The 57671-nt window shown below is 41.1% G+C and carries 49 protein-coding genes and 1 tRNA gene (2 of these 50 running past the window's edge); 40 read left to right on the top strand and 10 right to left on the bottom strand.

All coding sequences use genetic code 11. The features are described 5' to 3' along the window. From ACJJVX_RS16930 to ACJJVX_RS16840, 19 genes are all read left to right on the top strand, one after another. Positions 1 to 148, top strand: the 3' end of a protein-coding gene (locus ACJJVX_RS16930; protein ID WP_405632544.1) for a hypothetical protein. The gene continues 545 nt to the left of window position 1, outside the view; the window shows 148 of its 693 coding nt (coding positions 546–693); the start codon falls outside the window, past its left edge; its stop codon occupies positions 146 to 148. A gap of 276 nt (positions 149 to 424) precedes the next feature. After that, positions 425 to 501: transfer RNA gene (locus ACJJVX_RS16925), tRNA-Met, on the top strand. Positions 502 to 769: 268 nt separating this feature from the next. After that, positions 770 to 1225: a ribosome maturation factor RimP gene (gene rimP, locus ACJJVX_RS16920; protein ID WP_054206025.1), complete on the top strand. Its 456-nt coding sequence runs from the start codon at positions 770 to 772 to the stop codon at positions 1223 to 1225. Between the two features lie 38 nt (positions 1226 to 1263). Next, a complete protein-coding gene (nusA, locus tag ACJJVX_RS16915) occupies positions 1264 to 2763 on the top strand; it encodes a transcription termination factor NusA (protein WP_054206024.1) in 1500 nt (499 codons plus the stop codon). Between the two features lie 25 nt (positions 2764 to 2788). After that, positions 2789 to 5446, top strand: coding sequence for a translation initiation factor IF-2 (gene infB, locus ACJJVX_RS16910; RefSeq protein WP_054206023.1), 2658 nt, complete (start codon positions 2789 to 2791; stop codon positions 5444 to 5446). A gap of 110 nt (positions 5447 to 5556) precedes the next feature. Continuing rightward, entirely contained in the window at positions 5557 to 6018 is a 462-nt protein-coding gene (gene rbfA, locus ACJJVX_RS16905) for a 30S ribosome-binding factor RbfA (protein WP_054206022.1), read from the top strand. Beyond that, positions 6002 to 6961 carry a tRNA pseudouridine(55) synthase TruB gene (gene truB, locus ACJJVX_RS16900; protein ID WP_054206021.1) on the top strand — a complete coding sequence of 320 codons (960 nt, stop codon included), beginning with the start codon at positions 6002 to 6004 and terminating at the stop codon, positions 6959 to 6961. The genes rbfA and truB overlap by 17 nt, the downstream gene beginning before the upstream one ends. Positions 6962 to 7113: 152 nt before the next feature. Further along, positions 7114 to 7383, top strand: coding sequence for a 30S ribosomal protein S15 (gene rpsO / locus ACJJVX_RS16895; protein WP_016707659.1), 270 nt, complete (start codon positions 7114 to 7116; stop codon positions 7381 to 7383). 354 nt (positions 7384 to 7737) lie between these two features. Continuing rightward, the gene (pnp, locus tag ACJJVX_RS16890; protein WP_054206020.1) at positions 7738 to 9864 is read left to right on the top strand and encodes a polyribonucleotide nucleotidyltransferase; all 2127 of its coding nucleotides are present in this window, start codon (positions 7738 to 7740) and stop codon (positions 9862 to 9864) included. 139 nt (positions 9865 to 10003) lie between these two features. Next, positions 10004 to 10882 carry a lipoprotein NlpI gene (gene nlpI / locus ACJJVX_RS16885; protein ID WP_054206019.1) on the top strand — a complete coding sequence of 293 codons (879 nt, stop codon included), beginning with the start codon at positions 10004 to 10006 and terminating at the stop codon, positions 10880 to 10882. 52 nt (positions 10883 to 10934) lie between these two features. Continuing rightward, positions 10935 to 12044: a hypothetical protein gene (locus ACJJVX_RS16880; RefSeq protein ID WP_405632536.1), complete on the top strand. Its 1110-nt coding sequence runs from the start codon at positions 10935 to 10937 to the stop codon at positions 12042 to 12044. A gap of 246 nt (positions 12045 to 12290) precedes the next feature. Continuing rightward, positions 12291 to 15083 (top strand): monovalent cation/H+ antiporter subunit A, encoded by a 2793-nt coding sequence (locus ACJJVX_RS16875; RefSeq protein WP_054206017.1) that lies wholly within the window; start codon positions 12291 to 12293, stop codon positions 15081 to 15083. Beyond that, positions 15083 to 15430: a Na+/H+ antiporter subunit C gene (locus ACJJVX_RS16870; RefSeq protein ID WP_054206016.1), complete on the top strand. Its 348-nt coding sequence runs from the start codon at positions 15083 to 15085 to the stop codon at positions 15428 to 15430. The genes ACJJVX_RS16875 and ACJJVX_RS16870 overlap by 1 nt, the downstream gene beginning before the upstream one ends. Further along, positions 15427 to 16944 (top strand): monovalent cation/H+ antiporter subunit D, encoded by a 1518-nt coding sequence (locus ACJJVX_RS16865; protein WP_054206015.1) that lies wholly within the window; start codon positions 15427 to 15429, stop codon positions 16942 to 16944. Before ACJJVX_RS16870 ends, ACJJVX_RS16865 begins: the two co-directional genes overlap by 4 nt. Next, entirely contained in the window at positions 16944 to 17480 is a 537-nt protein-coding gene (locus ACJJVX_RS16860) for a Na+/H+ antiporter subunit E (protein ID WP_054206014.1), read from the top strand. Before ACJJVX_RS16865 ends, ACJJVX_RS16860 begins: the two co-directional genes overlap by 1 nt. Beyond that, positions 17474 to 17743: a K+/H+ antiporter subunit F gene (locus tag ACJJVX_RS16855; RefSeq protein WP_016707651.1), complete on the top strand. Its 270-nt coding sequence runs from the start codon at positions 17474 to 17476 to the stop codon at positions 17741 to 17743. The genes ACJJVX_RS16860 and ACJJVX_RS16855 overlap by 7 nt, the downstream gene beginning before the upstream one ends. Before the next feature lie 9 nt (positions 17744 to 17752). Beyond that, positions 17753 to 18085, top strand: a complete 333-nt coding sequence (locus tag ACJJVX_RS16850) for a Na+/H+ antiporter subunit G (RefSeq protein WP_405632531.1) — start codon at positions 17753 to 17755, stop codon at positions 18083 to 18085. Between the two features lie 113 nt (positions 18086 to 18198). Further along, entirely contained in the window at positions 18199 to 18822 is a 624-nt protein-coding gene (locus ACJJVX_RS16845) for a hypothetical protein (protein WP_405632529.1), read from the top strand. Between the two features lie 278 nt (positions 18823 to 19100). After that, positions 19101 to 20129 (top strand): DUF2804 domain-containing protein, encoded by a 1029-nt coding sequence (locus ACJJVX_RS16840; protein WP_054455196.1) that lies wholly within the window; start codon positions 19101 to 19103, stop codon positions 20127 to 20129. 234 nt (positions 20130 to 20363) lie between these two features. Here ACJJVX_RS16840 and dapD read toward each other — a convergent pair whose 3' ends face one another. The 3 genes from dapD to map form a co-directional block, all read right to left on the bottom strand. Further along, positions 20364 to 21191 (bottom strand): 2,3,4,5-tetrahydropyridine-2,6-dicarboxylate N-succinyltransferase, encoded by an 828-nt coding sequence (dapD, locus tag ACJJVX_RS16835; RefSeq protein WP_054206010.1) that lies wholly within the window; start codon positions 21189 to 21191, stop codon positions 20364 to 20366. Positions 21192 to 21200: 9 nt separating this feature from the next. Further along, complete coding sequence (gene glnD, locus ACJJVX_RS16830; protein WP_054206009.1) at positions 21201 to 23816, bottom strand: [protein-PII] uridylyltransferase; 2616 nt, start codon at positions 23814 to 23816, stop codon at positions 21201 to 21203. A 70-nt stretch (positions 23817 to 23886) separates the two neighbouring features. Further along, positions 23887 to 24672 (bottom strand): type I methionyl aminopeptidase, encoded by a 786-nt coding sequence (gene map, locus ACJJVX_RS16825; RefSeq protein ID WP_054206008.1) that lies wholly within the window; start codon positions 24670 to 24672, stop codon positions 23887 to 23889. A gap of 273 nt (positions 24673 to 24945) precedes the next feature. On the opposite strand from map, the gene rpsB reads away from it, so the two are divergent. The 13 genes from rpsB to lpxA all read left to right on the top strand — a co-directional run bounded on the left by rpsB (position 24946) and on the right by lpxA (position 37799). Continuing rightward, positions 24946 to 25674: a 30S ribosomal protein S2 gene (gene rpsB / locus ACJJVX_RS16820; RefSeq protein ID WP_054206007.1), complete on the top strand. Its 729-nt coding sequence runs from the start codon at positions 24946 to 24948 to the stop codon at positions 25672 to 25674. 103 nt (positions 25675 to 25777) lie between these two features. Further along, a complete protein-coding gene (gene tsf / locus ACJJVX_RS16815) occupies positions 25778 to 26629 on the top strand; it encodes a translation elongation factor Ts (protein WP_054206006.1) in 852 nt (283 codons plus the stop codon). A 156-nt stretch (positions 26630 to 26785) separates the two neighbouring features. After that, positions 26786 to 27535 (top strand): UMP kinase, encoded by a 750-nt coding sequence (pyrH, locus tag ACJJVX_RS16810; RefSeq protein ID WP_016707641.1) that lies wholly within the window; start codon positions 26786 to 26788, stop codon positions 27533 to 27535. A 50-nt stretch (positions 27536 to 27585) separates the two neighbouring features. Then, complete coding sequence (gene frr / locus ACJJVX_RS16805; RefSeq protein WP_211842138.1) at positions 27586 to 28107, top strand: ribosome recycling factor; 522 nt, start codon at positions 27586 to 27588, stop codon at positions 28105 to 28107. Positions 28108 to 28188: 81 nt separating this feature from the next. Beyond that, positions 28189 to 28968: an isoprenyl transferase gene (locus ACJJVX_RS16800; RefSeq protein WP_054206004.1), complete on the top strand. Its 780-nt coding sequence runs from the start codon at positions 28189 to 28191 to the stop codon at positions 28966 to 28968. 16 nt (positions 28969 to 28984) lie between these two features. Then, positions 28985 to 29851, top strand: coding sequence for a phosphatidate cytidylyltransferase (locus ACJJVX_RS16795; protein WP_054206003.1), 867 nt, complete (start codon positions 28985 to 28987; stop codon positions 29849 to 29851). Further along, entirely contained in the window at positions 29848 to 31053 is a 1206-nt protein-coding gene (gene ispC / locus ACJJVX_RS16790; protein WP_405632523.1) for a 1-deoxy-D-xylulose-5-phosphate reductoisomerase, read from the top strand. The genes ACJJVX_RS16795 and ispC overlap by 4 nt, the downstream gene beginning before the upstream one ends. A 1-nt stretch (position 31054) precedes the next feature. Beyond that, on the top strand, positions 31055 to 32407 hold the full coding sequence (gene rseP / locus ACJJVX_RS16785; protein ID WP_054206001.1) for a sigma E protease regulator RseP: 1353 nt from the start codon (positions 31055 to 31057) through the stop codon (positions 32405 to 32407). Between the two features lie 104 nt (positions 32408 to 32511). Beyond that, the gene (gene bamA / locus ACJJVX_RS16780) at positions 32512 to 34983 is read left to right on the top strand and encodes an outer membrane protein assembly factor BamA (RefSeq protein WP_405632521.1); all 2472 of its coding nucleotides are present in this window, start codon (positions 32512 to 32514) and stop codon (positions 34981 to 34983) included. Between the two features lie 11 nt (positions 34984 to 34994). Next, positions 34995 to 35513 carry an OmpH family outer membrane protein gene (locus ACJJVX_RS16775; RefSeq protein WP_054206000.1) on the top strand — a complete coding sequence of 173 codons (519 nt, stop codon included), beginning with the start codon at positions 34995 to 34997 and terminating at the stop codon, positions 35511 to 35513. 9 nt (positions 35514 to 35522) lie between these two features. Continuing rightward, a complete protein-coding gene (gene lpxD / locus ACJJVX_RS16770) occupies positions 35523 to 36563 on the top strand; it encodes a UDP-3-O-(3-hydroxymyristoyl)glucosamine N-acyltransferase (protein WP_405632518.1) in 1041 nt (346 codons plus the stop codon). Between the two features lie 10 nt (positions 36564 to 36573). Continuing rightward, complete coding sequence (gene fabZ / locus ACJJVX_RS16765; RefSeq protein WP_054205998.1) at positions 36574 to 37026, top strand: 3-hydroxyacyl-ACP dehydratase FabZ; 453 nt, start codon at positions 36574 to 36576, stop codon at positions 37024 to 37026. Between the two features lie 2 nt (positions 37027 to 37028). After that, positions 37029 to 37799: an acyl-ACP--UDP-N-acetylglucosamine O-acyltransferase gene (gene lpxA / locus ACJJVX_RS16760; RefSeq protein WP_054205997.1), complete on the top strand. Its 771-nt coding sequence runs from the start codon at positions 37029 to 37031 to the stop codon at positions 37797 to 37799. Between the two features lie 101 nt (positions 37800 to 37900). On the opposite strand, the gene cydC is transcribed toward lpxA, so the two are convergent. The 5 genes from cydC to ACJJVX_RS16735 are packed head-to-tail and all read right to left on the bottom strand — an operon-like array spanning position 37901 to position 44304. Next, a complete protein-coding gene (gene cydC, locus ACJJVX_RS16755; RefSeq protein WP_405632514.1) occupies positions 37901 to 39634 on the bottom strand; it encodes a thiol reductant ABC exporter subunit CydC in 1734 nt (577 codons plus the stop codon). Then, positions 39627 to 41411: a thiol reductant ABC exporter subunit CydD gene (gene cydD, locus ACJJVX_RS16750; protein ID WP_405632512.1), complete on the bottom strand. Its 1785-nt coding sequence runs from the start codon at positions 41409 to 41411 to the stop codon at positions 39627 to 39629. The genes cydC and cydD overlap by 8 nt, the downstream gene beginning before the upstream one ends. Further along, positions 41401 to 41553: a cytochrome bd-I oxidase subunit CydX gene (gene cydX, locus ACJJVX_RS16745; protein WP_054205994.1), complete on the bottom strand. Its 153-nt coding sequence runs from the start codon at positions 41551 to 41553 to the stop codon at positions 41401 to 41403. Before cydX ends, cydD begins: the two co-directional genes overlap by 11 nt. A gap of 13 nt (positions 41554 to 41566) precedes the next feature. Then, entirely contained in the window at positions 41567 to 42706 is a 1140-nt protein-coding gene (gene cydB / locus ACJJVX_RS16740) for a cytochrome d ubiquinol oxidase subunit II (RefSeq protein ID WP_054205993.1), read from the bottom strand. Beyond that, entirely contained in the window at positions 42706 to 44304 is a 1599-nt protein-coding gene (locus ACJJVX_RS16735) for a cytochrome ubiquinol oxidase subunit I (protein WP_054205992.1), read from the bottom strand. The genes cydB and ACJJVX_RS16735 overlap by 1 nt, the downstream gene beginning before the upstream one ends. Positions 44305 to 44605: 301 nt before the next feature. On the opposite strand from ACJJVX_RS16735, the gene lpxB reads away from it, so the two are divergent. The 6 genes from lpxB (at position 44606) to ACJJVX_RS16705 (ending at position 52601) form a co-directional block, all read left to right on the top strand. Further along, on the top strand, positions 44606 to 45763 hold the full coding sequence (gene lpxB, locus ACJJVX_RS16730) for a lipid-A-disaccharide synthase (RefSeq protein WP_405632508.1): 1158 nt from the start codon (positions 44606 to 44608) through the stop codon (positions 45761 to 45763). Beyond that, a complete protein-coding gene (rnhB, locus tag ACJJVX_RS16725; protein WP_054205990.1) occupies positions 45753 to 46349 on the top strand; it encodes a ribonuclease HII in 597 nt (198 codons plus the stop codon). Before lpxB ends, rnhB begins: the two co-directional genes overlap by 11 nt. Further along, positions 46349 to 49840 (top strand): DNA polymerase III subunit alpha, encoded by a 3492-nt coding sequence (gene dnaE, locus ACJJVX_RS16720; RefSeq protein ID WP_405632506.1) that lies wholly within the window; start codon positions 46349 to 46351, stop codon positions 49838 to 49840. The genes rnhB and dnaE overlap by 1 nt, the downstream gene beginning before the upstream one ends. Before the next feature lie 16 nt (positions 49841 to 49856). Further along, positions 49857 to 50813 carry an acetyl-CoA carboxylase carboxyl transferase subunit alpha gene (accA, locus tag ACJJVX_RS16715; protein ID WP_054205988.1) on the top strand — a complete coding sequence of 319 codons (957 nt, stop codon included), beginning with the start codon at positions 49857 to 49859 and terminating at the stop codon, positions 50811 to 50813. A gap of 142 nt (positions 50814 to 50955) precedes the next feature. Continuing rightward, the gene (tilS, locus tag ACJJVX_RS16710; protein ID WP_054455174.1) at positions 50956 to 52266 is read left to right on the top strand and encodes a tRNA lysidine(34) synthetase TilS; all 1311 of its coding nucleotides are present in this window, start codon (positions 50956 to 50958) and stop codon (positions 52264 to 52266) included. Further along, positions 52263 to 52601 (top strand): hypothetical protein, encoded by a 339-nt coding sequence (locus ACJJVX_RS16705; RefSeq protein ID WP_054206053.1) that lies wholly within the window; start codon positions 52263 to 52265, stop codon positions 52599 to 52601. Before tilS ends, ACJJVX_RS16705 begins: the two co-directional genes overlap by 4 nt. 40 nt (positions 52602 to 52641) lie before the next feature. On the opposite strand, the gene ACJJVX_RS16700 is transcribed toward ACJJVX_RS16705, so the two are convergent. Next, positions 52642 to 53538, bottom strand: coding sequence for a GGDEF domain-containing protein (locus tag ACJJVX_RS16700; protein WP_054205986.1), 897 nt, complete (start codon positions 53536 to 53538; stop codon positions 52642 to 52644). 143 nt (positions 53539 to 53681) lie between these two features. Between ACJJVX_RS16700 and ACJJVX_RS16695 the strand changes: the two genes are divergently transcribed. After that, positions 53682 to 55658: a cation:proton antiporter gene (locus ACJJVX_RS16695; protein WP_054455172.1), complete on the top strand. Its 1977-nt coding sequence runs from the start codon at positions 53682 to 53684 to the stop codon at positions 55656 to 55658. Positions 55659 to 55768: 110 nt separating this feature from the next. On the opposite strand, the gene ACJJVX_RS16690 is transcribed toward ACJJVX_RS16695, so the two are convergent. Then, on the bottom strand, positions 55769 to 56914 hold the full coding sequence (locus ACJJVX_RS16690; protein WP_054205984.1) for a patatin-like phospholipase family protein: 1146 nt from the start codon (positions 56912 to 56914) through the stop codon (positions 55769 to 55771). 176 nt (positions 56915 to 57090) lie between these two features. Here ACJJVX_RS16690 and ACJJVX_RS16685 point away from each other — a divergent pair, with 176 nt between their 5' ends. Continuing rightward, positions 57091 to 57671, top strand: partial view of a DUF3014 domain-containing protein gene (locus ACJJVX_RS16685; protein WP_054205983.1) — the 5' portion only. The gene runs 292 nt beyond the window's last position; 581 of the gene's 873 nt are visible here — the first part of the coding sequence; its start codon is at positions 57091 to 57093; its stop codon lies off the right edge, out of view.

The raw sequence follows: 57671 nt of genomic DNA, 5'->3' as shown, positions 1-57671 counted from the left end.
TGAACAGCCAACGAATATCACGGATGCGACTTATGATGATTCATTATCCAGAAGGATGGAGGCGGTAACATCTAAGTATCATACATTAATAGACGTAGAGCAGCGTCAGATCGATAGACTTCATTCTGAAATGATTAGCTTACAGTAATCACACGGCATCAATTGGTTCGTCATATATATTGCTCAACGCTGTGATGATATTTGCTTTTTAATTGTTTATTGAGAGATACGATACTGGGTTTGATTATTGCAATGCTATGCAATAATTGTTGTTTATCGTGAGTGTTTATCCCATGGATTTCGATTGTGTTTTCTTTACTAGTTTTTGGTTGCTAATTACAGCAACCCTCTTTATAATAGGCGCTATTGTTTAGCTTAGCTTACTTTTGCTAAATATGTATCAAGGACACTTGATGCTAGTTGTCGCGGGATGGAGCAGTCTGGTAGCTCGTCGGGCTCATAACCCGAAGGTCGTCGGTTCAAATCCGGCTCCCGCAACCACAACTTTGAGTAGCGATTTTTTGTTACTGATTTGAAATCGCGCATTCTATGTAATGCGCGTTTTGCGTTTAAGCAGTTGTGCTTATTCAGGTGGCCTTTAGCTACCCGCAACCAAGCTTGGCCCATGGCCACACAGTTTTATGCTTTAGGTGTGACGCCCCGCTTGGTTCGGGGCGTTGTTGTATCTGCACCACTTGGTTTTATACCAAGGAATAAGTTAAGTATTTTAGGGCTATAAGCCCTTTTTTTGTTTGTATGGAGGATTTTCGTGACAAAACTTGAGCAAGATTTATTAACCATGCTTTCACCGTCAGTAGAGATGTTAGGCTTTGAATTACATGGTCTTGAGTTTGTGCAAGCCGGTCGCCATTCTACGCTTAGAGTCTACATTGATCATGAAGCGGGGATTTCAGTCGATAATTGTGCTGACGCAAGTCGTCAAATTAGCGCAATTTTAGACGTCGAAGACCCAATTACAAACGAATATGATTTGGAAGTGTCGTCTCCGGGTGTTGATCGTCTATTATTCAAACAAGACCATTACGAGAAGGCGCAAGGAGAGGAAGTACGCGTACGTACTAAACTTCCACAGGATGGTCGTCGTAATTTTAAAGGCGACTTAGTATCAGTTAGCAGTGATATGATCACACTATCAAGTGATGGTGCTGAGCATCTAATCATGCTGAGCAACGTTGAACGTGCGAACATCATCGCAAAGTTTTAATACGAGTGCGAAGGAATAGGGCAAGCGAGGCATTACCCATGGCAAAAGAGATATTATTGGTTGCTGAAGCCGTTTCCAATGAGAAAGCGGTTCCAAAAGAAAAGATTTTCGAAGCGTTAGAGTTCGCATTAGCGACAGCGACTAAGAAAAAACATATTGGCGAAATTGAAGTTCGTGTAGCAATTGACCGTAAAACGGGTGACTACGACACATTTCGTCGTTGGCAGATTGCTCCAGTACTTGAAGATGGTTCACTTGAAAACCCATACAGCGAAATTACATTAGAAGCTGCACAAGTTGAAGATGAAAATCTACAAATGGGTGACTTTGTTGAAGAGCAAATTGAATCAATCAAGTTTGATCGAATCACAACACAAATGGCCAAACAGGTAATCGTACAAAAAGTACGTGAAGCTGAACGCGCATTAGTAGTTGAAGCATATAAAGATCAAGAAGGCGAGTTAGTAACGGGTGTTGTAAAAAAAGCAACGCGTGATGCAATCGTGCTTGATTTAGGTAATAATGCAGAAGCGGTAATTTACCGTGATGACATGTTACCTCGTGAAAACTTCCGTCCAGGCGATCGTATTCGTGGTCTACTTTACGAAGTAAAACCAGAAGCACGCGGCGCACAGTTATTTGTAACGCGCTCTAAGCCTGAAATGCTGATGGAGTTGTTCCGCATTGAGGTGCCAGAAATTGGCGAAGAGATGATTGAATTACGTGCCGCTGCACGTGATCCAGGTTCACGTGCTAAAATCGCTGTAAAATCTAACGACAAACGTATTGATCCAATTGGTGCGTGTGTTGGTATGCGTGGCGCACGTGTACAAGCTGTGTCTACAGAGCTTGGTGGTGAACGTGTTGATATCGTACTATATGACGATAATCCAGCACAGTTTGTTATCAATGCAATGTCACCGGCTGAAGTTGCATCTATCGTAATGGATGAAGATACGCATTCTATGGATATCGCTGTTGAAGCTGATAACCTAGCACAAGCAATTGGTCGTAACGGTCAAAACGTTCGTCTTGCTAGCCAGTTAACTGGTTGGGAATTAAACGTAATGACAGTTGAAGACATGCGTACTAAGAACGAAGCTGAGTCAGACAAGCTAATTAACTTATTTACACAAAACCTTGATATCGATGATGATTTTGCGTCATTGCTTATTAATGAAGGTTTCTCAACACTTGAAGAAGTAGCCTATGTACCAGCTGCTGAGTTTTTAGAAATTGATGGTTTAGATGAAGAAATGGTTGATTTACTTCGTTCGCGTGCAAAAGATGCATTAACAACGAAAGCATTGAAAACAGAAGAAAGCCTTGAAGGTGCAGAGCCTGCTGAAGATTTATTAGCACTTGAAGGGTTAGAACGTCACCTAGCGTTTGTTATGGCAAGCAAAGGGGTTGTTACGTTAGAAGATTTAGCAGAGCAAGGTATTGACGAATTAGTAGATATTACAGAGCTTTCTTCTGAGAAAGCGGGTGAGCTAATTATGGCTGCACGTAATATTTGTTGGTTCGCAGACGAGTAATTTATTAACGGAGGTATTAGAGACTATGGCAGAAGTAAATGTTGAAAAACTAGCCGGGGATATTGGTACAACTGTTGATAAATTACTTCAACAACTATCGCAAGCCGGTATCACTAAGCAAGCAGGTGATAATGTAACCGAAGCTGAAAAAGCAACGTTACTTGATCACTTAAGCAAGCAACATGGCGGCACAGGCTCAGATGGCCCTGCACGTATGACTTTACAACGTAAGAGCAAAAGCACACTGAGTGTAACTGGCTCTACAGGTCAAGCAAAGTCTGTACAGGTTGAGGTTCGCAAAACCCGTACTTACGTGAAGAAAAGCGCTATTGAGCAAGAGCAAGAACAAGCACGTATAGCAGCTGAAGAAGCCGCTCGTCGTGAAGTTGAGCAAAAGGCAGCGCAAGAAGCTGCTGAGCTTAAAGCAAAACAAGATGCAGAGCGTAAAGCCAAAGAAGAGGCTGACCGTAAAGCAAAAGAGGAAGCTAAACGTAAAGCAGATGCTGAACGTGCAGCAAAACAGAAGCAGATGACCCCAGAGCAAAGCGCTAAGTCAGAGAAAGATCGCGTTGAAGCTGAGCGTCTGCAAAAAGAAGCAGAAGAGGCCGCATTGAAGAAAGCTGAAGAAGAAGCGAAACGTCAAGCAGAAGAAGCAAGAAAGCTAGCTGAAGAAAACTCAGCACGCTGGAAGAAAGAAGAAGAAGAACGTAAGAAACGCGAAGAGACAGCGGATCACCATCTTACGACTTCAACTTACGCACGTGAAGCAGAAGATGTTGCCGATGCTCGTGATGAGCAAGGTACACGCCGTGCGAAGAAAAAGAAAAAAGCCCCAGCGAAAGAGAAGTTTTCTCCTTCGAGAGGCAAAAAAGGTAAGCTAAAAGCACCAGCATCATTACAGCACGGTTTCCAAAAACCAACTGTTGATGTTAAAAACGAAGTGCGTATTAGTGAAACAATTACAGTCGCTGAGCTTGCATCACGCATGGCAGTTAAAGGCGCTGAAGTTGTTAAAACAATGATGAAAATGGGTGACATGGTTACTATTAACCAAGTGATTGACCAAGAAGCTGCACAGTTAGTTGCAGAAGAAATGGGTCACAAGGTTATCATTGTTAAAGAAAATGAATTAGAGCAAACAGTACTAAATGACCGCCATGAAGATGGTAAGTCTGAGCCTCGTGCTCCAGTAGTAACTGTAATGGGTCACGTTGACCATGGTAAAACATCAACACTTGATTACATTCGCTCAGCGAAAGTGGCATCAGGTGAAGCGGGTGGTATCACACAGCATATTGGTGCTTATCATGTTGATGTTAATGGCAACATGATCACGTTCTTAGATACTCCAGGTCACGCGGCGTTTACATCAATGCGTGCTCGTGGTGCTAAAGCGACTGATATTGTAATCCTAGTGGTAGCAGCAGATGATGGTGTAATGCCACAGACTAAAGAAGCAGTACAGCATGCGCGTGCAGCTGGCGTTCCTTTAATCATTGCTGTTAACAAAATGGATAAAGAAGGCGTAGACCCAGATCGCGTTAAGAATGAGCTTGCTCAACTAGACGTTATTCCTGAAGAGTGGGGCGGTGATACACAGTACGTGCATATTTCTGCTAAAACTGGTTTAGGTATTGATGAGCTTCTAGAAGCGGTATTAAACCAATCTGAACTACTTGAGCTTACAGCCCCAAGTGTTGGTATGGCGGCTGGTGTTGTTATTGAATCTCGTCTTGATAAAGGCCGTGGTCCAGTTGCATCTGTACTTGTTCAATCAGGTACGCTTAATCAAGGTGACATTGTATTATGTGGTCTTGAGTATGGTCGTGTTCGTGCAATGCGCGATGAGAACGGTAAAGACATTCGCTCTGCAGGTCCTTCTATCCCAGTTGAAATCCTAGGTTTATCAGGCATTCCAGCTGCTGGTGATGAAGCAACTGTTGTTAAAGATGAGCGTAAAGCGCGTGAAGTTGCACTTTACCGTCAAGGTAAATTCCGTGATGTTAAGTTAGCGCGTCAGCAAAAAGCGAAGCTTGAAAACATGTTTACTAACATGACTGAAGGCGATGTGTCTGAAGTTAATGTAGTACTTAAAGCAGACGTTCAGGGTTCTATCGAAGCGATTTCTGATTCATTGACTAGATTGTCAACAGATGAAGTTAAAGTGAAGATTGTTGGTTCTGGTGTTGGTGGTATCACTGAGACAGATGCAACACTTGCTGCAGCATCTAACGCAATCGTGGTTGGCTTTAACGTTCGTGCTGATGCATCTGCTCGTAAAGTGATTGAGACTGAAAACTTAGATTTACGTTATTACAGTGTAATCTACAGCTTGATTGACGAAGTTAAACAAGCCATGTCTGGCATGTTAGCACCTGAGTTCAAGCAAGAGATCATTGGTCTTGCTCAAGTACGTGACGTATTTAAGTCACCAAAAATTGGCGCTATCGCTGGTTGTATGGTTACTGAAGGTACGATTAAGCGTAGCGCGCCAATTCGTGTATTACGTGAAAACGTGGTTATCTACGAAGGTGAGCTTGAGTCACTGCGTCGCTTTAAAGACGATGTTGCTGATGTTCGTAACGGCATGGAATGTGGTATCGGCGTTAAGAACTACAACGACGTTCGCGTTGGTGACCAAATCGAAGTATTCGAGACAGTTGAAGTACAACGTACTCTTTAATTGCTCGTAAGCTAAGATTATAAATGGGGGCTTAGCCCCCATTTGTGTATCCATTATTTAAATAACTTATTTATATTTCTCAATGAGTTATAATTTTAGAGTAAAGTATAATGAGAGAATTTTCTCGTACTGATCGTGTTGCTCAGCAAATTCAAAAAGAAATTGCTGTTATATTGCAACGTGAAATAAAAGATCCACGCTTAGGCATGGTGACAGTGTCTGCTGTAGAAGTATCACGCGACTTGTCTTACGCTAAAGTATTCATTACTGTTTTTAATATAGAAGATGAAAATGCAGCGAAGCAAAGTGCTAACGTATTAAACGAAGCAACAGGATACATCCGCTCATTATTGGGTAAACGTATTCGCGCCCGTATTATGCCGGAGCTGAAGTTTGTAGTTGATAACTCACTGATGGAAGGCATGCGCATTTCTAACTTAGTGGATTCAATCATTCGTGAAGACAATGCTAAGCATGTAGATGACGAAGCTGATAGCGTTGATGACGTTAATCAAGTAGATGACGAAACAGATAGCGAAGAAGGCACAAATACAGATGGCAAAGCGCAGTAAAGGCCGTCCTGTTGACGGTATTTTGTTGTTAAACAAACCACACGGTATTTCATCAAATAAAGCATTACAGCAAGCTAAGGGTGCTTATTTTGCACAAAAAGCGGGGCACACAGGTGCTCTTGACCCGCTTGCAACGGGTATGCTGCCGATCTGCTTTGGTGAGGCTACCAAGTTCACGCAGTTTTTACTTGATACTGACAAAACCTATGTTGTGCGCGCCAAATTAGGCGAGCGTACTACAACGTCTGATTCTGATGGTGAAATTGTCAGTACCAAAGATGTCAATGTGACGCGTGAGCAACTGATAAAAGAAATTGCCGCATTTGTTGGCGAGTCTGATCAATACCCGTCAATGTACTCAGCACTTAAGTATCAAGGGCGACCTTTATATAAGTATGCGCGCGAAGGGATTGAAGTACCTCGTAAATGCAGAAAAATAAATGTGTTTAGCTTAACGTTCGATGAATTTGATGAACAGCGCAATGAAATTCAAATGACGGCCCACGTCTCAAAAGGGACGTATATTCGTACCATCGTAGACGATCTAGGTGAAAATTTAGGCTGTGGCGCACATGTTATTATGCTACACAGAACCGCTGTTGGTCAGTACCCGGCAGATAAAATGGTCTCCTTGGATGAAGTTGAAGCGCTACTTGCAAAAGCGAAAAGTGAAGAAATTGTTCTTTCAACTTATTTAGATGCGTTGCTATTACCAATTGATACTGCGTTAGTTGATTTACCGGTTGTTGAAATAACGAAAGCGCAAGGCTCTGTGTTTAGTCACGGGCAGGCGGTCGAATTACCAATAGCGTTACCTGATGGTTCAATTAAGGTATTGGCTGATGGTGTTTTCATCGGTACAGGCGAAGCGAATGCTAATGGTCACTTAAAAGTGAAGCGTGGACTTGCCAGTCAGCAAGATGATTACGTAAAACCTGAATAGCTAAAGTTGTTATTTAAAGCTGGCTATTAGCCATAGATGGGGATAATTAACTTGTAGTTATCCCCATACTTGGTAGAATACGCCCGCTTAATCGTTTTGGCTGAATTAGTGATCGGCTAAGACACCTTTTAAATTTTATTTTTGGAGTTATTATGTCACTAAGTAATCAAGAAAAGATCGATATCATTGCAAAATTCGCACGCGCTGAAGGCGACACTGGTTCACCTGAAGTACAAGTTGCACTTTTAACTTTTGATATCAACAAGCTTCAAGGTCACTTTGCTGATCACAAGCATGACTTCCACTCACGTCGTGGTCTGCTTCGTAAAGTAAGCACTCGCCGTAAACTGCTTGATTACCTTAAAGGTAAAGACATTGCACGTTATACTGCGTTAATCCAAGAACTTGGCCTACGTCGCTAAGAACTAGATTACATAGAAAGGAGCTTTTTAGCTCCTTTTTTTGTGCCTAAAATTTGTCAAATATTTTGCTGCTTTTATCCTAAAACGCTTGAAAAGTAAGTTGAAATCCCCATCATAACTTCTGGACTATACGTGTAAGTAAAGTGACATCAAGAGTCTGTATTATCTAGTCGCTAGACTCGCATTTTTATGTGGCTTTGGTATATACTACGCGCGTAGATAAAAAGGTTTGTCTACGCTTATTCGCATCATTGCCAATTGTAGTACTTAATTGATTTCCAACTGAATACAATTATGTACTGTAATTGGTACTTTGATGACAACTTATTAGAACACATTTAAGGAACATTTTAAGTGCAAGCAATTATTAAAGAATTCCAACTAGGTCAGCACACAGTGACCATCGAAACAGGTGCTATCGCACGTCAAGCTGACGGCGCAGTACTAGCAAGCATTGGTGATACATCAGTTTTAGTAACTGTTGTTGGTAAGCGTGAAGCGCAACCTGGCCAAGACTTTTTCCCGCTAACAGTTAACTACCAAGAGCGTATGTACGCTGCTGGTCGTATCCCTGGTGGTTTCTTAAAGCGTGAAGGTCGTCCTAACGACGGTGAAACACTTATTGCACGTCTTATTGACCGTCCAATTCGTCCACTTTTCCCAAGCGGTTTCGTAAACGAAGTACAAGTTATTGCTACTGTTGTTTCTGTTAACCCTGAAATCCAACCTGATATGGTTGCGATGATTGGTACTTCAGCGGCGTTAGCTATTTCAGGTATCCCATTCAGTGGTCCAATTGGTGCTGCTCGCGTTGGTTATATCAACGGTGAATATGTACTTAACCCTACATTAAAAGAGCTTGAAGAAAGCCAACTTGATTTAGTGGTAGCAGGTACTGATAAAGCGGTACTTATGGTTGAGTCAGAAGCTAACGTACTTGCAGAAGACGTAATGCTTGGTGCTGTTGTATATGGTCATGAGCAATCTCAAGCGATCATTACTGCAATTGAAGAGTTTAAAGCACAAGCAGGTAAGCCTACATGGGATTGGACTGCACCTGCGAAAAACGTAGCGCTTGAAGATAAAGTAGCCGCTATTGCAGCTGAGAAAGTAGGCGAAGCTTACCGCATCACTGATAAAGTTGCTCGTAAAGAAGCACTTGGCGTAGCTAAAGATGAAGTTGTTGCAGTATTAACAGCTGAACTTGCTGAAGGCGAGTCTCTAGACAAGCAAGAAGTTGGTAAAGTATTCGGTTCATTAGAGAAGAAAATCGTTCGTGGCCGTATCGCTTCTGGCGAGAAACGTATTGATGGTCGTGAACCAGATATGATCCGTGCACTAGACGTAATGACTGGCGTATTGCCACGTACTCACGGCTCTGCAATCTTTACGCGCGGTGAAACTCAAGCACTTGTTACAGCTACACTTGGTACAGAGCGTGATTCACAGTTAATCGACGATTTAACTGGCACGCACAAAAACCACTTTATGCTTAACTATAACTTCCCTCCGTTCTGCGTAGGTGAAACTGGTTTTGTTGGTTCTCCTAAGCGTCGCGAAATCGGCCATGGTAACCTAGCTAAGCGTGGTATTGCAGCTGTAATGCCAACATTGACTGAGTTCCCTTACTCAATCCGTGTTGTATCTGAGATCACTGAATCAAATGGTTCATCTTCAATGGCCTCTGTATGTGGTACTTCACTTGCACTTATGAATGCAGGTGTACCAATCAAAGCATCTGTTGCGGGTATCGCGATGGGCCTAGTTAAAGAAGATGAGAAGTTCGTTGTTCTTTCTGACATCTTAGGTGATGAAGATCACTTAGGTGACATGGACTTTAAAGTGGCGGGTACTGCTGCAGGTATCACTGCACTACAGATGGATATCAAAATTGAAGGTATCACACAAGAAATCATGCAAATTGCGCTTAAACAAGCAAAAGCTGCACGTTTACACATTCTAGGTGTGATGGACGAAGCAATCTCTGCACCGTCTGAAGAACTTTCAATGTTTGCTCCACGTATCTACACAATGAAGATACCACAGAAGAAAATTGCTGAAGTTATCGGTAAAGGCGGCGCAACTATTCGTCAACTTACTGAAGAAACAGGTACTACGATTGAAATCGGTGATGATGGCACAATCAAAATTGCAGCAACTGACGGCGAAAGCGCAGCAAATGCAATTAGCCGCATTGAGCAATTAACAGCTGAGCTTGAAGTAGGTACTATCTACGAAGGTAAAGTTGTACGTATCGTTGATTTCGGTGCGTTCGTAAACATTCTTCCTGGTAAAGATGGTCTAGTACATATTTCTCAAATTAGTACTGAGCGCGTAAATAACGTTGCTGATCACCTTTCTGAGGGTCAAGAAGTTAAAGTTAAAGTACTAGAAGTAGATCGCCAAGGTCGCGTACGTCTAAGTATCAAAGAAGCAATGGAATCAGCAGCACCTGCAGCTGACGCACCTACTGACGCTTAATTGTTGATATTTAATCCAGATATTCTCTGGATAGCATAAAAAAGGGGCTGTATAGCCTCTTTTTTTATGCTTTAATGAAACCTCTTTGGATAGCACTTGTCTTATCTGTTTGCTACTTATCTAGGTATTAAGGATTTTAATGATACTTAAACACATCGCTTTAGCATCGTTTGCTGTTTTGTCTTTAAGCGCTTGTCAGTCAACGTCTCAAGCTGAACCAACGCCAATTGTAAACGTCCCTTTTACAGCTCCTTTAGCGTCTGATTTTCGTAGTGAAATAGCGATAGCGCGTTACTCAGAGCTATTAAATCGTACTGATTTAGAGCCAGAACAACAAGCTAAGTTATATTACGACCGTGGAGTATTATTCGATAGCTTAGGGATGCCGACGCTGGCACGTATTGATTTTAATCGCGCTGTACAATTAAAGCCCAACTTGGCTGAGGTGTATAACTTTTTAGGTATTCACCACACCTTGATGCAGCAATATGAAAAAGCTTACGAACTTTTTGATTCTGCACTAGAGCTCAATGAACAGCATGAATATGCATATTTGAATCGTGGTATTGCGCTCTATTATGGAAACAGACCTGTATTAGCATCGGCTGATCTGTCTGAGTTTTTAGCCCGTGCACCAAGTGACCCATATCGTGTTTTATGGCTTTACCTTGCGCAAGCTGATGATGAACCAATAAAAGCTCTTGCAAATCTAAAAGCAAATGCACAAGGACTAGACGATAGCCAGTGGGCATATGGGCTAATTTCATTGTATTTAGGTGATATGAGCGAACATTCTTTTTTGGCAACCATCAGCGAAGGTGTAAAGTCAGAGCAAGAATATGCTCAACGTTTATGTGAGGCTTATTTTTATCTTGCAAAAATGTATCAAGCAGAAGGGCTTAATTATCAAGCAGCAGACTTTTTTAGGTTAACGCTTGCAACTAATGTCCATGAATTTGTTGAATATAAATATGCACGTTTAGAGCTTGAGTTAATGGCTGGTGATAACGCTAGTTAAATGGCTAATCAGCGTTGTTGTTATACTGAGCTTAGGAGGGTTACCTAGCTCGGTGAATCAGCATCACGCTCTTGCTTTTTGGCATGTAAAACATACCCCGACTTCGATTTTTATAAACTATTACCGCTTTGCTGATGATTTTAAATCCCTGTTGAGTTCTTTGCCCGATCCTACATTATATTTATTAGCTTTGAGCGGTGAAGCTGATGCACAGTTTGTTTGGGCATTACGCTTATTAAAAAATGGTAAGGGGCAATCTGCCTTACCTTTTTGGCGAGCGAGCGCTGCCCAACAAAATGCTGATAAACGCCGTAAACTCAGTGCGTTATTGCTGAAATTAGAGCGTTGGGACGATTTAACCGCATTATCACAGCTGCAGTTGTTGCCTGAAAGCGATGCAGCAGAGCAATTAAAATTACAATATAGTGCGGCGCCAGCGAGTATTGATCAACGCTTTGCAAGCCATGAGGGTTTTTTATTATCTTTTGCACAGCAACAAGCACAATCGCATTGTGAGTTTAATGTGCTGATGATGACAGATCATCGCCAAGGCTTAGCACAACTCAATATATTTAAAACCCTCTATCAAATAGAACCTCAACCAAGAGCAGGAAGCTTTTGTTTTAGTAAACCCATTTACTTAGGGGACTCAATAAACTGTCAACAACATCCAGAGCATGCAGCACGATGCGATTGGCGGCCGCTTGTTAATAATAAAGTATGGCCAACTGGATTTGACTTTATTGTGATGATGACACGCAGTGGTTTAGGTAACGTCAGTGGTGGAATCATGCACCTAAATTCAGCGAGTCACTACGGATTATTTTTACATGAGCTCATGCATTTCAGTGGTTTTGAAGATGAGTACGTTTTACCAGCAACTAAGCAAGCATGGTTATGCCAGCAAAAAGGCTTTGTAGCACCAAACTTATTTATTGCAAATGGAGTGGCGCCGCCTATTGGTTGGCAACAAAGTGATAGTTGTCAGACAGCAATAAAAGCGTATAAACCCAGTGAAAATTGGTCAATAATGCAATATCAACAGATCCCACTCTCGCAACAATATCAGCAATTATGGTTAAAGCAAATAGCAAACCCAGCAGAGCAACCGATACGTTTTGGTGATTATTTCACGCAGCTTGAAGAGAAAATTTCTTTTTAGATAAAATGATAAATAAAACGAATAGGCATAAAAGTTGTAAATAATATAAAATCGACGTTAAATTTGTTCAAAATAACGGCGGGTAGGTGCCCTCACTATAGACAAAATGATCCCTGATCAGTATAACTATACCCACTATAATTGTTTTAATAAGCAAAAATAAATAACCATTCACAATGACCAGTACACAACTAAAATTAACTAGCGACGTATTGATATTCTTATGACTTTAAAAGGTTTCTCACTATGACTTTGCTCTGGATACCCTTGCTATCCTTAATTGGCAGTGTTATTTCTTCATGCACCGGCAAATTGACTCGTAACCAATCTACGAGCCTTACTATGATGGCGCCACTGTGCGCTTTAGCAATTGCGATTTATCATACGCCCGCCGTTTTGGCTGGTGAGACAATTCGCTTTACCGCGCAGTGGATCCCCGCTCTTGGCATGGAAATAGCCTTTCGTTTAGATGGTTTAAGCTTACTGTTCATTTTTATGATTCTAGGTATTGGCTTACTCGTTATTTTTTATACCCGTTATTACTTAAGTAGTAATGATTCAATGCCTAAGCTATACAGCTATTTAATGCTGTTTATGACGGCAATGCTGGGTATTGTTATGTCAAATAACGTCATCCAGCTCTGGTTATTTTGGGAATTGACCAGTATCAGCTCATTTTTATTAATTAGTTACTGGTGGCATAAATCTGAAGCGCGAAAAGGTGCTCGTATGGCACTGGCCGTTACAGGTGCAGGTGGCTTAGCGTTACTTGGTGGCTTGTTATTGCTAGGTGATATAGTTGGTAGCTATAATTTAGATGTTATTTTAGCTAGCAAAGCGTTGATCCAATCGCATGATTTATATGAGCTTGCATTAGTACTTGTATTGTTGGGCGCCTTCACTAAATCTGCACAGTTTCCGTTTCATTTTTGGCTGCCACATGCAATGGCTGCGCCGACGCCAGTTAGTGCATATTTACATTCGGCAACAATGGTTAAGGCCGGTATCTTTTTATTAGCACGATTTTACCCTGCACTGGCGGGCACTGATACCTGGTTTATCTTGGTCGCCATGACTGGCTTAGCAACGTTATTAGTCGGTGCTTATATCGCTTTATTTAAGCATGACTTAAAAGGGCTATTGGCGTACTCAACGATTAGTCACTTAGGTTTAATAACACTGTTACTTGGTTTGGATACTGAGCTTGCCACTGTCGCGGCGATATTTCATATCATTAACCATGCGACCTTTAAAGCGTCATTATTTATGGCCACGGGTATTATCGATCACGAAACTGGCACGCGTGATATGCGCAGGCTCAACGGAATGTGGCGTTTTATGCCTTATACCGCCACTCTTGCGATGGTTGCAGCCGCTGCAATGGCAGGAGTACCGTTATTAAATGGTTTCTTGTCAAAAGAAATGTTTTTTGCAGAAACGCTACACCAACAGATATTAGGCTCAATGTCGTGGCTTATCCCAGTGTTAGCAACGCTAGCGGCTGCTTTCTCTGTGGCTTATTCTGCACGCTTTATTCACGATGTGTTTTTTAATGGTGACCCAATTAATTTACCTAAAACACCGCACGAACCACCGCGTTATATGCGTGTACCAATCGAAATTCTGGTTGTGTTGTGTTTATTGGTCGGTATGTTTCCACACTTTGTGGTTGACGGTATTTTATCAGCGGCGTCATTAGCGGTGCTTGGAGAGGCTACACCAGAGTTTAAATTATCAATTTGGCATGGCTTTAATTTACCATTACTTATGAGCGCGATGGCTGTAGTGGGTGGCGTGTTTATTTATATTCAGCGTAAACATTTGTTTAAATTCCAGGCGTCATTGCCGCCATTAAATGCCAAGAAAACTTTTGAACGTTTTGTTTATAACATTATTAAATGGAGTCGAGATAAAGTACGCAGTGTAGAGAATGGCTCATTACAACGCTATATTGTTGTAATGTTAGGCGTGGTGTTATTGTGCGCGGGTTGGCCATTATTCGAAATGGAAGCACTGGCAGGCACAGCGCCGCGTACTCCGATCGATTTTCATAATGCAATTGGCGCTGGGCTGTTGATTATAGGTGCAATTAGCACCGTAATTTGGCATCGCTCACGCGTGGTATCTTTATTAATGTTGTCAATTGTTGGGTTGATGGTGTCAGTGGCGTTTACACGTTTCTCAGCACCTGATTTAGCACTAACACAGCTAACAGTCGAAGTAGTTACGGTGATTCTGCTGATGCTAGCATTGTTCTTTTTACCACAGCGTACACCAAAAGAATCAAGCTCATTACGTGTAATACGTGATTTAAGTATTGCTTCTGCAATGGGAGTTGTTGTAGCGAGTATTTGTTATGCGTTATTAACAAGGCCGCTTGAGTCAATATCAGACTTTTTTATTGCTAATGCTAAAACTGGCGGTGGTGGTACAAACGTAGTGAACGTAATTCTTGTCGATTTTAGGGGGTTTGATACGCTCGGTGAAATCACGGTATTAGGTATTGCTGCATTAGGTATTTATAAAGTACTTACTAACTTACCTTTATTTATGCCAGCAAGTGATAGCGAAGGTCGCCCATGGGCACGTGAGCGCCATCCACTATTATTAGCAAGTATTTCACAAAGCTTATTACCATTAGCGCTATTAGTGTCAGCATATATCTTTTTACGTGGTCATAACTTACCTGGTGGTGGATTTATCGCAGGCTTGGTAACCGCTATTGCATTTATTTTGCAATATATGGCTCACGGCTCTATTTGGATCACTGAACGCTTTGATGTTAATTACCGTAAAATTATCGCCTCAGGTATTGCTATCGCAATGTTTACTGGATTGGGTAGTTGGGCATTTGATAGGCCTTTTCTAACAACATGGTTTGATTATTTTGACTTCCCATTTGTGGGCAAAACAGAATTGGCAAGTGCCATTATATTTGATTTAGGTGTGTATTTGACGGTTGTGGGCGCGACATTAATGATTCTCGCCAGTTTAGGTAAATTAACAGCCGATACTCCAAAAAATGAGGTAAATATTTAATGGAATTGTTATACGCATCATGCGTTGGTGTATTAGTCGCTTGTGGGGTCTATTTGATCCTACGAGCACGGACTTTTCCGGTTGTATTAGGGCTTACAATGCTTTCATATGCAGTGAACTTGTTTTTATTCTCGTCAGGGCGTTTAACTATTAATAAAGCAGTAGTATTAGGTACCGGTGCTGATTATGCAGATCCGCTGCCACAAGCACTGGTATTAACAGCAATAGTAATAGGTTTTGCAATGACCGCATTTGTTGTGATACTTGCAATTCGTGGCCGTGCAGATTTAGGCAATGATCATGTTGATGGTCACTTAGGAAAAATTGAACATAAGGAGCACAAATGATTCAGCACATTGCTTCTTGGCCCATTTTATTACCTATGTTGGCTGGGGTTATTTTACTGCTACCACCGTGTGGAAAAAGTATTCCAATTCGTCGTGTAGCTTCTGTATTTATGGCTTTTCTAAGTACGTTAGTGAGTGCGTTCTTATTATGGGAAGTGTTGCATTCAGGCATCATTGTTTATGCCATTGGTGATTGGCAAGCGCCATTTGGTATTGTACTTGTTGCTGATTTAGTCTCTGTGTTATTAGTGTGTCTTACTTCACTCTTAGGCTTGGTTGTTACTTTATATAGCTGTGTAGGTGATGACGAGAAAGGAGGCTTTTTTCACCCATTAGTACATTTCCTTGTACTGGGTGTAAATGGCGCTTTCTTAACAGGTGACTTATTTAATCTATTTGTATTTTTTGAAGTACTATTAATTGCCTCATATTCATTATTGATGCATGACGGTGATAAACATAAGACCCGTTCAGCCATTCAGTACGTTAGCTTAAATCTAATTGGCTCTAGTGTTTTTTTGATTGCACTTGGTATTTTATACGGTGTACTGGGAACATTAAATATTGCCGATATGGCGCAAAAAATGTCTCAGTTGCAAGGTGATGATGTCTACCTAGCCAAGATAGGTGGCTTATTACTACTTGTTGTTTTTGCACTCAAAGGCGCGTTATTGCCATTGCATTTATGGTTACCTAATACTTACGCTAGTGCAATGCCCGTAGTGGCTGCGCTATTTGCGATAATGACGAAAGTAGGCGTGTATACAATGTTACGCGTATATACGGTTATTTTTGGCGATGAAGCAGGGCAACTTGCCCACATGGCACAACCTTGGTTGTGGGGATTAGCTGTGGCAACAATTATTGCGGGTGCAATCGGTGTTATTGCAGCTCAAGATTTGCGTAAACTCACCGCTAACTTGGTGATCGTATCGGTTGGTACGTTGGTGGCTTTAGTGGCAATTCAAAATATTAATGCTACTGCTGCATTATTGTATTACCTAGTACATTCAACGTTAGTGTGTGCGGCATTATTTTTAATCGCTGATTTAATTTCTCATCAACGCGGAAAAGTCGCAGATCGTTTTGCAGCAGGGCGAGCGGTAGGACAACCTCTATTGCTAGGTGCTTGTTTTATTATTGCCGCTTTGAGTGTGATCGGCATGCCGCCACTATCAGGGTTTGTAGGTAAAGTGTGGATTTTAAAAACAGCATTAGATAGTGAAAAAGCACTGTTGTTTTGGCCTGTTTACTTAATTGCCAGTTTTGCGCTGTTGGTGGCATTATCACGTGCTGGGACTAGCCTGTTTTGGGAACGTAAACACCAAGATAGTGAGTTAACTGAAGGCGTAAAAGCCCAGCCACTACAAATTATTGCGGTAATCGGTTTATTAATATGTTCGCCTTTATTAGTTATATTTGGTGGTCCAGTGAGTGAATATATGATCGCTGCTGCTACGCAGCTACATGATATTACCGGTGGTATTAACACTGTACTTGGGGGAGGTTCATAATGCGTTTAGAATCACGTTTTAGTTGGTTGCCAACGCCTTTTCGTAGTGGTCTATTGTTTGTGGTATGGCTGTTACTTAATAATAGTGTATCTGCTGGGCACTTAGTATTGGCTACGGTTTTTGCTATTTTAATTCCATTGGCGACATTTCCATTTCGTGTCCCACAGCCACTGATCATTAAGCCAGGGTTAGCCCTAAAGCAGCTAATTATTGTGTTATATGACATTATTACTGCTAATCTACAGGTGGCATTACTGATACTAGGGCCGACTAAAAAATTACGTCCTGCGTTTGTTAAAGTTCCTTTAGATTTAAGCCACTCAATGCCTATTACTATTTTGGCAAGCACTGTATCGCTAACCCCGGGAACAGTAAGTGCGGAAGTGTATCCAATTCCAGAATCACTGCCAAAAGGTGAGAAGCCAAAGCAACGTTATTTACTAATACATGTATTAGATTTGAATGACGAACAAGAGCTTATCAATACAATTAAAAAACGTTATGAAGCGCCACTGAAGGAGATATTTCAATGTTAGAAACGGTGTTCTTAATCGTCTTTGCAATGATTGGCCTATCGCTATTACTCAATTTATGGCGTTTGGTTGTTGGTCCGTCAGTACCAGATAGAATTTTAGCGCTTGATACTATGTATATAAATACCATAGCACTGATCATTTTATATGGTATGAGCATGGGTACTGGGCTTTACTTTGAAGCAGCGCTATTGATAGCAATGCTCGGCTTTGTAAGCACCGTAGCGGTATGTAAATATTTGTTACGTGGCGACATCATCGAATAAGGAAAACGTATGTACAGTGAATGGGTAGTGTCTATTTTATTACTTATTGGTGGCGCATTTATTTTAATAGGCTCAATTGGCCTTATTAAAATGCCTGATTTTTTTATGCGTCTACATGGCCCAACAAAAGCGACCGCACTCGGTATGGCTGGAGTACTCATTGGAGCTATGGTGTTTTTTAGCAACACTCAAGATGGTATAAGTGTTAAAGAACTGTTGATCACGATATTTTTATTGATCACAGCGCCTATCAGTGGGTATATGCTTATAAAATCCGCGATACATCATAAGCTTAAAGCTAAAGAAGGGACTAAGGGATTAGACAACATTGAAGACGATTAATTACTTATACTAATTGTTATAATAAAAAGCCCGCAAGGTTTAACTTAGCGGGCTTTTTATTGGCTGTTTTTATTTGTACACTCAATAACATGATTTATTACCAACGCTTATAAATGATTAAAGATAAAAAACGCATTATCGCGTATTTACTGATATTAGCTCCTTTAATTGATAGTTTACTTATACCTACCGCCTTTGGCCTGCAATGGCATAGCGCAAAAAGTATGTATTTATTTAGTGTGTATTTAATACCTATCAAGTTAGCCCTTGTGGTTATGGGCGGCTTTTTTCTTATACATCATACCCGCCGTCAAATTTATATAGATGCGCCGCGTTCGTGGTTTTTAAAAGTAGTTGATGTCGGTATATTTATTTTGGCAGGTATTCAGTTTATTTTATTTACTGTGATTAGTGTATTGTATGTAGTAGTAGGAACTCAGGCCGACGACTATAAACAACAAGGAAACATTAGTGTTTATACGTCCGATGTAGGCGCGTTTGGCAAAGCGACTCATTACTTTTCATATCAATGTACCGATTCAACCGGTTTTTATACACTTCAACCTATCGTGACGCTCGACTGGCTTGGCACTTTTACATTTAAAGAAAAAGCAAATACGTTGATCATCACGTATAACGGCCAAAGTGATAAAGGTGAGAAAATTAAACAAATTGATCTGAGTGGGTTTGGTTGTATACCCAAACCACCTCAATATACAAGTTTCAGTTGGAATTAAAAGCGATTTAGGCAAGGCATTGATTGCAAGTAATAGTGGTTCTATTGTTAAAATCATTAACGCCGTATAAATCGCTTTTAAACCAACCCTTTGGGCGTTTCACAGGCACTGACTCTCATCGTTGTTACTTCTTAAAAGGGACTACCATTCTCGCAAAGTAACGCCTTGATATTAAGTCCCTGTGAAACGCTGAATTCTGCATCTTGAGGTAGTTTGGGTATAATGCGTAAGCTTTAAGCGAATGATTGAATTTTTAGATACTAAAGGAAGCTTTCTACATGGCTAAAAAAGAGTTGATTAATCAACATGGACAAGCCCACTTTGGTATTTTTCCAGATGGAGTGGATAGTATCAATTATATGGATTTTGACCTTCGTAGCGCAATGGGTAAACCCAGTAATACACTTTTTAAAAAGTTAAGATTTAATCAATTTCAGTTTATTAGTTTTACCAGCGGTCAGTTAATTATTGGTTTAGCAATTGTTGACTTAAAAATAGCCAGCAATTGCTTTGTATACATATATGACCCAAACACCCAAGAGTTTGATGAATATAGCTTTATAAACCTATTCTCTTTAAATACGTGTATAGATCCGACACCAAATACAGGGCAAGCTACCTTTCAAAAAGGGCGTAACAGCGTAGTGATTCAGACAACGAATGATCCGCGCATACGCAATGTGAAAGTTGATTTAAAATCAGGGCTTAAAATTAATGCCAACATAGATGAGTCAGCTAATTACAATTCGCTTGCCGTATGTGTTCGCGCGGGTTTTACAGGGTTTCATTTTACTCAGAAAAGCGCAGCGCTTCCATGTGATGGAACCGTGAAGTGGCGTGGTCGTTTATTTGATCTTCAAACGCATAACTCACTCGCAAGTGTAGATTGGAGCGCAGGTTACATGCGCCGAGAAACATTTTGGAACTGGGGGAGTTTAGCCTGCATATTAACCGATGGCCGCCGTTTAGGTTTAAATTTAAGTGCAGGGGTTATTGAAACAGGTTTTACCGAAAACGCCTTGTGGCTCGATGGCACGCTTTACAAAATTGATATGGTCGATTTTCAATTTGAGCGTTATGGTAATACTAAAGCAACGAGTAAATGGCGGCTACGCTCAAACGACGGTATTATAAATCTAACCTTTGAACCCGCTGGTAAACGCCAAGATAAAACCAACTTACTCATCATCGCCAGCAACTTTACTCAACACTTCGGCCGTTACTATGGCCAAATCACCCTCGAAAATGAAGTGATTACACTTAATGGCGAGTGGGGCTTTACCGAAGATCACTATGCGAAGTGGTAGAGAGGAGCTTTAAGTTTTAAGCGGTAAGTTATAAGTGGTGTTAATTTTGAAAAGAGTGATTAGTAGCGAATATAAATAAAGCCCTAAACAGCAATACTTAGGGCTTTTTAATACAAATAAAGTTCAGTTGATATTCTAAACTTAAGATAATCTGTGAGCGGGTGTTACTTCATACCAACTTACGATTAACTCAAATCAGCTGATCGCTGACGGCTGAAAGCTTACAGCTATGATTTATTCGTCTATCGAACGAAGCAGGGCGTTGATACCTACTTTTTCACGGGTTTGTTGATCTACTTTTTTCACGATGATTGCAGCGTACAAGCTGTGACTACCATCTTTTGATGGTAATGCACCTGGCACAACTACGGCACCTGCTGGCACGCGGCCGTAGTGGATTTCGCCGGTTTCGCGGTCGTAAATACGCGTGCTTTGGCTGATGTAAACGCCCATTGAGATAACAGCGCCTTCTTCAACAACAACGCCTTCTACGATTTCAGAACGTGCACCAATAAAGCAGTTGTCTTCAATGATGGTAGGGTTAGCTTGTAACGGCTCTAAAACGCCGCCTATACCCACACCACCAGATAAGTGTACGTTCTTACCAATTTGTGCACACGAGCCAACAGTGGCCCATGTATCAACCATGGTGCCGTCATCAACGTATGCGCCAATATTTACATATGATGGCATAAGCACTACATTTTTACCTACAAAACTACCTTTACGCGCGACTGCATTTGGTACTACGCGCATGCCACCTTGTTGAAACTGCTCTGGCGTGTAGTCACTAAATTTAAGCGGTACTTTGTCGTAAAACTGGTTTACGCCGTCATGCATTGGTTGGTTATCGCGAATACGGAACGACAGTAACACGGCTTTTTTCAACCATTGGTGGACAACCCACTCACCACTGATTTTTTCAGCAACGCGTGCAGCGCCGCTATCAAGCAGCTCGAGTGCATCAATAATGGCTTGTTTAACTTCATTTGATACTGTGCTTGGGCTGATGTTATCGCGGTTATCCCAGGCGTTTTCAATCATGGTTTTTAAATCTGACATAAGGTCCTCTTATTCTGTTTCTGCGTTGAGTTTTTTACGCAATGCTTGATGAATTTTTGCTTGTTCTTCGTCCGTAAGGGCTTGGTATTCGTTGTTTGATACTACGAAGAAATCTTCTGCACGCTCACCCACAGTGGTGATCCGTGCGGCGTGTATGTGTAATAAATGTGCTTGAAATACTTCAGCAATTTTGGTCAATAAACCAGGTATATCTACGGCTTGAATTTCAATTAAACTGCGATCTTTACGCGGATGAGGACGCAAAATTATCTTTGGTTTAATATTAAAATCTTTAAAGCGTTGCGAGCGATTCTTTTTAAAACGAATTTTCTTTCTTGGATCGGCAAGTGCCAAATCTAGACCGCGTTTAATTGATTGCGCACGGCCGCTGGCAATGGGCTCACCGCTTACTTCAAGTACTACAAAGCTAAACAAGACATAACCATCGCGTGTGGTAAGTACTTGTGCATGTTGGATCTGTGCCTTTTTTGAGCCAATCACACTCACTAAACGGGCAAATAAACCACCCGAGTAGGGGCTGTAAACAAATACTTGTGTGCCACCATGCATGGCTTCATTTGATACCACAACACTGGGTTGGCTTAAATCGGCTTTTAACAAATGCTCACTGTGCCATGAGATTTGTTGCTCACTGAATGCGGTAAAGTAGTTTGCTTTAAAGCGGGCCCAAATTAAATCTATTTGTTCTTCGCCAAAGCCATGATTAAGTAGGCGTTGTTTTGCTTGATGCTTTTTATCGCGAATTTGGTCGCGCTGATCCATTGGGTTTTCAAGCCCTAATCGCAATGCGCGTTGCGTGTGTAAGTAAAGCTCACGTAGTAGCGTATTTTTCCAGTCATTCCATAAGTTGTCATTGGTCGCGCGAATATCAGCCACGGTTAGGCAATAAAGGTAATCAAGTTGACGTTCGTTTTTTATCCGTGTGGCAAATTCTTTTATCACATCAGGATCATTTATATCTTTACGTTGCGCAGTAACTGACATAAGTAAGTGGTTACTTACCAGCCACGCAATTAACTTACCATCTGAGTTTGTGAAGTTATGCAACTTAGCAAAAGCAATGGCATCAACAGCGCCAAGTTCAGAATGATCGCCACCGCGACCTTTGGCAATGTCATGAAAAATCCCTGCGAGATATAACAGCTCGGGTTTATCCATACGTGTGACAATTTCACAACAAATTGGAAATTTGTTGGCACTTGATTTATCAAAATACTGATAAATATTATTGATAAGTTTATGCGTGTGTTCGTCTACGGTATAAGCGTGGAATAAATCAAACTGCATTTGTCCAAATATGTTACGCCACTGCGGGAGATAAGCCGCTAACATGCCATGTTTGTGCATTAACGTAAATGCACGACCCATGCCATTGGGATGTTTAACAAGGCGCAGAAAGGCTTCTCTACAGGCCGCGTAATCTTGTAAGTCACCTAATAGACGACGACGCACTTGGCGAATTGTTCTTATGGTACTTGGGTAAATGTGCGTCATTGTTGGGTTATCGGCAATATGCTCAAATAAGACGAAGAGCTGATCGCGGCGAAAAAATACTGATGGGTTTTTAACTCTTATTTGATGACCAATGCGCTCAAAGTTGCGGTCAAGTTCAATAACCGGTTGCTCGCTTGATTCCGGTAAAATGCTTTGCTCAAAGTACGACAATAGCATTTGATTTAACTCACGAACACGGCTCATTATTCTAAATAAGCGCTTCATCATTCGCTCAACAGACGCTTTGCCATCACTACCAAAACCGAGTAAATCAGCAGCCAGTGGTTGGTGGTCAAATAACAAGCGGTTTTCTGATCGCCCTGCAGCTAAATGTAGTGCAAAACGAATATTCCATAAGTTTTCTAAGCACTCAAGTAGCTCTTGGTATTCTTCGTGAGTCAGGTAACCGTGACTAATAAGCTCTTGTAAGGTTTCAGCCCTAAAGTGCTTTTTTGCAACCCAAATGATAGTTTGTAAATCACGTAAACCACCGGGGTTTTCTTTAATGTTTGGCTCTAGGTTATACGCTGTGCCATGGCATTTTTTATGGCGTAGTTGTTGTTCTTGTACTTTAGCCAAAAAGAATTCATCAGAGTGCCAAACAGGGGTGTCGAGGATATGATTTTTAAGTTTTTCATACTCTATATGATTGCCAAACAATAGCCGGCTTTCAAGCAAGCTTGTGGCAAACGTAACATCTTCACGTTTTTGTTCAATAGCTTGTTCTATGGTACGTACACTGTGGCCAATTTCTAAATTAAGGTCCCACAGCATAGTGACAAACTGACCAATTTTTTCACAAATTGCTTCACTAGGTTGCTGTGTAACAAGTAATAAAAAGTCGATATCAGAATAGGGGTGTAATTCACCTCGGCCATACCCACCAACGGCAATCAGGGCTAAATCTGGCTCATGGGCTAAATCATAAACATGAAAAAGCTTTATTAGTAACCGATCGATAAACTCAGCCCGGGCATTAATTAAATTACCGACTGGTTGTTTTGAAAACTCGTTTTGTAACCATTTATAAAAATAATTAGAGCAGTCTTTGTAATCGGTGAGCAACTCAGCATCGCTGAGTAGCTTTTTAACTTTATTAGGTAATGCCACGTGGGCTGGCTCCTTAGAATACTAATTCGTCCAATTAATTGGGCGAATTAGTATTTATACCAAATTGGTATTAATGCTCAATGATTCTATCGATAGTATCATCTGATCTAAGCGTTAAAATTTCAACACCATTTTCAGTAACTAACAATGTATGTTCCCACTGCGCAGATAAACTACGGTCTTTAGTAACAACCGTCCATTCATCTTTAAGCAGTTTACATTGGCGTTTACCAGCGTTAACCATTGGCTCAATTGTTAAACACATACCCGCTTTTAGGGCTTCACCAGTGCCAGCACGACCATAGTGCATAATTTGTGGCTCTTCGTGAAACTCAGCACCAATGCCATGGCCGCAATATTCGCGCACGATTGAATATTTATGGCTTTCAGCGTATTTTTGAATCGCTTCGCCAATATCACCTAAACGTACACCTGGTTTTACCATTTTAATAGCAAGGTATAAGCTTTGTTGAGTTATCTCAGCAAGGCGTTTGCCTTGAATATCAGGTGTACCAACATGAAACATTTTAGACGTGTCGCCATGGTAACCATCTTTGATGACAGTGATGTCAATATTGACACTGTCGCCATCTTTTAATGCTTTGTCGTTAGGAATACCATGACAAATTACATGGTTTACTGAGGTGCAAATTGATTTAGGGAAGCCATGATAATTTAATGGAGCCGGAATGGCTTTTTGCACATCGACAATATAATTATGACAAATTGTATTTAATTCATCAGTGGTCACACCAGGGACTACATGCGGCTCTATCATTTCTAGAACTTCTGCCGCTAAGCGCCCGGCTACACGCATTTTCTCTATTTCTTCAGGGGTCTTTATCACAGCACTCATGGAGGCTCCATTGTCGAGTTTTAACACATTTATTGTCGCACAAATTTTGCACGCGACGTTGAGTATTTGTTTTTAATATGGTATAAAGCGCGCCGTCTTTTTACAAATAAATTCTTAAATGATTTTTTGTATTTTAAGGCAAACACAATTTTATTTTAACACACACACGTATCGTCACATACACTTGGGTGCATTTCAGTTTCATTTAACTGCGGTGTTGGTGCTATGGGATATGTGGAGGCCTAACCCTAAACTAAACAGAGGAAATACAAAATGGCAAACGTTTCAATGCGCGATATGCTTCAAGCTGGTGTTCACTTCGGTCACCAAGCACGTTACTGGAATCCTAAGATGAAGCCTTTCATCTTCGGCGCACGTAACCGTGTTCATATCATCAACCTTGAGCAAACAGTTCCAATGTTCAACAACGCACTTAAGTTTTTAACTGGTGCTGCGTCAAACAAAGGTAAAGTTCTTTTCGTTGGTACTAAGCGCGCAGCAAGCGAGTCGGTTAAAGAAGCCGCTATCGCAAGTGACCAGTATTACGTAAATCACCGTTGGTTAGGTGGTATGTTGACTAACTGGAAAACAGTTCGTCAATCAATCAAGCGTCTTAAAGACCTTGAAATCCAAAGCCAAGACGGTACTTTCGAGAAATTAACTAAGAAAGAAACGTTAATGCTTAACCGCGAAATGGACAAGCTTGAGAAGAGCCTTGGTGGTATCAAGAACATGGGTGGTCTTCCAGACGCACTTTTCGTTATCGATGCTGACCATGAGCATATCGCTATCCGTGAAGCTAACAACCTAGGTATTCCAGTTGTTGCGATCGTTGATACTAACTCTAACCCAGACGGTGTTGATTTCATCGTACCTGGTAACGATGATGCGATCCGTGCAATCAACCTTTACACTGGTGCAGTTGCAGCAGCTATCACTGAAGGTCGTGAGAGCAATATCGTTGCTCAAGCTGAGAAAGACGACTTCGTAGAAGCTGAGTAATTAGCTGTCATCAAGTCTTCATCTAATTTTAGGTGAAGACTTGCTATTCTTGTAGAGCGGGAACCCGCTTATCTAACCAGATTTCAGATTTGAGGATTTACTAATGGCTGTAACTACTGCCCTAGTTAAAGAATTACGCGAGCGTACAGGCGCTGGCATGATGGATTGTAAAAAAGCGTTGACTGAGACTGATGGTGACATCGAGTTAGCGATTGAAAACATGCGTAAAAGTGGCGCTGCTAAAGCTGCTAAAAAAGCAGGTAACATTGCTGCTGAAGGTACTATCATCATCAAGCAAAATGCCGGTGTTGCTGTACTAGTAGAAGTTAACTGTCAAACAGACTTCGTTGCAAAAGATGTAAGCTTTTTAGCATTTGCTAATAAAGTTGCTGACGCTGCAATTGCTGACACAATGTCTATCGAAGACTTACAAGCTAAGTTTGAAGAAGACCGTGTTGAGCTAGTTACTAAAATTGGCGAAAACATCAACGTACGTCGCCTACAGTACATCACAGGTGAAAACCTAGTTGAGTACCGCCATGGTGACCGTATTGGTGTTGTTGTTGCGGGTGTTGCTGATGAAGAAACACTTAAGCACGTTGCAATGCACGTTGCTGCTTCACGTCCAGAATACTTATCGCCTTCTGACGTACCAGCTGACGTTGTTGAAAAAGAAAAGCAAGTACAAATCGAAATCGCGATGAATGAAGGCAAGCCTGCTGAAATCGCTGAGAAGATGGTTGTTGGTCGCATGAAGAAGTTCACTGGTGAGGTTTCTCTTACTGGTCAAGCTTTCATCATGGAACCTAAAAAATCTGTTGGTGATATTCTTAAAGAGAAAAACGCAACAGTTACTAGCTTCGTACGTGTAGAAGTTGGTGAAGGTATTGAGAAGAAAGAAGAAGATTTTGCTGCTGAAGTAGCTGCGCAAATTGCTGCAGCTAAAGGTCAGTAAGATTAACTATCTGTGATGAATGAAGTAATTATATGCAATTAATATGCTATTTGCTTTTGCGTCACGGCTAGAAATTCTTTAAAATAACCGCGCTCTTTATGTTTATCATAAGCGCGGTTATTTTTTATCCTTTTTTTAAAAGTTGGCCCAAATACTATGACTATCAATCGTAAACCTATTTTTAGACGCGTTCTTCTCAAATTAAGTGGTGAAGCACTGATGGGAGACGAAGGCTTCGGCATCGACCCAAAAGTACTCGACCGTATGGCGCAAGAAATTAAAGAGCTTGTAGAACTCGACGTAGAAGTGGGTTTAGTTATCGGTGGCGGTAACTTCTTACGCGGTGGTTCGTTAGCTGAAGCAGGTATGAATCGCGTTGTAGGCGATCATATGGGAATGCTCGCGACTGTAATGAATGGCCTTGCAATGAGAGATGCGTTGCATCGTGCATTTGTTAACTGTCGTTTAATGTCAGCTATCCCACTTAACGGCGTGTGTGATGCATACAACTGGGCTGAAGCAATTAGCTTATTAAAAACAGGTCGCGTTGTTATTTTTGCAGCGGGTACAGGTAATCCTTTCTTCACAACTGATTCCGCAGCGTGTTTACGTGGTATCGAAATTGAAGCAGATACCGTTATTAAAGCGACGAAAGTAGACGGTGTTTACAGTGATGATCCTGTTAAAAATCCGGAAGCGACACTTTATCGTCACTTAAGCTACAATGAAATTATTGAAAAAGAATTAAAAGTAATGGATCTTGCGGCATTTACACTTGCGCGAGATCACAATATGCCATTGAGCGTATTTAATATGAATAAGTCAGGCGCATTAAAGCGCGTTATTATGGGCGAAGAAGAAGGCACACTTATCTCTTCACAAGCCTCAGATGAAGTTATTAACTAGATTAGGATTGAACCGTGATTAACGATATTCAAAAAGATGCTGCAGAACGTATGCAGAAAAGTGTAACGGCACTTGGCAGTCAACTATCTAAAATTCGTACTGGCCGTGCTCATCCGGCACTTTTAGATGGCATTATGGTGTCATATTACGGTGCACCAACGCCGTTAAATCAAGTTGCTAATGTGTCGATTGAAGATGCCCGAACACTGGCGATCAGTGTGTTTGATAAATCACTTGCACAAGCAGTAGAAAAAGCAATTATGGCATCTGACTTGGGTTTAAATCCAATGTCAGCAGGTACGGTTATTCGTGTTCCACTTCCTCCACTAACAGAAGAACGTCGTAAAGACTTAATCAAGATCGTTCGTGGTGAAGTTGAAGGCGGTCGTGTTGCTGTTCGTAATATTCGTCGTGATGCAAATGGTGATGTTAAAAGCTTATTGAAAGATAAAGATATTTCTGAAGATGAAGCACGCCAATCTGATGATGCAATTCAAAAGCTTACTGACAAATTTATCAAAGAAATGGATACACTGTTAGCAGCAAAAGAAACTGAATTGATGGAAATCTAAGCAGTTAAATAACCTGAATTTGGGTTATGAAATTTATTAGTTTTGGGACGCCGTCTAGGGTATACTAGGCGGCGTTTTTTTATGGAATACTCGATATTTATGGTTCTTAACGCTGATAAAATTTCCCAGCAATGTTTACCCAAGCATGTCGCTATAATCATGGATGGAAATGGTCGTTGGGCACAGGCGAAGAATAAGCCTCGTGTGTACGGTCATAAGAAAGGCGTTGATGCAGTTCGTCAGTCGGTGCAATTTTGCGCTAAGTTAGGTGTACAATCGTTGACTTTATTCGCTTTTAGTAGTGAAAATTGGCGACGCCCTGATGATGAAGTTAGTACCTTAATGGAATTGTTTTTATTTGTACTGAGCAAGGAAGTTAAAAAACTTCATAAAAATAATGTTAAATTAACTATTATTGGTGACTTATCTCGGTTTTCAGATACGTTGCGAAAAAAAGTCGATGCAGCACATCAATTGACCGTGGATAATACAGGGCTGCAACTTAATATTGCAGCAAATTATGGCGGACGATGGGATATAGCTAATGCGGCTAAGCAGCTTGGGAAACAAGTCGCTGCTGGAGAGTTAGATCCCAATGATATTACAGAAGAGCACTTAGCCTCGCAGATGAGTATGCAGGATCAGGTTGAACCTGACTTGTTGATCCGCACGGGGGGGGACTTACGCATTAGTAACTTTTTATTATGGCAAGTTGCTTATGCCGAACTTTATTTTACCGATACGCTTTGGCCTGACTTTAATGAAGCTGCTTTTGCTGATGCGATCGCTTGTTACGTTGCCAGAGAGCGACGATTTGGTTGTACTGGCGAACAAATAAAACAATTACTCGCCGAAACCTAATTAAAAGGGTAATACTTTGCTAAAACAACGAATTTTAACCTCTTTAGTGCTAGCCCCTTTAGCATTACTTTTGGTTTTTTATACACCACTTACATTATTTAGTTATATTGCTGGCGCGATAGTTTTATTAAGTGCGTGGGAATGGTCTGCATTTATGGGCCTATGTGACAAATTAAAGCGTTTTTCATTTGTCGTATTTATTGCGCTGCTACTGGTACTGCTTAACTGGCATTGGCCAATTGAGAGCTTGTGGTTTGACGGCCAATTAGTGGGGGATGCAAATTATATATTTACTCTGTCATTTTCTTGGTGGATTGTGGCTACCTACTTAGTGTGGCGTTACCCAGCCATGGCAAAAGCATGGAATGAAGGCATAGTAATGCGTGCCATTGCAGGTATTTTGACGTTAGTGCCATTGTGGCTTGCGTTGAATACATTACGAAGCGCAAATTATGGTGAGTCAACGCACTTTGGTTCTATGCTTATTTTAGTGGTATTAGGTATCGTATGGAGCGCAGACATTGGTGCGTACTTTACGGGCAAAAACTTTGGTAAACATAAGTTAATGCCAAAAGTGAGCCCCAACAAAACGATTGAAGGTTTAGCTGGGGGTGTAGTCGCTGCGGTAATATTTGTTTTGGCTTTTTGTCATTTTACCAATGTTGATATGTCAGTTTGGCCAATTTACGCTGTTATGACTGTATTTATCGCATTATTTTCAGCGATAGGTGACTTACTCGAAAGTATGTTTAAACGTGAGGCTGGTCTCAAAGACAGTGGATCATGTTTACCTGGGCATGGCGGTATTCTAGATCGCCTTGATAGCTTAACCGCTGCAGCGCCTATTTTCGTTTTATGCTATGCGTGGACGCTTAGTCTATGAGTTGTAAACAGCAACTAGTGATTCTTGGTGCGACGGGGTCAATCGGTTTAAGTACCTTAGATGTTGTCGCTCGAAATCAAGAGCAGTTTTGCGTATTTGCACTTACGGCAGGTAAAAATGCAAAAAAAATGGCGCAGCTATGCGTCGCTCATCGCCCTCGCTTTGCTGTTATGGCGGATGAGCATGCTGCGCAGCAGTTAATTCAGTGCTTATCTGGTTCAGAATCTAAAACGATTGTGCTCAGCGGTATTGCTGCAATGAGTGAGCTTGCTGCACACCCAGATGTTGATGCTGTTATGTCGGCGATAGTTGGTGCCGCGGGGCTCATTCCTACACTCAGCGCGGTTGAAGCGGGTAAAAAGGTTTTATTGGCAAATAAAGAGTCCTTAGTGATGTCAGGCCAGTTGTTTATCGATAAAGTAAAACAACATAAAGCCACATTGTTGCCAATTGATAGTGAGCATAATGCAATATTCCAATGCCTGCCAAGTGCTCTGCAAGGTTCAAAAACAAACGCACAATTGCATGAGCATGGTGTTAGTAAAATCTTACTGACAGGCTCTGGCGGACCTTTTTTAACTCGTGATATTGACACTTTAAATACTGTCACGGTGCAAGAGGCCGTTACTCACCCTAATTGGTCAATGGGGCAAAAGATTTCAGTCGATTCGGCTACGATGATGAATAAAGGCTTAGAGTTTATTGAGGCTAAATGGCTATTCAACTGCCAGGCAACAGATATTGAAGTGGTTATTCATCCGCAAAGTATTATTCATTCAATGGTGCAGTATCAAGATGGCTCAGTACTAGCACAAATGGGTAATCCCGATATGCGCACACCCATTGCGCATGCTTTAGCATACCCGCAGCGCATTGATGCGGGGGTTACGCCACTTGATTTTTCACAACTCGCCGATTTTACTTTCACTAAACCTGATTTTACTCGTTACCCAAATTTACAGTTAGCAATTGCCGCTTGTAATACAGGGCAGGGGGCAACCACTACGGTTAATGCAGCCAATGAAGTTGCCGTTAATGCATTTTTGCAAGGGATGATTGGCTTTACGGATATTTACCGTATTAATGCACAAACATTAGAAGCAACGGTTGATGTAAACGTGCATACATTGGATGAAATTCTTGAATGTGACCGTTTAGCTCGACTTCAAGCGACGCAACTCATTGCAAAGGTAGTACGCTAATATGTTCGATTTTCTGTGGAATTTAGGGTCTTTTATTTTAGCGCTGGGTATTTTAGTTACAGTGCATGAATATGGGCATTTTTGGGTAGCTCGCAAAGCAGGCGTTAAAGTTCTGCGTTTTTCAATTGGTTTTGGTAAGCCATTGTTAACATGGCGCGATAAGCTCGATACAGAATATGTAATAGCTGCTATTCCACTTGGCGGTTATGTAAAGATGCTCGATGAGCGTGTCGATGATGTGCCGTCAGAACAACGTCATTTGTCGTTTAATGCCAAGTCAGTGCAAGCGCGTATTGCGATTGTAGCTGCAGGACCTATGGCAAATTTCATTTTTGCTATTTTTGCACTAGCTGCAATGTATATGATTGGTGTGCAATCAGTTAAGCCAGTTGTTGGCACTATCAATGAGGGGAGTCGCGCTGAACAAGCCGGTATATTGCCCAATCAACATATACTCAAAATTGGCGATGAAGATATAGGTACATGGCAAGATGCTACATTTGCATTAATGGCAAACCTTGGTAATAAAAGCGTCGCTGTTACTGTGCGTAATGAGCAATACCAAGAACAAATTAAAACCATAAATATTGATGGCTGGAAACTAGATCAACAAGATGTACCGCCTTTAGCATCTTTAGGCATTGTGCCTTTTCGTCCACAAGCGACATTAACTATCGCAGCAATTACCGTAAACTCAGCTGCGGCTGAGGCTAAATTACAAGTTGGAGATACAATCTTCGCAGTAAATGGTGAAACAATAAGCAGTTGGCAGCAATTAGTTAATGTTATTGAGCAATCCGCTAACAAATCATTACAATTTAGTGTAAAAAGACAAGATAGTATGGAGTTGCTAACAGTGACTCCTAAAGGGCGTGCTGGCAACGAAGGGCAGCTTCAAGGGTTTTTAGGTGTTGCACCGGTTGTTGAAAAATGGCCCGATGGTTATATTGAAACTAGACATTATGGCCCACTCGATAGTATTGTGCGTGGCGTAAATGAAACATGGCGCTTGATTGCCTTAAGTTTCGATATGATCGGTAATTTAATTACAGGCCAAGTGTCAGTAAAGAATTTAAGTGGTCCAGTAGGCATTGCCGTTGGGGCAGGAACTAGCGTAAGCTATGGCTTAGTCGCCTTTTTAGGCTTTTTGGCTTTGATCAGTGTGAACTTGGGTGTATTTAACTTATTACCCTTGCCAGTGCTTGATGGCGGTCACTTAATGTATTACATAATTGAACTTTTTCGTAAAAAGCCGGTCTCTGAAAAGACACAAGAGTTTGGTTTTAAAGTGGGAGCTCTGCTACTCATTTTTCTAACATGTTTCGCTTTGTTCAATGATGTATCGCGATTATAACAATCCCGACAGTCTCGAATTAAAAACACGATTGTAAGACACTGCTAAATTATAATTTTATGGTGTTGAGCGGTAATACAGTTGTAAAGGATAAAGATAATAAAATGGCTATAAAAAAACATTTGGCAGTAACAAGTTTATTAGGCGCCAGCTTTGCAGCCCTAGGCCAAACCTCCTTTATTGTTGAAGATTTAAAAGTTGAAGGCTTACAGCGAGTTGCACTAGGTGCTGCGCTCACACACATCCCAATAAATGTGGGTGACGATGTTGATGAATATACAATTTCAAAAACAATTAAGTCACTGTACAGCTCAGGTCACTTTGACAATATCAAAGCATTACGCGATGGTAACAACGTTATTTTTAAAGTAACTGAGCGCCCGACGATTAGTTTTATCGAATTTGATGGTAACAAAGACATTAAAGATGAGCAGCTAACGCAGTCACTTGATCAACAAGATATTCGCCAAGGCGAGCCGCTTGATAAAACCGTGATTGATAACATTGAAAAAGGCTTAATTGAGTTTTTTCATAGTATTGGTAAATACAATGCAAAAATCGATGTTAGCATCACTAAATTACCGCGTAACCGCGTTAAGTTAAAACTTGAATTTGATGAAGGTGATGCAGCATCTATTCGTCAAATCAACTTAGTTGGTAACGAATTATATTCAGATGAAGAGCTGTTAGCGCTTGCAGAATCACAACAAGATTTATCTTGGTGGCAGTTTATGGGTAGCGATCGCTATCAGAAACAAACCATTGAAGGTGACCTTGAGAAAATTCGTAGTTTTTATTTAGATCGTGGTTACTTACGCTTTAATATTGATTCAACTCAAGTATCAGTGAGCCCAGAACGTGAATCTGTGTATGTAACAGCGAACATCAATGAAGGTGTTAAATACAAAGTTAAAGGCTTTGACTTTATTGGTGATTTACTCGGTCGCGAAGAATTAATTAAAAGTGTGATACCGCTGCGTGCTGGTGAACTTTATAACGGTTCAGTGGTTACTTCATCAGAAGAGTTTATTAAAAGCTATTTAGCGCGTTTTGGTTATGCAAACGCTGAAGTGCGTACAATCCCTGAGATTGATGATGAAACCAAAGAAGTACAGTTAACGCTATCAGTTAAACCTGGGCAACGTGTCTATGTTCGTCGTATTATTGTTGGTGGCAACCAAAATACGGCAGATGAAGTACTGCGCCGTGAAATGACACAGCTTGAAGGTGCATGGTTATCAAATCAAAATCTTGAACGTTCAAAATTACAAATCCAACGCTTACCATATATGGAAAAAGTGGATTTTAACGTTATACCTGTACCAGGCGTTGATGATCAGGTTGATGTAGATTTTACAGTTAAAGAACAGTCAGCTGGTAGCTTTAACGCAGGCCTTGCTTATGGTTCGTACCTAGGTTTACAGTTTAACATTGGTGTAACTGAATCTAACTTTTTGGGTACTGGTAATCAGATTGGTCTGAATATCAATACTTCACGTGGTTCAGAGCGTGTTAGTTTATCTTACACTGACCCTTACTTTACGCCGGATGGTGTATCACAAGGTAGCAGTATTTTTTACAGTAATTACGATGCCAGTAAATTTAGCCTTATTGATTATAAATCAAAAAGCTATGGTATAGGCACTAACATAGGCTTCCCAATCGATGCAGTGAACCGTATTAATTTTGGGGCACGTTGGATTGAAGAAGAACTATCTGATATCGCTGTTTACGAACAAACACGTGTATTACGTGAGACATTTTTAGATCCTGCTCATCCAGATGCAGGTTATAACTTTACTAAATATGAACTAAGCGTTGGTTGGTCACGTGTTACTGTAAACCGAGGTTTATTCCCAACAGCAGGTTCTCGTCAAACGTTAAACTTAACTGGTACTACGCCAAATTCAGATTTGACTTACTTTAAGTTAAATTATGACTCGCGTTTTTACTGGCCAATTAGTGATGATCATCGTTGGGTATTTTCAACGCGTGCAGCATTGGGGTACGGTAATGGTTATGGTAATACAAATGGATATGATCAAACCCTCCCATTTCAAGAGTATTTTCGGATAACTGAAATGGAACTGCGTGGTTTTGATCGTAACACTATTTTGCCGAATGCTATTTCACGTAACTCTTCAAATGTAGGTGGTACTCCAGAAAAAGACGGAAAGATCAACGGTGTTATTGGCGGTGATCCAGTCTTTGATCAGTTAATTCCTGCTGGGCGCATTGGTGGTAATGCAAAAGCGGTTGCAGGTATGGAATTAATCGTTCCTACACCGTTTTTAGATGAAGATAATACCAGTTCTGTGCGTACCAGCTTTTTTGTTGATGCAGCAAACGTGTGGGATACTGAGTTTAACGTAGAGCGCTATCAAAGCTTAAGTGATAACGATCGTGCATTACTTGACGATTATTCAGATCCGATGCGTTTTAGAGTCTCAACGGGTTTATCATTACAATGGATCTCTCCAATGGGTCCAATGTTGATTAGTTTTGCGTATCCATTGCAACAAGAAGAAAATGACGATACGAAGACTATCAGCTTTAATATTAGTAATACTTTCTAAAGGAGTTTTTTGTGAAAAAATCAATTAAATCATCGGCGATTGCCATTTTAGCAACACTTATGATGGGTACATCTGCGAGTGCTTTTGCACATAAAGTCGGTATTGTAGACATGCAAGAAATCTACAAACAAATCCCACAAATGGCATCTGTTGAATTAGCATTGCAAACAGAGTTTGCTGAGCGCCGCCAAGAGCTTGAAAAGCTTCAAGGTGACATTCGTTTTGAAGCTGAAAAATTTAAACGTGAAAGCACAACAATGAGCCAAGCTCAAAAAGATGCGCTGCGTACAAAAGTTGAAGGTATGCAAAAAACACTTGCTGAAAAGGGTCGTCCTTTAGAGCAAGAAATTAAAACTCGTCAAAATCAAGAGCTAGCTAAAGTACAAGCACTGATCATAAAAGCAATTGAAGACGTTGCTAAAGATGGTAATTTTGATGAAGTTAAAGTAAAAGATACTACAATTTACTTTAACCCTAAAAAAGTATCTGACTTATCAAGCAAAGTTGTTGATAAAGTAAGTAAGCAATAGAACGAATATATGCAAAATTATACGCTTTCGCAGATAGCGGAACTTCTAGGCGCTGAGCTTCATGGTGATGGCGCCTTAGAAATATCAAAAATTGCTACACTTGCAAATGCCCGCTCTGGGCATATTGCATTTTTAGCGAATAAGAAATATCGCCCACAACTTGATAATACAAACGCCAGTGCTGTAATTTTATCTGCCGCAGACGCACAGTATTATTCGGGTAACAAGTTGATTGCAGCTAACCCTTATAATAGTTATGCACAATTAGCACAAATAATGGACACCACACCGGCATCTGCTGCTAAAGGTATCCACGTAAGTGCTGTTGTTCACCCTGAAGCTTGTATTGCTAAGACGGCCTCTATTGCAGCTAATGCAGTTATTGAAGCGGGCGCTACAATTGGTGAAAACACACAAATTGGTGCAAATTGCTTTGTTGGTCAAAATGCTAGCATTGGTGATAATACTAAGCTTTGGTCTAATGTTAGTGTGTATCACAGTGTTGAAATTGGGTGTGATTGTTTAATTCAAGCTAACGCTATTATCGGCAGCGACGGGTTTGGTTACGCAAATGATAAAGGCCAGTGGATTAAAATTCCACAATTAGGCTCAGTGATCATTGGCGATAAAGTTGAAATTGGGGCAGGTGCAACTATTGACCGTGGTGCAATTGACGACACGATTATTCACAGCAATGTAATTATCGATAACCAAGTTCATATTGCCCATAATGTTGAGATTGGTTCTGGTACTGCTATCGCAGGCTGTACGGTAATTGCAGGTAGCACAACCATAGGTAGGAATTGTCAGATTGCTGGACTTGTTGGTATAAATGGTCACATAGAAATATGTGATGGTGTTATACTAACGGGCATGAGTATGGTGACAAAAGCGATTAAGGAAGCCGGTGTTTATTCATCAGGGCTCCCACACTCTTCAAATAAAGAGTGGCGTCGCAATATTGCCCATTTGCGTAATTTGCCAGAGATGAAAGATCGCCTAAAAGCGCTAGAGACTCTGACTAAGTCATTAAACCTTGATAATGAATAAGGATGCTATTTTGGCAAACGAATTAAATAGCCTTGATATACAAGAAATTTTAAGCTTACTACCACACCGTTACCCAATGTTACTGGTTGACCGTGTACTTGATTACACGCCAGGTGAATCATTACATGCAATTAAGAATGTAACATTTAATGAACCTATTTTTACAGGCCACTTTCCTAATCAGCCAATTTTTCCTGGTGTGCTTATTTTAGAAGCTATGGCACAGGCAACGGGTTTATTAGGTTTCAAAACTGTTGAAAACCGCAGTGAGAATGAACTGTATTTGTTTGCAGCCGTTGATAACGCACGTTTTAAGCAGCCTGTGGTACCTGGTGATACTATGCATTTGCATGTACAGTTTTTAAAAGAGCGCCGCAATATATGGAAGTTTGCAGCAGAAGCTAAAGTTGATGGCAAAGTTGTTTGTGCTGCCGAAATCATGTGTGCGAGAAGAGAGCTTTAATTGTGATCCATCCTACAGCGATAATCGAATCAGGTGCAAAGCTAGGTAATAATGTATCGGTTGGTCCATATAGCTACATTGGTGACAATGTGGTTATTGGTGATGATTGTATTATTGAATCTCACGTTGTGGTCAAAGGGCCATCAACAATAGGTTCTGGCAATCATATATTTCAGTTTGCGTCAGTAGGTGAAGCCTGCCAAGACAAAAAATATAATAATGAGCCAACCACGCTAATTATTGGTGATAACAACATTATTCGTGAATGTGCCACTATTCACCGCGGTACGATTCAAGATCAAGGCGTGACTAAGATTGGTAGCAATAACTTATTTATGGCTTACACTCATGTTGCCCATGATGCAGTAATTGGCGACAACGTTATTTTTGCTAATAATGCATCGGTTGCAGGGCATGTACACATTGGTGATTGGGTTATCTTAGCAGGCAATTCAGGTATTCATCAGTTTTGTAAAGTAGGTGCACATGCGTTTGTTGGCATGTATTCAGGTGTAAATAAAGATGTTCCACCGTTTGTAACAACGATTGGCACCCCTGCAGGCCCTGTAGCGATTAATACCGAAGGTATGAAACGCCGTGGCTTTGAAAGTGATGAAGTAATGGCAACGCGCCGTGCCTATAAAACACTGTATCGTAAGAGTTTAGGTGTTGATGAAGCGCTTGTTGCACTTGCAGATGACGCTGCTAAGTACCCTGCAGTACAGTTGATGGTTGATTTTGTTAAAAATTCAGAGCGTGGTATTGTTCGTTAATAGTTCGCTTTATAAAAAAAGCCACCGATTATGAGTAATAGTCGGTGGCTTTTTCGTATTAACTTACCTTGAGTTCAAGCTGTTTCAATTAGTGAAAATGATTAAAACCGTGTGATCAAGTTTACGTACTCTGGTTGCGCTATTAATAGTTGCTGATGAGTTGCAATCGCTTTTACACAGCCTTGCTCTAACCAAATTACCTGATCCATATTGGATAGCAAAGCAGGATCGTGAGTAATACTCAGCACGGTACATTGCTGCATGCTGGTCAATATTGCATCCATCACGTGATGCTTAGATTGATTGTCTAGACCTTCTGTAGGTTCATCAAGGATTAAAATAGCCGGTGCGCGCAGTAATGCTTGTGCCAAAGCTAAACGTCGAGATTGCCCGCGAGATAAACTTCTACCACCTGTGCCTAAGCGAGTATTTAACCCTAACTTTAACTCACAGAGCCAGTCTGCTAATTGCACTTGTTGGCAAGCGTTGATCATTTGCTCTTTCGTCGCCGCAGGTGCTGCGTAGCGTAAGTTTTCCGCAATTGTGCCATCAAAAATATGATGTTGTTGTGCGACGATACTTATAAGTTCGCAGCGGTTTTGTTGGCTGGTCATATTAATTGGCATCGTTTTGTGTGCAAATGTTAAGTTTATTTCACCGCTTTGCTGTGGCCATAAGCCACTGAGTAAATTAACCAGGGTACTTTTTCCACTGCCACTTTGGCCCACAATGGCTACTTTTTGTAGTGGCTCAATTACAAAGCTTAAGTTGTTAAGCGCAAAAGTATCGCTGAGATAACAGTAGCTAACGTCTTTAAATTCAAGTCCTAAAGGCTGTACAGGCACTGACTCGTGAGCATTTTTAGCGACAGGGCGGAGTTTGTCTTCTAAATCGAAAATACGGTTTGCAGCGCTTAATGCGACCGGTAGTTGGATAAATGCATTGGGTAGCGTGAGTACCGTTTCAAAACTGGCAAGTAAGAATAAACTGAGCATGGCCAATTCAACATTAGCCATTGTACCGTTATAAACCAATGGGGTGATAACTATAATGGCACCTAACATACTTAGTTGTACTACCAGCAGTGATAAGCCATTACTACGTGCCTGTGCACTATGGCGTACAAACAGCTGCTGATTATAATGTTCGCTGGCATCACGGCATTGTTTAACTTGTTGCTCGGTAGCTTGATAAATAGCCAGCTCTCTCAAGCCATTTAGGGTATCAGATAATTCAGCGCGTAAAGTGGCAGAGTACTGCGTTTCGAGGTCTGCAGTGTTCTGTAGTTGCCTGCTCAGTATTAAAGGTAGGGCAACACCCACGAATAACAGCGCAATAAAGCACAGCAGTGCCACATCAGCGTTGTATGCAGCCATAATCGCAATCACAATTGGCACACTTATTATCGCAACAATCATGGGTAATAATACATTTAAGTAGAATTTATCGAGGGCTTCAACATCATTTTGCATACGATTGAATAGATCGGCACTGCGGCTCATGGCCAAATCAACATTACTCAATTGGCTTAGCGTATTAAAAACACTGACGCGAATTTCACTTAACAGTAAAAATGTGGCGTTGTGAGTGACTAGACGTTCACCATAACGAGACGCTGTTCTCACTATTGCTAAAAAGCGTATGACGCCAGCGGGCGTAAAGTAGTTCATTTGTGTATTAGCTAGACCTGCAGCAGCCATTGCGGCTAAAAACCAGCCAGAAACAGCCAACAAGCCTACATTTGCAAGTACCGTTAATGTAGCTAAAAATGCCCCTAGTAACATTGCCCCAAGGTGTGGCTTGCACAGCTTTAATAAGCGTAAAAAGTTAGTCATGCTGTTGACTCCTTGCATGCACTAAATCAAATAGCGCGCCTTTAGCAGCTATGAGGGTGTTAAAGTTACCCAGCTCAATAACAGCACCGTCTTTCATTACAATAACTTGCTTAGCGTGTTCAATGGTATTTAAGCGATGGGCGATCACTATAACTAAATGCTTTTTTGCATAATCATTAATAGCTGTTTGGACAAGTTGCTCGGTTTGACTATCAAGGTGAGCGGTTGGCTCATCAAGAACTAAAATGGGAGCTTCTTTTAAAAAAGCCCGTGCTAACGCGATGCGCTGTTTTTGTCCGCCGGAAAGTCCTTCGCCTTGCTCGCCAATAGGGGTGTCAAAACCTTGAGGTAAAGCAAGAATAAACTCAAGCGCACCCGCTTGCGCTGCAGCATTTTCGAGTTCTTGCATACTGGCATCTGGTTTTGCTAATAGTAAATTGGCTTTTATGCTATTAAATAGCAAGGTGGGTTGCTGTGGGATCCAAGCAATATGTTGTTGCCACTGTTTAATTTGCGAGACTGATAATGAGCGTTGATTGACCGCGATGGAGTTTATCACTTGTGGATGAAAGCCCAATAGACAGTCAAGTAGGGTACTTTTTCCCGCGCCACTTTGGCCAACAATGGCATACATACCAGAGCTTGAAAATGTCAGGTTTATATTGCTAACGCCTTCATTACTATTTGGATAGTGAAAACTTAAATTACCAATACTGAGCTGCTTTATTCTCGGCACGTCTAATCTACTTTGAATACTTGTTTTTGTGCTTATAAGGCTCTCATCTGGTAATGGTTCATTTAATATCTTGAGCATATCAGCAGCAGCACTTATGCCTTCTAATCGTGCATGATAATGACTACCAAGTTGACGCAGCGGTAAATAAAACTCTGGTGCGAGTAATAACACTACAAAGCCGGTCGAGAAATCTAAGGTACCAAAAAATAACCGAAAACCGATTATTACGGCGACTAATGCGACGCTAAGAGTTGCAAAAAACTCTAATGCAAAAGAGGATAAAAATGCTATTTTTAATACGCTTAAAGTGGCATGGCGAAAATCATCTGAAATTTTGGCAATTTGTTTTAACTCACGTGCTGTGGCGTTAAACAATTTAAGTTGAGTGAGTCCTTGTAAACGGTCAAAAAAGTAATTACCTAACACTGCTAATTGTTGCCAGCGTTGCTGGTTTAGCCGTTCGGCTTTGTGACCAACTAAAATCATAAATAAAGGAATTAAAGGCGCTGTAAATAAAAAAATCAATCCCGCTTTCCAGTCAGTAGGAAAAATCACCATCAGAATCGCTAAAGGGATAAGTGCGCTATACGCCACACTGGGTAAGTAATTAGCATAATAGTCGTGCAGTGCTTCAACACCATTATGCAAGGTATTTAAAGTTGCACCATGGCCTTGTTGTTCAATATAACTTGGGCCAAGGTGTGTCAGTTTTTCAAGTAAAGTGTGGCGCATCGCAGTTTTAATTTTTAGTGCCGCTTGCGCGCTAATACGTTCAGATAAACTCAGTAATAGGCCGCGCCCTAAAATCAATATAGATAATGGCCAAAGTAAAGGAGTAACTGTTGCTAAATCAGCATGTTCAAACATTACTAGATGAATTGAACGTGCTACCAAATAAGCACTAGCAATCATGAGTATTGCATTTAAAGTACCTAACGCAATACTCAGTTTTAGCAGACTACCAGCGTGGTTGGAGTGTATTTTTAAGAACGCGCGCAGGGTAGTTTGCTGCGCGCGATCTGGTCGGGGGTTAGTCGTCATTTTGGCGATTAAGCCTATCGTGAAGATCTTTTTCGTCGTCAGCAATACTGTCTTTATTTTGTTGAAATTCGTACCACATAACGTTGATAACTCCTAGCGTACAGGCTAAAAGCACACCGAGTATCCAAGCAAAATACCACATAGTTTATGTCTCCTTAGTAGCTGCCATGGCTGTTATTTTCAATTTCTTCAACGGTTACCTTGCGCCACATTTTCACATAACACCATGTTGTGTAAGTTAAAATAAGTGGTACAAAAATAACAACCGCAATAAACATGACATTTAGCGTCATATGACTTGATACTGCATCCCATAATGTGAGGCTAATGTTCATGTTATTACTCGATGGCATCACAAATGGAAACAGTGAAATACCTGCGGTCATTATTACGCCAATTAACATCAAGCTTGTGCATATTAAAGCAAGGCCTGATTTATTCACTTTTGATAGCACCCATGCAAGCGCAGCCATAACAAACGCTAAAGTAGGAAAAATAACGGTCCATGGCATTAACGTATAGTTATTCAGCCATGCGCCAGCTGAGGTTGTCACTACTTTACCAAGAGGGTTAGCAAAACTTTGTTTGTCAGGCATCGACACAATTTGGTAGCCATCAATATTAGCAACCCAAAACCCAGCTATAGCAAATAGCACAATAAAAACTAATAATGCGTAGCGGCCATACTGCGCTGATCTTCGAGCAACATGGCTATCGGTTCTAAGTTGCAGCCACATGCCAGCATGTGCGATCAGCATAATGACACTTATCAAACCTGTTAATAATGCAAATGGGTTGAGTAGGGCAAAAAATGAACCTTGATAGCTCGCTCTTAAATACTCATCTAAATTAAAAGGCACACCTAAGAATAAGTTACCAAATGCCACACCAAACACCAATGCGGGGATCACACTGCCACCAAATAATGCCCAATCCCAATTGTTACGCCAGCGCTTAGAATCAATCTTAGAACGATAATCAAAACCAAGCGGCCTAAAAAACAAGGCGAATAACACGAGCATCATAGCGAAATAAAAGCCTGAAAACGCAGCTGCATACACCATCGGCCATGCTGCAAATAAAGCGCCACCAGCAGTAATAAACCACACTTGATTGCCATCCCAATGCGGGCCTACAGTATTAATTACAACGCGGCGTTCAGAATCTGTTTTACCAACAAGGCGTAATAATATCGCTACGCCCATGTCCATGCCGTCAGTGATTGCAAAGCCGATAAATAACACACCGATGATCACCCACCACAATAGCTTTAATGTTTCATAATCAAAAATCATCAGTTTGCTCCTCGGTCATCACTTAATTGTTCATTATGCGAGTTGTCATTTTGGTGTTCAAAATGATATTTACCTGTGTGTAATGAGCTTGGACCAATTTTAATAAATCGGAGCAATAACCAGCCCTCTACAATAGCTAAGCCAATATAGAACAAGATAAACCCAGTTAAACTTATTAAAATATCATTCACAGTCAGTGACGAGGTAGCTAAAAAAGTCGGCAATATTTCTGATATAGCCCAAGGTTGGCGGCCATATTCTGCAACAATCCAGCCAAATTCAATAGCAATCCATGGTAGAGGAATACTCCATACGGCAGCCCATAACAGCCAGCGTTTTTGCTCAATTACACGCTGTGCATTGTAGTAAAAGGCTAATATAAACACGATAAGCATGATCATGCCGCAGCCAACCATAATCCTAAATGACCAAAACATCGGGCCCACTTTGGGAAATGAGTCTTTTACTGCTTTTTGAATTTGCTCCTCAGTCGCATCCACCACATTTGGGGTGTAACGTTTTAGTAATAAGCCATAGCCTAAATCGTCTTTTAAGGTATCAAATTTTGCTATGTTTTCGGGTGTGTCCTGACCATTTCTTAGTTTTTCTAGGTATTGGTAAGCAATCATACCGTTACGAATTCGCACTTCATGCTGTTTTTCTAAATCATTAATACCTGTAACTTGCTCATCAATAGAACGAGTAGCAATTAAGCCTAAAGCGTAAGGGATCTTAACTGCGCCGTAGGTAACTTGCTTCTGTGAGTCAGGTATGCCGACTAACGTAAATGCAGCAGGTGCTTCTTCGGTATGCCATTCAGCTTCAATGGTGGCGAGTTTTACTTTTTGTACTTCACCCACTTCATACCCTGATTCATCACCTAGCAAAATAACACACAGTATTGACGCTAAACCAAAGCCACTGGCAACAGAGAAAGATCGTTTAGCAAAGGCTAAATCGCGGCCTTTTAGAATGTACCAACTGCTGATCCCCAGTACGAACATCGATGCGGCTACATAACCGGCAGAGACGGTATGAATAAATTTAACCTGCGCAACAGGATTAAATACCAGCTCGGCAAAACTGGTCATTTCCATACGCATTGTTTGGTAGTTAAATTCAGCGCCAACAGGATTTTGCATCCACGCGTTAGCAATCAAAATCCATAATGCAGACATGCTAGTACCAAAGGCCATTAGAAAAGTAACGGCTAAGTGTTGGCGTTTGGTTAGTCGTTCCCACCCTAAAAAGAACATACCCACAAAGGTAGACTCTAAAAAGAATGCCATTAAGCCTTCAATAGCAAGGGGAGCGCCAAACACATCGCCCACATAATGAGAGTAATAAGACCAGTTAGTACCAAATTCAAACTCCATGGTCAGGCCTGTAGCCACACCAATAGCGAAGTTGATACCAAATAATTTTCCCCAAAACTTGGTCATATCTCGGTATATCTCACGACCAGTCATAACGTAGACCGATTCCATGATCACCAAAATCCAAGTCATACCTAGGGTCAGTGGTACAAATAAAAAGTGAAATAGGGCGGTGACAGCAAACTGTAATCGCGATAGATCCACAAAGGTTTCATCTATCATTTTTTATAGCTCCTAGTATGTGATGACGAATCACACAACAGATTAAAGTAGCAAACATTTAACGCGCAAAGTTTCAGTAATTACTGAAACTTTGTGCATTATTTACTTTTGATGAAATATTGTCAATATATATTAGAAAAACATAATATATATAATAAATGCTACATTAGAATTATGAAGATGCAAATCAGGTGGGCTATTTATATTATAAAAAATGAGATCTCTTAAACGTTTATAGAAACCTTAAAACACGGTAAACTACTCTTTTTATACACTCGAGTTATTTGCGAAATAAATTCATATGAATAAACATAAACAGCCACTGCGTATAGCGATTGTCGTTGGGGAACTCTCTGGTGATATTTTAGGCGAAGGCTTAATTAAAGCACTTAAAAAGCGCTACCCTAATGCCACTTTTGAAGGCATAGCAGGGCCTAAAATGCAGGCGCAAGGCTGCAAAAGCTTATTTGATATGGAAGAATTAGCCGTTATGGGCTTAGTTGAAGTGCTAGGTAGATTACCGCGGTTATTAAAAATTCGTAAGCAACTGGTACAGCATTTCATTGATAATAAACCGGATGTTTATATTGGTATTGATGCTCCTGACTTTAACCTTCGAGTTGAAAAACCGCTTAAAGACGCCGGCATTAAAACAATTCAATATGTGAGCCCATCGGTATGGGCGTGGCGTGAAAAACGCATTCATAAAATTAGCGCAGCAACTAACATGGTGTTGGCTTTATTACCGTTTGAAAAAGCGTTTTATGATAAACATAACGTCCCTTGTACTTTTGTTGGGCATACACTTGCTGATGATATCGCTCTTGAGCATGATGATAGCGCAGCACGTCAGCAGTTAGGTTTAAACCTCGATGATAAAGTATTGGCATTATTGCCCGGTAGTCGAGGCTCAGAAGTGGGCTTGCTTAGCGAAACGTATATAAAAACAGCTGCAGGGCTACAAGCAAAAAAACCGCTTTTAAAAGTTGTAGTGCCATTAGTGAACCCGCAACGTAAAGCGCAGTTTTCTACTATTTTAGCCGCCACAGCACCTAACTTAAACGTACAAATGCTCGATGGTCAATCTGATCTTGCTATGCAGGCAGCTGATGTAATACTTATAGCCTCTGGTACAGCAACCCTTGAGGGCATGTTGTATAAAAAGCCGATGGTTGTTGGGTATAAAATAAAAGCGATGAGTTACTGGATTTTTAAAACGCTGTTTACCTTCAATATCAAATATTTTTCCTTACCAAATTTACTCGCTGATGAAGCACTTGTGCCTGAGTTTATGCAACAAGACTGCACCATTGAAAACTTAACTAACGCGTTAGAGCCGATGCTAAACAGTGACAATAGCGAACTCAAAGCACGCTTTTTAGCCATTCATCAACAAATACGCTTAAACGCCAGTGAGCAAGCTGCCACGGCTGTTGCGGAGATTATAAATGCAAATTGAACGACCAAACCTAGCGCTTATCGCGGGCGTTGATGAAGTAGGGCGCGGCCCATTGGTAGGAGATGTAGTCACTGCAGCGGTGATCCTCGATCCCACTAAACCGATTGCAGGTTTAGCTGATTCAAAAAAATTAACGGATAAAAAACGCCAAGCGCTTGCTATTGAGATTAAAGAAAAAGCGTTGTGTTGGTCAATTGGCCGTTGCAGTCCCACAGAGATTGACGAATTGAATATTCTCCAAGCCACGATGCTTGCCATGACGCGTGCGGTAGAGGGGTTAAGCACCGCACCTGAATTTGTGTTTGTTGATGGTAATCGCCTGCCAGCATTGGCTATGCCAGCGCAAGCGGTTGTCAAAGGAGATAGTTTAGTTGCCGAGATTTCCGCGGCGTCTATTATCGCTAAAGTAGCGCGCGATGACGAAATGATAGCGCTCGATAAGCGCCACCCAGAGTATGGTTTTGCGGGGCATAAAGGCTATCCAACCAAGGCACACTTTGCCGCGCTTGAGCAATACGGTGCAATTGAAGAGCACCGAAAAAGTTTTAAACCAGTGCAACGTGTACTGGCAATGCAGGAGAAATAATGGCCGCTCCAGATTTTGTGCATTTACGGGTTCACTCAGACTTTTCGATGGTTGATGGTTTAGCCAAAACCAAACCAATTGTCGCCAAAGCGCAAGAGTTGCAACTACCCGCATTGGCAATAACTGATCAAATGAACTTGTGTGGCTTAGTGCGTTTTTATGAAACATCGCACAACGCAGGCATTAAGCCCATCGTCGGTGCTGATTTTTGGCTACATAGCCCAGAGTTCCCTGAAGGACCATGTCGGTTGGTTATCTTAGCGAAAGATAATACCGGCTATAAAAACTTAACCTTATTAATATCTAAAGCGTATCAGCGCGGGCATTTATTTCACCGTCCAGTGATTGACCGTGACTGGCTTATTGAACACAAAGAAGGGCTTATATTACTTTCAGGTGCTAAAGATGGCGATTTAGGTAAGGCGCTATTAAAGGGCAACCCCGCGATTGTAGAATCGGTGGTGAGCTTTTATAAGCAGCATTTTAGTGATAACTATTACATTGAATTAGTGCGCACTAAGCGCGCACAAGAGGAAGAGTACCTCCATTTAGCGGTTGAGCTTGCCAGCATTGAGCAATTACCTGTTGTTGCTACTAACGAGGTGGTCTTTCTAAAGCCTGAAAACTTTGAAGCGCACGAAATACGCGTGGCCATTTTTGATGGCTATACGCTGGATGATAAACGCAGGCCAAAGCGCTTCTCCGAAGAGCAGTATTTAAAAACGCCTGAACAAATGGCTGAGATTTTTAGCGATATTCCAGAAGCACTACAAAATACGGTAGAAATTGCAAAACGTTGCAATGTAACAGTACAACTAGGCACGTATTTCTTACCTGATTACCCAACAGGTTCACTGAAAATTGACGAGTTCTTAGTTAAAGTATCGCAAGATGGCCTAGAAGAACGGCTACTGTTTTTATTTCCTGATGAAGCAGAGCGCGTAGAAAAACGCGTTGAATACGACGAACGTTTGCAAATCGAACTTGATGTAATCAACCAAATGGGGTTCCCAGGCTACTTCTTGATCGTAATGGAATTCATCCAGTGGAGTAAAGATAATAACATCCCTGTAGGCCCAGGGCGTGGTTCAGGTGCCGGTTCATTAGTGGCCTACGCACTAAAAATCACCGATCTTGATCCACTCGAATTTGACTTACTGTTCGAGCGATTCTTAAATCCAGAACGTATTTCAATGCCGGATTTCGACGTCGATTTCTGTATGGATAGACGAGATGAAGTAATCGATCACGTATCAGCCTTATATGGGCGCGATGCGGTATCGCAAATTATTACTTTTGGCACCATGGCGGCCAAAGCGGTTATACGCGACGTTGGACGTGTGCTCGGTCATCCATATGGTTTTGTTGACCGTATATCGAAAATGATCCCAGGTGATCCAGGGATGACGCTCGCTAAAGCGTTTGATGTCGAGCCACGTTTACAAGAAGCCTACGATGGTGACTCTGAGGTAAAAGATCTCATTGATATGTGTCGCATCCTTGAAGGCTGTACACGTAACGCCGGTAAGCATGCCGGTGGTGTTGTTATATCACCAACCACCATTACCGACTTTGCTGCACTGTATTGTGATGACGAAGGTAAGTTTCCGGTTACTCAGTTTGATAAAAATGACGTAGAAACCGCAGGCTTGGTAAAATTTGACTTCTTAGGCCTTCGTACGCTCACCATTTTGCAATGGGCGGTTGATATGACCAATGTGCGCTTAGCCCGAGAGGGCAAAGAGCCAATAGATATCAACACCATAGAACTCAATGATAAAAAGAGCATTGAGTTATTGCTAAGAGCTGAAACGACCGCAGTATTCCAGCTTGAATCGCGCGGTATGAAAGACTTAGTTAGGCGTTTAAAACCAGATTGCTTTGAAGATATGATAGCCTTGGTGGCTTTATTCCGCCCAGGGCCATTGCAATCGGGCATGGTAGATAACTTTATCGACCGAAAGCTCGGACGCGAAGAAATATCTTACCCTGATGCGCAATATCAGCACGAAAGTTTAAAGCCTATTTTGGAGCCAACTTACGGCATTATCTTGTATCAAGAACAAGTTATGCAAATTGCACAGGTATTGGCAGGTTACACCCTTGGTGGCGCCGATATGCTACGTCGTGCAATGGGTAAGAAAAAACCCGAAGAGATGGCCAAGCAGCGTTCAACCTTTGAAGATGGTGCACGAAATAACGGCATTGACGGCGAACTAGCGATTAAAATCTTCGATCTGGTAGAAAAATTCGCAGGTTATGGCTTCAATAAATCTCACTCTGCAGCTTATGCACTCGTGTCGTATCAAACGCTTTGGATGAAAACCCATTTCCCAGCTGAATTTATGGCAGCGGTTATGTCAGCGGATATGGACAACACTGAAAAAATTGTCACCTTGGTGGATGAGTGTGAGAACATGAAACTCACTTTATTACCGCCAGATGTTAATGCAGGCGAATACAAATTTACGGTTAACCTCAAAGGGGAAATTGTTTATGGTATCGGTGCGATTAAAGGAGTGGGCGAGGCGCCAGTTGATGCGATATTAGAAGCGCGCGCTGAAGGCGGTCCATTTAAAGATCTTTTTGATTTTTGCGCACGTGTAGATTTAAAGCGTATAAATAAGCGTGTTACTGAAAAACTTATTTATGCTGGCGCTTTGGATCAACTTGGCCCTGAAAAAACGCAGCCAGCACGCGCCACTTTATTAGCCAGCTTAAAAGACGCTATGCGCGCTGCTGATCAGCACAATAAAGCGGAGTCGTTAGGGCAAACTGATTTATTTGGCCTGCTAGCCACAGAGCCTGATGAAGTGGAACAAGCGTTTATAAAAGCGATACCACTGACTGATAATCAGTGGCTTGATGGAGAAAAGGAAACTCTAGGGCTTTATTTAACGGGTCATCCGATTAATCAGTACCGTAAAGAGCTAAAATACTACACCAGTGGGCGATTAGTAGACTTACAACCAACAAATCGAGACGTGCAATCAACCGCCGCAGGCCTAGTGATTGCAGCAAGAGTACTGGTAAATAAAAAGGGAAATCGCTGGGGACTTATAACTTTAGATGACAAGAGTGCCCGTATTGATGTACGCTTATTCCCAGAACAGTTTGAAATGTACCAAGATATGCTGCAAATCAACAATATCTTGGTAATATCCGGACAGGTCAGCTTTGATAACTTCTCCGGTGGCATTACAATGACCGCCAGAGATATATGCACGATAGCGCAAGCGCGAGAAAAACGTATAAAAGCGATTAAAATGACGCTGAATATGGTGCAAATCGACGCAAACTTTTTCGATAAGTTACAAAAAGTACTCGAACCTTATAAGTTTGGTACTTGTCCGATTAAGGTTTTCTATCAGCGTCCAGATGCGTTGGCCCAGTTAACCCTCGGGACAGAATGGTGTGTTACGCCAAGTGATGACTTAATTCATAAGTTATCGTTAATGGCGGCGCAAGATGTAGAACTAGAATTTAACTAATTAGGTAGTTTAGAGCATGAGCCTCAATTATCTTGATTTTGAGCTTCCAATTGCAGAATTAGAAGCAAAAATTGAAGAGTTACAAAATATAAGCCGCGCTGGCGAATTAAACCTTGAGTTAGAAGAGGAAGTCAGCCGATTAAAAGAGAAAAGTGCCCAGCAAAAAGAGGAAATATTCTCTAAGTTAGGTGCTTGGCAGGTTTCTCAGTTAGCCCGTCATCCGTTGCGTCCTTATACTCGTGATTATATCGAGCGTATTTTCACGGAATTTGATGAGTTTTCTGGCGATCGCACTTTTGCTAATGATCCCGCTATTCTTGGTGGTATTGCGCGTTTTGAAGGCCAACCAGTCATGGTTATTGGTCAACAAAAAGGACGAGATACTGCAGAGAAAATAAAGCGCAACTTTGGCATGCCAAAGCCTGAAGGTTACCGTAAAGCATTACGCTTAATGGAAATGGCTGAGCGTTTTAAAATGCCAATCATGACTTTCATTGATACGCCAGGCGCATACCCAGGTGTAGGCGCTGAAGAGCGTGGTCAATCAGAAGCAATTGCACGTAACCTTAAAGTAATGGCAGCATTAAAAGTGCCTACTATTTGTACGGTTATAGGTGAAGGCGGCTCAGGTGGTGCACTGGCAATTGGTGTTGGCGATCGTGTTAACATGTTGCAGTACAGCACTTACTCGGTTATTTCACCAGAGGGCTGCGCATCAATTCTATGGAAAAGTGCCGATAAAGCACCTCTTGCTGCAGAAGCGATGGGCGTAACCGCTGCACGTGTTAAAGAGCTTGATTTAATTAATAGTGTGGTAGATGAACCTCTTGGTGGTGCACATCGTAACTATGAAGCGATGGCTCGTAACCTTAAAGCTCAGCTTAAGCGTGATTTAAGTGATTTACAGGCATTGAGCCTTGATGAAATGCTTGATCAACGTTACAAACGTTTAATGTCATTTGGTTATTGTTAATTAATACCAAATTACTGAAAAAAGCCGCTTTTGCGGCTTTTTTGTTTTAAAATGTTTATCAGCTATCAGCTATCAGCTATCAGCTATCAGCTATCAGCTATCAGTAGCAAAGTAATCATTCACTTAGGCAGCGGTTTAATTCATGCATTCAACGTCTTTATATCAACAAGTAAAAAACGTCATAACACCTTATGTAGTTGAGCATAAAATCTCATTTACGGTGGCACTTTCTGGTGGCGTGGATTCAGTGGTATTACTGCATGTGATGAATGCGCTGAAAACTGAAGTACCGCAATTGCAATTAAATGCCGTATATGTAAATCATGGTTTAAGTGAGTATGCTAATAACTGGCAGTCTTTCTGTAAAAAATTATGTGCAACACTGAATATTACTTTTTATCCAGCGCAAGTAAATATCGAAAACAAAGCCCGCACTAGTTTAGAAGAGCTCGCGCGTGATGCTCGCTATAAAGCACTTGATCACCATAGTCCCACAGGCAGTATTATTTTACTTGGGCAACATTTAAATGATCAACTAGAGACGTTCTTACTAAGATTAAAACGCGGCTCAGGGTTACAAGGTTTAGCCTCTATGCGACAAACTAGAACGCTTAATTCTGGTCGCATGTGCTTACGACCCTTGTTAAATGTTACGCGCCAGAATATTGAGCAATTTGCAGATGATTTTAACCTATCACACATTACAGATGACTCAAATTCAGATGAACGCTTCGATCGAAATTTTTTAAGAGGGAAAGTTGTACCCGTTTTATCGGAAAAATTTACAGGATTTGAAAAAAGCGCATCTCGTAGTATTTCGCTTTTGCAGCAACAGCAAGATGTGTTAGATGAATATACCCAATTAGATTTAGCACAATCTCAAAATGAGCATCGAGGATTAAGCTGTGAAAAGATGGGTGTATTTAGCCTGCCTCGTCAAGCGAACGTATTACGGTGTTGGCTTGGGCAGTTCACCCGTTTAATGCCTTCGCAAAAACAAACCCAGCAAATATTATTACAAGGTTTAACGGCGCAACGCGATGCGCAGCTATTGATTCAACTTGCAGAAGGTCAAGTACGTCGTCATCAAGGCTATTTGTACTTTGTTAATGAAAGTGTAACGGCCCAAAAAGAACAGTCAGTCACGAGTGATAATCAAAAGTTGTCTGACGGGTGTTATTTAATGTCATTTCGCGGAGAGGGAGTGAGATCACCATTTGCAGATGAGCAAGTAACTGTACGTTTTAATTGTCCGCAAGCGCGTATTAAGCCATTAAAAAAACCGGGCCATAATACGCTTAAGCATTGGTTTAAAGATGCTAAAGTTGCCCCTTGGTTACGTGCAAATATACCGCTTATTTTTTATAATGAACAATTAGTTTTTGTAGTAGGGCACTTTGTAAGTGCAGAACACTATGAACAAGAAGGTATATTTTGGAAGATAAAAATATGACGACACAACAGCCACACGTTGGCTTATCGTTAGTAAATAAAGCGCCGTTAGGACTTATAGTAACAGCAGTGATTGCAATTATTGCTACAGTTATGTTTGAACTAGACATCATAACGTTGGCTTACTCTATTGCTGGTGGCTTGATCTGCGCAATGATTTTAATTGCCTATTGGTTGGGGAAAGGCGGGTTATTCTTTATTGCGGGAGTGAGTATACCTTTGTTAATGGTGATAGTTATACCACTGACAACGATGGCCGCACTATTATATTTAATTAGTGGTTTCTTTTTTGGTTTTTGCTTAGCGTTATTAGGCTACAAAATATTCACTAAATAGTAAATTAAAGCCTAGAGGGGGAAGCTAGGCTTTTGGTTAGTTAATAGGCTTTAGCGCAATTTCGACCAGATGCTTTCGCTTTGTATAAGCCCTTATCTGCGCGTGCAAAAATTTCATTTTCGCAGTCTTGGCTATTGGCTAAAGTGAAACCAATACTGGTTGTTACTTCATATTGCTTCATTAAATTTGATTCAGTGACTAGGCGCATTACTCGCTGGGCAATGACTTTGTTGGTCGTAAACTCAGGGTCATCAATTAAAACTGCAAATTCATCGCCGCCAAAACGAAATACGCAATCAGTACCACGAATACTACTGCATAACACGCTAGAAAATTCTTGTAGCACATCGTCACCGGTTTTATGACCAAAATTATCATTTACTTGTTTAAAGTTATCTAAATCAAGCAACATTAAACTAAATGGGCGATGGTGACGGCGACAACGCTCTAACTTTTGCGCCAAAACATCATTAAATTGGCTGCGATTATTTAACCCTGTCAATGCATCTTTTGTTGCTAGCTTTAGTACGCGGTTATACATCAATGCATTACGTAAAGGATAAATTAATACGCTGTGTAAGCCTGCGAGTTTTTTTTCAATATTGCCAGTGAGTGGATATTGGCAAAAGTAAATTAACTGGCCTAAATGTTCGTTGTTAATATCTAAATCAAACGAATAAGGCGGTTTGCTATTATCACTGCTAGCGATTTGAGCAACCCCAAGAGAGGATTGAAACTGTAAGCCCGAAAAATTGATAATTTGCTTAGCGTAGTTTGCATAAATCGTCAAAAGCTCTTCTACATTTAGAGTCGTTTGTAATTTCTCTAGTAAACTGTGTAGAGCCGCGGGTTCATTTTTACGGTAGTGCTCTGCCGAAAACGGCAAAAACTCGCCCCGCGCTGAGACTCGTTGTGTCAAAATATGGACGTTTTCCATTGAATTCTCCCCCCAGGAGTTAGTTACTCACTTAACTAAGCTATTTTTGTGCCACAATTTCAAACTGGCTGAAAAACAGATAGTTGCTATAGTTAGAATAAGAACTGATGGATTTTTGACAGCAACATCGCGAGGAGGCCTCATTGCAAACAGTATTAGCCCAAATATTTGGTTTGCTCCTTGGCGCTGTGGTGCTGGTTTGGCTATTTAAACGCGTAGGTTTACCGCCAATATTAGCTTATCTCGCTACGGGCGTGCTTGCAGGCAGTCATGGCATTGGCTGGATGGCACAAAGCCATGAGATCCACTTTATTGCAGAGCTTGGTATTGTTTTTTTATTATTTAGTTTAGGTCTAGAATTTTCACTGGGCCGATTAATGGCAATGCGTAATATTGTATTTGGTCTAGGGACCTTACAAGTTATTGTGACAAGCATTGTTCTGATGCTTATTTTACTCTTACTGAATCTTTCGCTACTCACCAGTTTTACCATCGCGACATTAATGGCGCTTTCATCAACAGCTGTTGTTGTTAAGTTATTAAAAGAATCTGGCGATTTAAAAGAGCGGCGCGGGCAGCTTGCAATCGGTATGTTATTGTTTCAAGACATAGCCGTAGTCCCCCTTTTAATTATTTTACCTCTTTTGGCGCAAAGCAGCGGCTCAGAAGGCATTGCATTTGCGCTGATCATCGCACTTACTAAAGGAGCTTTTGTATGTGCATTATTATGGGCCATAGGCAAATGGATATTACCTAAGGTATTTAATGAAGTCGCTTTAATGCGTACGGACGAGCTATTTGTATTAACCACACTCGTGGTCGCTTTATTTGCTGCAGGGCTAACCTACCTATTTGGTTTATCGATGGCTTTAGGAGCATTTTTAGCAGGTATGATGCTGGGTGAAAGCCAATATCGACATCAATTAGAAGCCGATATTCGACCATTTCGCGATATTTTAATGGGATTGTTTTTTGTTACCGTGGGCATGCAGCTTGATATTTTATTTGTGCTTGGCGTGTGGTATTGGATCATTGCAGCATTGGCTTTAATGTTAGTGCTAAAAATAGGGGTGATCACATTACTTGCCCAACTAATGGGGGAGCGCAAACAAGATGCAATAGCCGCTGGCATTATGCTTTGGCAAATGGGGGAGTTTGGCTTTGTATTAATTGCACTGGCTACTAAGCATCAATTATTAGCTTTGGAGCATGCCTCATTTTTAATCGCAATAGCAGTGATGTCGATGGGTTTAACCCCGTATTTAATAGAACGTACACCATGGTTATTAAAGCAATTTGGTTTCTTAAAAATGCCTCGTAATAAATGGCAGCAAGAGCCGACGAGTAGTATTTTATATCGTAATCACGTAGTTATTTGCGGGTTTTCTCGGGTTGGCCAAACAATAGCACGATTTTTAAAGCCTGAAGCGATCGAATATGTTGCCATCGAACGCAACCCAATACTCGTACAAGAAACTAAAGTAGCAGGCGAACCAATTATATTTGGCCATGTAAAACAAAAAGATATTTTAAAATCAGCAGGAGTAGAGCATGCACGTTTAGTGATTATAACATTCACTGATTTTGAACAAACCCAAGTGGTTATTGATGCGATTAAACAAATAGCGCCTACGGTAAAAATTTTAGTCCGCATGCGAGATGACAGCCAGCTAGAGGCACTTAAAGAGCTAGGTGTAACAGAAGTTGTGCCCGAAACGCTCGAAGCCAGCTTAATGTTAGTATCGCATGTTTTGTACATGTCAGGTGTGCCGATGACACGAATTGTGCGCCGAGTGAGTAAAGAACGACGTAATCGTTATCAGTTTTTACATGGTTTTTTTGCAGGTGATAAATTTGATAGCGAAGAAACTAATGCAGATCGCTTAGAATACCTACATGTTATTGCGTTACCTGAAAACGCCTTTGCGGTAGATAAAAACATCAGCGAACTTAATCTCGAAAAGCGCAAAGTGTCGGTACGTGCATTACGCCGTCAAGACCGAGAAATAGACACGCCGTCAGTAAAAACGATTTTACTCGCAGGCGATATATTAGTGTTACAAGGCAAACCACGCAGGGTAGAACGAGTTGAACGTTATATTCTAGACGGCAGTGAGTAGCTAAGCGTATAGAGCAGCTATAATACCCAAATATTAAGCCCCGCGAACGCTGAGTCCTGCATCATGAGGTGACTTGGGTATAAGTTGTAGCCTGAATAGAGAGTCGTGGGCTAATCTAATTCTAAAAACTCACGTATTTGTGGTAACTTTTCTAAACCGTCTTTATAACCAATATCAATTAAGTGTTGGGTATAGCGTTTTTCAAAAAGTAAGTAGCTGGTTAAACTCGATTGTGAACGTTTTTTAACCCCGATCATACGCAATAAAATCTTAATAGGCAGTGGCATATCGTCATAATATTGCGCTGCAATCGCATTAAAGTTTTCTGATGGATTGATCACGTAAGAATCAATTTGTTTTAGTTCTTGATGTTTATCACGCCCGGGTAAAAGCCCCAAAGTACGATTGATCCGTTCAAGTCGCTCAAGGTCCGATTGCAATGTATCGGTAAATACACTATCGAGTAAGTGGCCAGCAATAGACGACAACCCCGGATAGTGTGGTAAATAACCCGGAGGGTGCAACTCTTTCGGTTGATCAACACCAATAATAAATATTTTTTCAGCGCCAAGGTGTACGCATGGACTCAGAGGTGAAAGCTGGTGGATAGAGCCATCACCAAAGTAATGGTTTTGTACATTTACACTCGGGAACACCATAGGTATAGCACTCGACGCCATTAAATGCTCAACATTAATACGCGTAGCTTTACCTTCACGCTTAGCACGTTGCCAAGGTAATTGCGTATTAGATTGAAAAAATGCAACAGAATCGCCCGTTGTATAACTTGATGCTGTAATAGATAAAGCATCTAAATAATTGCGGTGTAAGTTACGTTCAATACGGTTTAAATCTAAAATATCGTTAAGTAAATTACGTAAAGGCTGACTGTTTAATAAGCTCGCAGGGGGATGATTTATATGCTCAGACTGAAAACTAGTGAGCATGTTGCGTGTTATATGCCCAAAAACACTGATAAAGTCACTTTTATACACCATAGAAGTAGAAAAGTTTTTCCATACAGAATCAAGCTTTCGTACCGCCAAGTGTGCACATGAAGCATAACTAGCTAAAGCTGCAGAATTAATAGCCCCTGCGGAGGTGCCATTTATAATCGTAAAAGGTAAAGGCGCTGTACGAGGCATGCTTTGCGCGAGCGCTTTAAGCACGCCCACTTGGTACGCTGCGCGTGCGCCACCACCGGTTAATAATAGTGCGATTTTAGGTTTATCTTTATTGACTTGCTTGATTCTCATAATTGCAATTAAACTGTTGACCGTCTTTACTTTATTTATTAACTGTAAGTCTTTAAGCTAGAAGAATCAAAGGATACCTTAGTGATAGTAAATTTTTTATCATTAAGTTGTGAATTATAATCACTTAGGTAACTCTAAGTGAGATAAACGTGCATTTTAATTTTTATGGAGTTCGTATGTCAGATCAATCAACACCGCCAGATATCGAAAAACGTCCACCAAACAACAACTTACTCTTTGCTGCTGTAATACTGGTTATTATTTTATGCGCCGGAGCATTTGTATTATTGAGCTCTGATGAGCAGCCTCAACCCATTGTAGAAGTCACTCCCACAGCACAGCCTATACAAGAATATCAAACAGTTGAGGAACCACAGCCTCAAATTGAACAAATTGAACCGCCAGCAGCTCAGCCGCAGGTAGAGCGTCCACCAACACGTAATGTTGAACCCGCGCCAGTAGTAGCACCTCTTCCATCATTAAATGAAAGTGACGCTGTAGTGGTTGCGCGCATAGATGATTACTTAAGTGATCAAGCAATGGGCTTACTACTAACAGACGATGTAATACGTCGTGCTGTTGTATTTATAGATAACTTAGCAAAAGGCAAAGTAGCGGTTAAACATGCGCCAGTAGAGCGTCCACAAGATGGTTTTAGCGTGATGGAAGGTGACATTCTCACTATCGACCCAAACAGTTACGAGCGATACACGCCGTATGTAAAAGTATTTACCAGTATGAGCGCGGCACAAATTGT

Source organism: Pseudoalteromonas sp. Ld20 (assembly GCF_045064175.1).
GTDB classification, from domain to species: domain Bacteria; phylum Pseudomonadota; class Gammaproteobacteria; order Enterobacterales; family Alteromonadaceae; genus Pseudoalteromonas; species Pseudoalteromonas neustonica.
This window is presented reverse-complemented; position numbering and strand designations above follow the sequence as displayed.

Excerpts from the sequence above, each read along its gene's own strand:
- accA (WP_054205988.1), top strand. The coding sequence starts at position 49,857 with ATGAGCCTCAATTATCTTGATTTTGAGCTTCCAATTGCAGAATTAGAA.
- rseP (WP_054206001.1), top strand. The coding sequence starts at position 31,055 with ATGTTCGATTTTCTGTGGAATTTAGGGTCTTTTATTTTAGCGCTGGGT.
- map (WP_054206008.1), bottom strand. The coding sequence starts at position 24,672 with ATGAGTGCTGTGATAAAGACCCCTGAAGAAATAGAGAAAATGCGTGTA.
- cydD (WP_405632512.1), bottom strand. The coding sequence starts at position 41,411 with ATGACGACTAACCCCCGACCAGATCGCGCGCAGCAAACTACCCTGCGC.
- ACJJVX_RS16855 (WP_016707651.1), top strand. The coding sequence starts at position 17,474 with ATGTTAGAAACGGTGTTCTTAATCGTCTTTGCAATGATTGGCCTATCG.
- ACJJVX_RS16840 (WP_054455196.1), top strand. The coding sequence starts at position 19,101 with ATGGCTAAAAAAGAGTTGATTAATCAACATGGACAAGCCCACTTTGGT.
- ACJJVX_RS16850 (WP_405632531.1), top strand. The coding sequence starts at position 17,753 with ATGTACAGTGAATGGGTAGTGTCTATTTTATTACTTATTGGTGGCGCA.
- cydB (WP_054205993.1), bottom strand. The coding sequence starts at position 42,706 with ATGATTTTTGATTATGAAACATTAAAGCTATTGTGGTGGGTGATCATC.
- nlpI (WP_054206019.1), top strand. The coding sequence starts at position 10,004 with ATGATACTTAAACACATCGCTTTAGCATCGTTTGCTGTTTTGTCTTTA.
- ACJJVX_RS16845 (WP_405632529.1), top strand. The coding sequence starts at position 18,199 with ATGATTAAAGATAAAAAACGCATTATCGCGTATTTACTGATATTAGCT.
- dapD (WP_054206010.1), bottom strand. The coding sequence starts at position 21,191 with ATGTCAGATTTAAAAACCATGATTGAAAACGCCTGGGATAACCGCGAT.
- nusA (WP_054206024.1), top strand. The coding sequence starts at position 1,264 with ATGGCAAAAGAGATATTATTGGTTGCTGAAGCCGTTTCCAATGAGAAA.
- ACJJVX_RS16865 (WP_054206015.1), top strand. The coding sequence starts at position 15,427 with ATGATTCAGCACATTGCTTCTTGGCCCATTTTATTACCTATGTTGGCT.
- cydC (WP_405632514.1), bottom strand. The coding sequence starts at position 39,634 with ATGACTAACTTTTTACGCTTATTAAAGCTGTGCAAGCCACACCTTGGG.
- pyrH (WP_016707641.1), top strand. The coding sequence starts at position 26,786 with ATGACTATCAATCGTAAACCTATTTTTAGACGCGTTCTTCTCAAATTA.
- truB (WP_054206021.1), top strand. The coding sequence starts at position 6,002 with ATGGCAAAGCGCAGTAAAGGCCGTCCTGTTGACGGTATTTTGTTGTTA.
- rpsO (WP_016707659.1), top strand. The coding sequence starts at position 7,114 with ATGTCACTAAGTAATCAAGAAAAGATCGATATCATTGCAAAATTCGCA.
- ACJJVX_RS16870 (WP_054206016.1), top strand. The coding sequence starts at position 15,083 with ATGGAATTGTTATACGCATCATGCGTTGGTGTATTAGTCGCTTGTGGG.
- bamA (WP_405632521.1), top strand. The coding sequence starts at position 32,512 with ATGGCTATAAAAAAACATTTGGCAGTAACAAGTTTATTAGGCGCCAGC.
- tilS (WP_054455174.1), top strand. The coding sequence starts at position 50,956 with ATGCATTCAACGTCTTTATATCAACAAGTAAAAAACGTCATAACACCT.
- rnhB (WP_054205990.1), top strand. The coding sequence starts at position 45,753 with ATGCAAATTGAACGACCAAACCTAGCGCTTATCGCGGGCGTTGATGAA.
- frr (WP_211842138.1), top strand. The coding sequence starts at position 27,586 with ATGCAGAAAAGTGTAACGGCACTTGGCAGTCAACTATCTAAAATTCGT.
- ispC (WP_405632523.1), top strand. The coding sequence starts at position 29,848 with ATGAGTTGTAAACAGCAACTAGTGATTCTTGGTGCGACGGGGTCAATC.
- ACJJVX_RS16800 (WP_054206004.1), top strand. The coding sequence starts at position 28,189 with ATGGAATACTCGATATTTATGGTTCTTAACGCTGATAAAATTTCCCAG.
- rbfA (WP_054206022.1), top strand. The coding sequence starts at position 5,557 with ATGAGAGAATTTTCTCGTACTGATCGTGTTGCTCAGCAAATTCAAAAA.
- ACJJVX_RS16735 (WP_054205992.1), bottom strand. The coding sequence starts at position 44,304 with ATGATAGATGAAACCTTTGTGGATCTATCGCGATTACAGTTTGCTGTC.
- infB (WP_054206023.1), top strand. The coding sequence starts at position 2,789 with ATGGCAGAAGTAAATGTTGAAAAACTAGCCGGGGATATTGGTACAACT.
- ACJJVX_RS16705 (WP_054206053.1), top strand. The coding sequence starts at position 52,263 with ATGACGACACAACAGCCACACGTTGGCTTATCGTTAGTAAATAAAGCG.
- ACJJVX_RS16700 (WP_054205986.1), bottom strand. The coding sequence starts at position 53,538 with ATGGAAAACGTCCATATTTTGACACAACGAGTCTCAGCGCGGGGCGAG.
- rpsB (WP_054206007.1), top strand. The coding sequence starts at position 24,946 with ATGGCAAACGTTTCAATGCGCGATATGCTTCAAGCTGGTGTTCACTTC.
- ACJJVX_RS16875 (WP_054206017.1), top strand. The coding sequence starts at position 12,291 with ATGACTTTGCTCTGGATACCCTTGCTATCCTTAATTGGCAGTGTTATT.
- tsf (WP_054206006.1), top strand. The coding sequence starts at position 25,778 with ATGGCTGTAACTACTGCCCTAGTTAAAGAATTACGCGAGCGTACAGGC.
- dnaE (WP_405632506.1), top strand. The coding sequence starts at position 46,349 with ATGGCCGCTCCAGATTTTGTGCATTTACGGGTTCACTCAGACTTTTCG.
- ACJJVX_RS16690 (WP_054205984.1), bottom strand. The coding sequence starts at position 56,914 with ATGAGAATCAAGCAAGTCAATAAAGATAAACCTAAAATCGCACTATTA.
- cydX (WP_054205994.1), bottom strand. The coding sequence starts at position 41,553 with ATGTGGTATTTTGCTTGGATACTCGGTGTGCTTTTAGCCTGTACGCTA.
- ACJJVX_RS16860 (WP_054206014.1), top strand. The coding sequence starts at position 16,944 with ATGCGTTTAGAATCACGTTTTAGTTGGTTGCCAACGCCTTTTCGTAGT.
- lpxB (WP_405632508.1), top strand. The coding sequence starts at position 44,606 with ATGAATAAACATAAACAGCCACTGCGTATAGCGATTGTCGTTGGGGAA.
- lpxD (WP_405632518.1), top strand. The coding sequence starts at position 35,523 with ATGCAAAATTATACGCTTTCGCAGATAGCGGAACTTCTAGGCGCTGAG.